Origin of the sequence: Nonomuraea salmonea, assembly GCF_042428605.1 — a bacterium.
In the GTDB taxonomy this organism is placed as follows: Bacteria; Actinomycetota; Actinomycetes; order Streptosporangiales; family Streptosporangiaceae; genus Nonomuraea; species Nonomuraea salmonea.
This window is the reverse complement of record NZ_JBHMCF010000046.1, coordinates 447,884-503,366: the sequence shown is the minus strand read 5'-3', so window position 1 is coordinate 503,366 and position 55,483 is coordinate 447,884. Positions and strand designations below refer to the sequence as shown.

General features: G+C 71.3%; 54 protein-coding genes (2 of these 54 cut by a window edge). 25 read left to right on the top strand and 29 right to left on the bottom strand.

The annotated features are described in order from the left end of the window. On the top strand, nt 1-1,055 hold the 3' portion of the coding sequence (locus tag ACFFR3_RS42700) for an alkene reductase (protein ID WP_379484998.1). 22 nt of this gene lie to the left of the window's left edge; 1,055 of the gene's 1,077 nt are visible here — the last part of the coding sequence; the start codon falls outside the window, past its left edge; it ends in the stop codon at nt 1,053-1,055. On the opposite strand, the gene ACFFR3_RS42695 is transcribed toward ACFFR3_RS42700, so the two are convergent. From ACFFR3_RS42695 to ACFFR3_RS42655, 9 genes are all read right to left on the bottom strand, one after another. Continuing rightward, complete coding sequence (locus tag ACFFR3_RS42695; protein WP_379484997.1) at nt 1,034-2,026, bottom strand: ACP S-malonyltransferase; 993 nt, start codon at nt 2,024-2,026, stop codon at nt 1,034-1,036. The two genes, ACFFR3_RS42700 and ACFFR3_RS42695, sit on opposite strands and share 22 nt — an antisense overlap. Further along, the gene (locus ACFFR3_RS42690) at nt 2,023-2,715 is read right to left on the bottom strand and encodes a malonate decarboxylase holo-ACP synthase (protein WP_345405091.1); all 693 of its coding nucleotides are present in this window, start codon (nt 2,713-2,715) and stop codon (nt 2,023-2,025) included. Before ACFFR3_RS42690 ends, ACFFR3_RS42695 begins: the two co-directional genes overlap by 4 nt. Next, nucleotides 2,712-3,518 (bottom strand): biotin-independent malonate decarboxylase subunit gamma, encoded by an 807-nt coding sequence (gene mdcE, locus ACFFR3_RS42685; protein ID WP_345405088.1) that lies wholly within the window; start codon nt 3,516-3,518, stop codon nt 2,712-2,714. Before mdcE ends, ACFFR3_RS42690 begins: the two co-directional genes overlap by 4 nt. Next, a complete protein-coding gene (locus ACFFR3_RS42680) occupies nt 3,515-4,390 on the bottom strand; it encodes a biotin-independent malonate decarboxylase subunit beta (RefSeq protein ID WP_345405085.1) in 876 nt (291 codons plus the stop codon). Before ACFFR3_RS42680 ends, mdcE begins: the two co-directional genes overlap by 4 nt. Next, complete coding sequence (locus ACFFR3_RS42675; protein ID WP_345405082.1) at nt 4,387-4,677, bottom strand: malonate decarboxylase subunit delta; 291 nt, start codon at nt 4,675-4,677, stop codon at nt 4,387-4,389. Before ACFFR3_RS42675 ends, ACFFR3_RS42680 begins: the two co-directional genes overlap by 4 nt. Continuing rightward, a complete protein-coding gene (locus tag ACFFR3_RS42670) occupies nt 4,665-5,543 on the bottom strand; it encodes a triphosphoribosyl-dephospho-CoA synthase (protein ID WP_345405079.1) in 879 nt (292 codons plus the stop codon). The genes ACFFR3_RS42675 and ACFFR3_RS42670 overlap by 13 nt, the downstream gene beginning before the upstream one ends. A 7-nt stretch (nt 5,544-5,550) precedes the next feature. Further along, the gene (mdcA, locus tag ACFFR3_RS42665; protein WP_379484996.1) at nt 5,551-7,203 is read right to left on the bottom strand and encodes a malonate decarboxylase subunit alpha; all 1,653 of its coding nucleotides are present in this window, start codon (nt 7,201-7,203) and stop codon (nt 5,551-5,553) included. A gap of 200 nt (nt 7,204-7,403) precedes the next feature. Continuing rightward, nucleotides 7,404-7,730 carry a DUF1048 domain-containing protein gene (locus tag ACFFR3_RS42660; RefSeq protein ID WP_345405076.1) on the bottom strand — a complete coding sequence of 109 codons (327 nt, stop codon included), beginning with the start codon at nt 7,728-7,730 and terminating at the stop codon, nt 7,404-7,406. Nucleotide 7,731: 1 nt separating this feature from the next. Next, the gene (locus tag ACFFR3_RS42655; RefSeq protein WP_345405073.1) at nt 7,732-8,088 is read right to left on the bottom strand and encodes a DUF1048 domain-containing protein; all 357 of its coding nucleotides are present in this window, start codon (nt 8,086-8,088) and stop codon (nt 7,732-7,734) included. Nucleotides 8,089-8,501: 413 nt separating this feature from the next. On the opposite strand from ACFFR3_RS42655, the gene ACFFR3_RS42650 reads away from it, so the two are divergent. Together ACFFR3_RS42650 and ACFFR3_RS42645 are read left to right on the top strand one after the other, a co-directional pair. Then, on the top strand, nt 8,502-10,322 hold the full coding sequence (locus tag ACFFR3_RS42650) for a DUF1996 domain-containing protein (protein WP_364381977.1): 1,821 nt from the start codon (nt 8,502-8,504) through the stop codon (nt 10,320-10,322). A gap of 115 nt (nt 10,323-10,437) precedes the next feature. Beyond that, the gene (locus ACFFR3_RS42645) at nt 10,438-10,968 is read left to right on the top strand and encodes a hypothetical protein (RefSeq protein ID WP_345405067.1); all 531 of its coding nucleotides are present in this window, start codon (nt 10,438-10,440) and stop codon (nt 10,966-10,968) included. A gap of 375 nt (nt 10,969-11,343) precedes the next feature. Here ACFFR3_RS42645 and ACFFR3_RS42640 read toward each other — a convergent pair whose 3' ends face one another. Next, nucleotides 11,344-11,943, bottom strand: coding sequence for a TetR/AcrR family transcriptional regulator (locus ACFFR3_RS42640; protein WP_345405064.1), 600 nt, complete (start codon nt 11,941-11,943; stop codon nt 11,344-11,346). A gap of 121 nt (nt 11,944-12,064) precedes the next feature. Here ACFFR3_RS42640 and ACFFR3_RS42635 point away from each other — a divergent pair, with 121 nt between their 5' ends. Together ACFFR3_RS42635 and ACFFR3_RS42630 are read left to right on the top strand one after the other, a co-directional pair. Then, complete coding sequence (locus tag ACFFR3_RS42635; RefSeq protein WP_345405061.1) at nt 12,065-12,457, top strand: ester cyclase; 393 nt, start codon at nt 12,065-12,067, stop codon at nt 12,455-12,457. A 156-nt stretch (nt 12,458-12,613) separates the two neighbouring features. Then, a complete protein-coding gene (locus ACFFR3_RS42630; RefSeq protein WP_379484995.1) occupies nt 12,614-14,671 on the top strand; it encodes a SpoIIE family protein phosphatase in 2,058 nt (685 codons plus the stop codon). Between the two features lie 139 nt (nt 14,672-14,810). On the opposite strand, the gene ACFFR3_RS42625 is transcribed toward ACFFR3_RS42630, so the two are convergent. From ACFFR3_RS42625 to ACFFR3_RS42615, 3 genes are read right to left on the bottom strand one after another with little or no spacing between them, the layout of a single operon-like run. Further along, nucleotides 14,811-15,635 (bottom strand): carbohydrate ABC transporter permease, encoded by an 825-nt coding sequence (locus tag ACFFR3_RS42625; RefSeq protein WP_364381863.1) that lies wholly within the window; start codon nt 15,633-15,635, stop codon nt 14,811-14,813. After that, nucleotides 15,632-16,534 carry a carbohydrate ABC transporter permease gene (locus tag ACFFR3_RS42620; protein ID WP_364381860.1) on the bottom strand — a complete coding sequence of 301 codons (903 nt, stop codon included), beginning with the start codon at nt 16,532-16,534 and terminating at the stop codon, nt 15,632-15,634. The genes ACFFR3_RS42625 and ACFFR3_RS42620 overlap by 4 nt, the downstream gene beginning before the upstream one ends. Nucleotides 16,535-16,542: 8 nt before the next feature. Then, nucleotides 16,543-17,904 carry an ABC transporter substrate-binding protein gene (locus ACFFR3_RS42615; RefSeq protein WP_364381857.1) on the bottom strand — a complete coding sequence of 454 codons (1,362 nt, stop codon included), beginning with the start codon at nt 17,902-17,904 and terminating at the stop codon, nt 16,543-16,545. A gap of 149 nt (nt 17,905-18,053) precedes the next feature. Between ACFFR3_RS42615 and ACFFR3_RS42610 the strand changes: the two genes are divergently transcribed. Further along, the gene (locus ACFFR3_RS42610; RefSeq protein WP_379484994.1) at nt 18,054-19,139 is read left to right on the top strand and encodes a LacI family DNA-binding transcriptional regulator; all 1,086 of its coding nucleotides are present in this window, start codon (nt 18,054-18,056) and stop codon (nt 19,137-19,139) included. Here the strand turns inward: ACFFR3_RS42610 and ACFFR3_RS42605 are convergent, their stop codons facing one another. Then, complete coding sequence (locus ACFFR3_RS42605) at nt 19,140-19,805, bottom strand: TetR/AcrR family transcriptional regulator (protein ID WP_364381851.1); 666 nt, start codon at nt 19,803-19,805, stop codon at nt 19,140-19,142. Nucleotides 19,806-19,910: 105 nt separating this feature from the next. Here ACFFR3_RS42605 and ACFFR3_RS42600 point away from each other — a divergent pair, with 105 nt between their 5' ends. Next, nucleotides 19,911-20,822 carry an SDR family NAD(P)-dependent oxidoreductase gene (locus tag ACFFR3_RS42600; RefSeq protein ID WP_364381848.1) on the top strand — a complete coding sequence of 304 codons (912 nt, stop codon included), beginning with the start codon at nt 19,911-19,913 and terminating at the stop codon, nt 20,820-20,822. Here ACFFR3_RS42600 and ACFFR3_RS42595 read toward each other — a convergent pair. Continuing rightward, nucleotides 20,812-21,597, bottom strand: a complete 786-nt coding sequence (locus ACFFR3_RS42595) for a LysR family transcriptional regulator (RefSeq protein ID WP_379484993.1) — start codon at nt 21,595-21,597, stop codon at nt 20,812-20,814. The genes ACFFR3_RS42600 and ACFFR3_RS42595 overlap by 11 nt on opposite strands. A 98-nt stretch (nt 21,598-21,695) precedes the next feature. Between ACFFR3_RS42595 and ACFFR3_RS42590 the strand changes: the two genes are divergently transcribed. Continuing rightward, nucleotides 21,696-22,463, top strand: coding sequence for an NADPH-dependent F420 reductase (locus ACFFR3_RS42590; RefSeq protein ID WP_379484992.1), 768 nt, complete (start codon nt 21,696-21,698; stop codon nt 22,461-22,463). A 348-nt stretch (nt 22,464-22,811) separates the two neighbouring features. On the opposite strand, the gene ACFFR3_RS42585 is transcribed toward ACFFR3_RS42590, so the two are convergent. Continuing rightward, nucleotides 22,812-24,146, bottom strand: coding sequence for a toll/interleukin-1 receptor domain-containing protein (locus ACFFR3_RS42585; protein WP_379484991.1), 1,335 nt, complete (start codon nt 24,144-24,146; stop codon nt 22,812-22,814). Nucleotides 24,147-24,203: 57 nt separating this feature from the next. Continuing rightward, on the bottom strand, nt 24,204-24,785 hold the full coding sequence (locus ACFFR3_RS42580; protein WP_345405029.1) for a helix-turn-helix transcriptional regulator: 582 nt from the start codon (nt 24,783-24,785) through the stop codon (nt 24,204-24,206). A gap of 105 nt (nt 24,786-24,890) precedes the next feature. Here ACFFR3_RS42580 and ACFFR3_RS42575 point away from each other — a divergent pair, with 105 nt between their 5' ends. Further along, a complete protein-coding gene (locus ACFFR3_RS42575) occupies nt 24,891-25,313 on the top strand; it encodes an MFS transporter (protein ID WP_379484990.1) in 423 nt (140 codons plus the stop codon). Nucleotides 25,314-25,536: 223 nt separating this feature from the next. Here the strand turns inward: ACFFR3_RS42575 and ACFFR3_RS42570 are convergent, their stop codons facing one another. Together ACFFR3_RS42570 and ACFFR3_RS42565 are read right to left on the bottom strand one after the other, a co-directional pair. Then, a complete protein-coding gene (locus ACFFR3_RS42570; RefSeq protein ID WP_345405023.1) occupies nt 25,537-25,731 on the bottom strand; it encodes a hypothetical protein in 195 nt (64 codons plus the stop codon). Then, nucleotides 25,728-26,672, bottom strand: a complete 945-nt coding sequence (locus ACFFR3_RS42565) for an acyl-CoA desaturase (RefSeq protein ID WP_345405020.1) — start codon at nt 26,670-26,672, stop codon at nt 25,728-25,730. The genes ACFFR3_RS42570 and ACFFR3_RS42565 overlap by 4 nt, the downstream gene beginning before the upstream one ends. Before the next feature lie 205 nt (nt 26,673-26,877). Between ACFFR3_RS42565 and ACFFR3_RS42560 the strand changes: the two genes are divergently transcribed. Genes ACFFR3_RS42560 through ACFFR3_RS42540 form a run of 5 tightly spaced genes read left to right on the top strand, consistent with a single transcriptional unit; the run spans nt 26,878 to nt 32,632 of the window. Continuing rightward, on the top strand, nt 26,878-28,149 hold the full coding sequence (locus ACFFR3_RS42560) for a cytochrome P450 (RefSeq protein ID WP_345405017.1): 1,272 nt from the start codon (nt 26,878-26,880) through the stop codon (nt 28,147-28,149). A 2-nt stretch (nt 28,150-28,151) separates the two neighbouring features. Then, nucleotides 28,152-29,732 carry a peroxidase family protein gene (locus ACFFR3_RS42555; RefSeq protein ID WP_379484989.1) on the top strand — a complete coding sequence of 527 codons (1,581 nt, stop codon included), beginning with the start codon at nt 28,152-28,154 and terminating at the stop codon, nt 29,730-29,732. Then, nucleotides 29,729-31,837, top strand: coding sequence for an alpha/beta hydrolase family protein (locus tag ACFFR3_RS42550; protein ID WP_379484988.1), 2,109 nt, complete (start codon nt 29,729-29,731; stop codon nt 31,835-31,837). Before ACFFR3_RS42555 ends, ACFFR3_RS42550 begins: the two co-directional genes overlap by 4 nt. Before the next feature lie 6 nt (nt 31,838-31,843). Beyond that, nucleotides 31,844-32,056 (top strand): hypothetical protein, encoded by a 213-nt coding sequence (locus ACFFR3_RS42545; protein ID WP_345405006.1) that lies wholly within the window; start codon nt 31,844-31,846, stop codon nt 32,054-32,056. A 45-nt stretch (nt 32,057-32,101) separates the two neighbouring features. Further along, on the top strand, nt 32,102-32,632 hold the full coding sequence (locus tag ACFFR3_RS42540; protein ID WP_345405004.1) for a GNAT family N-acetyltransferase: 531 nt from the start codon (nt 32,102-32,104) through the stop codon (nt 32,630-32,632). Between the two features lie 82 nt (nt 32,633-32,714). Here the strand turns inward: ACFFR3_RS42540 and ACFFR3_RS42535 are convergent, their stop codons facing one another. Further along, nucleotides 32,715-33,317 carry a TetR/AcrR family transcriptional regulator gene (locus ACFFR3_RS42535; RefSeq protein WP_345405001.1) on the bottom strand — a complete coding sequence of 201 codons (603 nt, stop codon included), beginning with the start codon at nt 33,315-33,317 and terminating at the stop codon, nt 32,715-32,717. 92 nt (nt 33,318-33,409) lie between these two features. Here ACFFR3_RS42535 and ACFFR3_RS42530 point away from each other — a divergent pair, with 92 nt between their 5' ends. The 3 genes from ACFFR3_RS42530 to ACFFR3_RS42520 all read left to right on the top strand — a co-directional run bounded on the left by ACFFR3_RS42530 (nt 33,410) and on the right by ACFFR3_RS42520 (nt 35,731). Continuing rightward, nucleotides 33,410-34,162: an SDR family NAD(P)-dependent oxidoreductase gene (locus tag ACFFR3_RS42530; protein ID WP_345404998.1), complete on the top strand. Its 753-nt coding sequence runs from the start codon at nt 33,410-33,412 to the stop codon at nt 34,160-34,162. A gap of 316 nt (nt 34,163-34,478) precedes the next feature. Further along, the gene (locus tag ACFFR3_RS42525; protein ID WP_345404995.1) at nt 34,479-35,276 is read left to right on the top strand and encodes a thymidylate synthase; all 798 of its coding nucleotides are present in this window, start codon (nt 34,479-34,481) and stop codon (nt 35,274-35,276) included. Beyond that, entirely contained in the window at nt 35,273-35,731 is a 459-nt protein-coding gene (locus ACFFR3_RS42520; RefSeq protein WP_364381819.1) for a dihydrofolate reductase, read from the top strand. The genes ACFFR3_RS42525 and ACFFR3_RS42520 overlap by 4 nt, the downstream gene beginning before the upstream one ends. 2 nt (nt 35,732-35,733) lie before the next feature. Here the strand turns inward: ACFFR3_RS42520 and ACFFR3_RS42515 are convergent, their stop codons facing one another. Further along, nucleotides 35,734-36,273 carry a YciI family protein gene (locus tag ACFFR3_RS42515; protein WP_345404992.1) on the bottom strand — a complete coding sequence of 180 codons (540 nt, stop codon included), beginning with the start codon at nt 36,271-36,273 and terminating at the stop codon, nt 35,734-35,736. A 110-nt stretch (nt 36,274-36,383) separates the two neighbouring features. Here ACFFR3_RS42515 and ACFFR3_RS42510 point away from each other — a divergent pair, with 110 nt between their 5' ends. After that, a complete protein-coding gene (locus ACFFR3_RS42510; RefSeq protein ID WP_379484987.1) occupies nt 36,384-37,721 on the top strand; it encodes an MFS transporter in 1,338 nt (445 codons plus the stop codon). Here ACFFR3_RS42510 and ACFFR3_RS42505 read toward each other — a convergent pair. Continuing rightward, complete coding sequence (locus ACFFR3_RS42505) at nt 37,684-37,941, bottom strand: hypothetical protein (RefSeq protein WP_345404980.1); 258 nt, start codon at nt 37,939-37,941, stop codon at nt 37,684-37,686. The genes ACFFR3_RS42510 and ACFFR3_RS42505 overlap by 38 nt on opposite strands. Nucleotides 37,942-37,975: 34 nt before the next feature. Between ACFFR3_RS42505 and ACFFR3_RS42500 the strand changes: the two genes are divergently transcribed. Further along, the gene (locus ACFFR3_RS42500; protein ID WP_345404977.1) at nt 37,976-38,128 is read left to right on the top strand and encodes a hypothetical protein; all 153 of its coding nucleotides are present in this window, start codon (nt 37,976-37,978) and stop codon (nt 38,126-38,128) included. 59 nt (nt 38,129-38,187) lie between these two features. Here ACFFR3_RS42500 and ACFFR3_RS42495 read toward each other — a convergent pair whose 3' ends face one another. After that, nucleotides 38,188-38,427, bottom strand: a complete 240-nt coding sequence (locus ACFFR3_RS42495) for a hypothetical protein (protein WP_345404974.1) — start codon at nt 38,425-38,427, stop codon at nt 38,188-38,190. 554 nt (nt 38,428-38,981) lie between these two features. Beyond that, the gene (locus ACFFR3_RS42490; RefSeq protein WP_379484986.1) at nt 38,982-39,416 is read right to left on the bottom strand and encodes a tautomerase family protein; all 435 of its coding nucleotides are present in this window, start codon (nt 39,414-39,416) and stop codon (nt 38,982-38,984) included. Nucleotides 39,417-39,496: 80 nt separating this feature from the next. On the opposite strand from ACFFR3_RS42490, the gene ACFFR3_RS42485 reads away from it, so the two are divergent. Beyond that, the gene (locus tag ACFFR3_RS42485) at nt 39,497-40,006 is read left to right on the top strand and encodes a winged helix-turn-helix transcriptional regulator (protein WP_364381804.1); all 510 of its coding nucleotides are present in this window, start codon (nt 39,497-39,499) and stop codon (nt 40,004-40,006) included. Between the two features lie 6 nt (nt 40,007-40,012). On the opposite strand, the gene ACFFR3_RS42480 is transcribed toward ACFFR3_RS42485, so the two are convergent. The 4 genes from ACFFR3_RS42480 to ACFFR3_RS42465 form a co-directional block, all read right to left on the bottom strand. Beyond that, nucleotides 40,013-41,740 (bottom strand): hypothetical protein, encoded by a 1,728-nt coding sequence (locus tag ACFFR3_RS42480; RefSeq protein ID WP_379484985.1) that lies wholly within the window; start codon nt 41,738-41,740, stop codon nt 40,013-40,015. Between the two features lie 384 nt (nt 41,741-42,124). Then, nucleotides 42,125-42,457: a hypothetical protein gene (locus ACFFR3_RS42475; RefSeq protein WP_345404959.1), complete on the bottom strand. Its 333-nt coding sequence runs from the start codon at nt 42,455-42,457 to the stop codon at nt 42,125-42,127. A 188-nt stretch (nt 42,458-42,645) separates the two neighbouring features. Next, complete coding sequence (locus ACFFR3_RS42470) at nt 42,646-43,266, bottom strand: response regulator (RefSeq protein ID WP_379484984.1); 621 nt, start codon at nt 43,264-43,266, stop codon at nt 42,646-42,648. 130 nt (nt 43,267-43,396) lie between these two features. Beyond that, nucleotides 43,397-44,455 carry a sensor histidine kinase gene (locus tag ACFFR3_RS42465; protein ID WP_345404953.1) on the bottom strand — a complete coding sequence of 353 codons (1,059 nt, stop codon included), beginning with the start codon at nt 44,453-44,455 and terminating at the stop codon, nt 43,397-43,399. A gap of 417 nt (nt 44,456-44,872) precedes the next feature. Here ACFFR3_RS42465 and ACFFR3_RS42460 point away from each other — a divergent pair, with 417 nt between their 5' ends. The 3 genes from ACFFR3_RS42460 (at nt 44,873) to ACFFR3_RS42450 (ending at nt 47,397) form a co-directional block, all read left to right on the top strand. After that, the gene (locus tag ACFFR3_RS42460; protein WP_379484983.1) at nt 44,873-45,559 is read left to right on the top strand and encodes an ABC transporter ATP-binding protein; all 687 of its coding nucleotides are present in this window, start codon (nt 44,873-44,875) and stop codon (nt 45,557-45,559) included. 97 nt (nt 45,560-45,656) lie between these two features. Continuing rightward, nucleotides 45,657-46,382, top strand: coding sequence for an ABC transporter permease (locus ACFFR3_RS42455; protein ID WP_379484982.1), 726 nt, complete (start codon nt 45,657-45,659; stop codon nt 46,380-46,382). Between the two features lie 106 nt (nt 46,383-46,488). Beyond that, a complete protein-coding gene (locus tag ACFFR3_RS42450; protein WP_345404944.1) occupies nt 46,489-47,397 on the top strand; it encodes a Sco1979 family transcriptional regulator in 909 nt (302 codons plus the stop codon). Nucleotides 47,398-47,444: 47 nt separating this feature from the next. On the opposite strand, the gene ACFFR3_RS42445 is transcribed toward ACFFR3_RS42450, so the two are convergent. Then, entirely contained in the window at nt 47,445-48,251 is an 807-nt protein-coding gene (locus ACFFR3_RS42445; protein ID WP_345404941.1) for an SAM-dependent methyltransferase, read from the bottom strand. 264 nt (nt 48,252-48,515) lie between these two features. Between ACFFR3_RS42445 and ACFFR3_RS42440 the strand changes: the two genes are divergently transcribed. Both ACFFR3_RS42440 and ACFFR3_RS42435 read left to right on the top strand, forming a co-directional pair. After that, nucleotides 48,516-55,199, top strand: coding sequence for a polymorphic toxin-type HINT domain-containing protein (locus ACFFR3_RS42440; protein WP_379484981.1), 6,684 nt, complete (start codon nt 48,516-48,518; stop codon nt 55,197-55,199). 235 nt (nt 55,200-55,434) lie between these two features. After that, on the top strand, nt 55,435-55,483 hold the start of the coding sequence (locus ACFFR3_RS42435; RefSeq protein ID WP_364381780.1) for an AfsR/SARP family transcriptional regulator. 2,861 nt of this gene lie beyond the right edge of the window; 49 of the gene's 2,910 nt are visible here — the first part of the coding sequence; its start codon is at nt 55,435-55,437; its stop codon lies beyond the right edge, outside the window.

Below are 55,483 nucleotides of genomic sequence, written 5' to 3'. Positions count from 1 at the left end.
GCCCGCTCAAGGTGGGCGTGACCACGATCGCCAACCGTCTCGCCATGGCGCCGATGACCCGCAGCCGCGCCACCGCCGACGGCCTGGTCACGGACGCCATGGCCACCTACTACCGGCAGCGCGCCGGGGCCGGACTGATCGTCACCGAGGCGACGCAGACCAGCCTGCGGGCGCAGTCGTACCCGACCACTCCAGGTATCCACAATGCGGAGCAGGCCGAGAGCTGGCGCCGGGTCACCGAGGCCGTCCACGACGAAGGCGGGGCCATCTACCTGCAGCTCTTCCACGGCGGACGGACCGGAGACCCGAGCATGCGGGGCGGGCTGGACGCACACGCGCCCTCGGAGGTCGCCGCGCCCGGCCAGACGTACACGCCGGACGGCCTGGTGGACAACCCCGTGCCCCAGGCCATGACCGGCGACGACATCCGCGCCACCCTGCGCGAGTTCGCCGACGCCGCGCGGCTGGCGATCAGCGCCGGGTTCGACGGTGTCCAGCTGCACGGCGCGAACGGCTACCTGCCGCAGCAGTTCCTGTGCCGGCAGGCCAATGTGCGTACCGACGAGTGGGGCGGCGACACGCGGGGGCGGATCCGGTTCACGGTGGAGGCGATGCGGGCCATCGCCGAGGCCGTCGGAGCGGAGCGCGCCTCACTGCGCATCTCGCCCGCCACCACCGTCCAGGGCATCGACGAGGCGGACACCGAGGAGCTGTACTCCGCCATGCTCGCCGAGCTCGCCGGCGACGGGTACGCGTTCCTGGACGTCATCGAGCAGCCCGGCCGGAGGGAGCTGACGGCGCAGCTGCGCGAGCTGTGGCCGGGCGTGTTCGTGCTCAACCCGCACCGGGACGCCGAGCCGCTGCCGCCGCACGAGGCGGTCGCGGACGGCCTGTCCTCGGGCGCCGACGTCGTCGCGCTCGGCGCGGCCTGGCTCGCCAACCCGGACCTGCTGCGACGGATCGCCCGGGGCGGCCCGTACAACGAGCCGGACGGCAGCACGTACTACGGCGGGGACGAGCGCGGCTACCTCGACTATCCGCCGCTGGAGGGCTGATGGCCGCGCCGGCGGGAAAGGTGGCCGTCATCACCGGCGGGTAGGCGGGATCGTCCGGCGTGGCGGGCCAGTTCCACCGCGTCGGTGAGGCGCGTGTCGGCCAGGGTGATGGCGCGGGCACCGGGGTTCGCGGCGCCCGCGAGCCGGGCGACCACGCTCCCGGGCGGGGCCTGGACGAACAGCGTCGTGCCGAGCTCGCCGAGCAGGGCGACGACGTCCCGCCAGCGCAGTGTGGCGGCGACGCCGCGGGCCAGGTCGTCGAGGACGGCGTCCGCGTCCTGGAGCGCGCGGCCGGTACGGCCGCCGAGGTAGGGGACGGTGAGGGGGCGCCTGGGCACCGTGCCGAGGTGGTCGGCCATGGCGTCGGCGACGCCGGCGAGCAGCGGGCAGTGCGAGGGGACGGCGATGGGCAGCCGGTGCACGCGCCGCGCGCCGGCCTGCTCCGCCGCCGCTTCGAGGCGGCTCAGCGCGCGAACGCTGCCGGCGGCCACGACCTGCTGGTCGGCGTCGATGACGGCCAGGTAAGCCGGGTCGTCATCCATCGTGATCGACTCGATCAGGGCGCGGGCCCTGGGCACGCCGAGCCCGAGCACGGCGGCCATGCCGTACCCGGACGGGTAGGCGTCGCGCATGAGCTCGGCGCGGTGGCGCACGGCCGCGAGGGCTTCGGCGAAGGTCAGGACCCCGGCGGTGACGGCGGCCGGGAACGCGCCGGCGGAGTGGCCGGCCACGGCGTCGGGCGCCGCGCCTTCGGCGGCGAGCGCCCTGGTGGCGGCGACCCCGGCGACGCAGAGCGCGATCTGGGTGGTGACGGTCGAGGCCAGTGCCCGCGCGTCGTCCTGCCTGGACGAGCCGGGCAGGATGTCTTCGGCTTCCGCGAGGGTCGCGGCGACGGCCGGGTGGCCGGGCAGGTCGTGCAGCATCCCGGGCCGCTGGGTGCCCTGGCCGGGGTAGAGGAAGGCGACCGTCATGGGCGTGCCCAGGGGTCGTCGACCAGCTCGGGGCCGTGCGCGGTGCGGGCCAGGACCGGTCCGCCGGTACGGGCCCACTCGGCCAGAGCGACCCCGCCGCCCGGGGTCTCCAGCCGGCAGTCCACCCTGCTGGGAAGGGCGGCGAAGGCGATCACCAGCCGTGCGGCCGTGGCCGGGGGCAGCCGGTGTGGCGTGCGTACGAGCAGGTCGAGGTCGCTCGCGGGATGGGTGACCTGGTGCCCGGTGGCCAGCTCGAAGCCCACGCTGCCGACCGGACCCCAGACGGCCTCGCACCCCAGCTCCTCGGCCAGCCGCAGACCGACGGCGGACAGGGTGTCCCAGAGAGCGGCAGGCAGCGCAGCGGAAGCGGGAACGGACATGGCAGCGCGTCGAGCGGTGGGCAGGGCGGTGGGCAGGGCGGCGGGCGGCTCGGCTTCGCGCGGGGGCCGGTGGGTCAGCTCCTCCGGGCGCACGCGGCCGATCACCTCCCCTCGCGGCACGAAGGCGGCGTGACGCTGCGACCGCTGGGGCCCGCGTACGCCGATGGGGATCAGCCCGGGCGGGTGCGGCGCCCGACGCACGACGGCCCAGCCGCAGGCCGACAGCGACGCGGCGGCCCAGCCGGGCAGTCCGGCGCCGGCCGTCGCGCCGTCCGCGAGCCGCAGCAGGTCGTGCGGGCGCGCCGTCATCCCCATTGCCTCGCCAGTTCCTCGTGGATGCGGCGCGAGGCGGCCCGGGTCTTCCTGGCGCCCGGCGAGTCGAGGCGGTTGCTGAGGTCGCGGGGGCCCTGGCGGGCGCGTACGACGGCGGCGGCCAGCGCGTGGCGCACCTTCGTGGCGTCCCCCTCTGCCGGCTCGCCGGCGTTCTCCACGCGCAGGAGCTCGTCGCACAGGCCGAGCCTCGCCCAGTCGCCGACGTCGTACGACAGCGGCGGGAACCGCCTGGCCAGCTCGTCGAGCTCGGTCACCGTCCGGCGGGTCACTCTGGCCGCCGCCTGCTTGTGCATGGCGTGGATCACCACGCCGGGATCGTCGAGCGCCAGGATCTGGTTCGCCTGCAGGCCGTGCGCGAGCAGCCCGCCGGACAGGGCGTTTCCGACGATGAGCGAGATGACCGGATGCCCGGCGGTCCGGGCGGTGGCGTAGGCGTCCACGGCGGCGGCCAGCGCGTGATGGATGCCGAGCAGTTCCTCGACGCGGCCGTAGGCCTGGCTGGGCAGGTCGACCACGGCGACGATCGGGCGGCGGCGGCCGTCGGGCAGGTGCTCGTCCGCGGCGATCACGCCGGTCACCGCCTCGGCGATGGCGAGCCCTTCGCGCAGCCCGACCTCGCCCTCGCGGGCTCGGTGGTAGGGGCTCTCCGGGTCGGGCACGACGGTGATGAGGCGGGCGGTGTCGTCGCCCAGCGTGCAGTCGGCCGTGATCACGGACGGCACGACGTCGTTCACGGCCCCGTCCGCGAGCGCGTGCGTCCAGTTCCGCCCGCGGCTCATGACGGGTCTCCCTTCGGCGGCGCGGATCTCCCCCAGACGTCCGCGAGCGCGGACGGCGCGGGCGGCTGCTCAGGGTCGACGGCTTCCAGGCGGGCCCGCAGCTCGCCGACCCGCCGCGAGCGGTGCTCCGCCGGCACGCCCTGCCGTACGGCCTCGACCACCGCGGTACGCAGCGCGGCGACGTCGTCGAGGACCAGCGCGTCGGCCAAGCCGGTCCTGACGCGCTGCGTTCCGCCGTCGATCGACCAGATCAGCGGGTGGTCGGAGGCATCGAACTCGGCGATCCCCGCCTCGGACTCGATCACCTCGGGACCGTCGAGCCCGAGCCGGCCTTCGGCGGTCGTGATCAGCTTCGTGCACAGGCCGGCGGCGATGCTCATGCCGCCGAAGCAGCCCAGCGCCCCGGCGATGACGCCGACGACGGGCTGGAGGGCGCGCAGCTCCAGTACGGCCGCGCACACCTCGGCGACCGTGGCCAGACCCAGGTTGGCCTCCTGCAGGCGGACGCCGCCGGTCTCCAGCAGCAGCACCGCGGCGGTCGGAGTGCCGTCGCGGCTGTCGCGTGCCGCCAGAGACAGCGCGGCGGTGATCTTCGCGCCGGAGACCTCGCCGATGCCGCCGCCCTGGAAGGCCTGTTCGATGCCGATCACGACCGCGTGCCGCCCGTCCAGGCCGCCCTTGACCACGACCACGCCGTCGTCGGACTGCGGGACGACGCCCTGCGGCTCCAGCCATGGCGACTCGATGCGGTCGAAGGGGCCGCACAGTTCGCGGGCCGTGCCCTCGTCCAGCAGGGCTTCGGCCCGTTCCCTGGCGTTCAGCTCGATGAAGCTGGTGCGGTCGAGCAACGACTCCCACCCGGTGTCCGTCATGGGTTGCCCTCCTCGATGGCCTGCCGCAGGCGCAGGGTCACCACGCCCGGTGTGGCGCCGAAGTCGTTGAGCTCGAAGGCGGCCGCTATGCGGTGCCGGGCGAAGAAGCGCTCCAGCACGGTCCGCCACACCGTGTCGAACCCCTCGACGCTGGTGCGCACCCGCACCCGGGCGGTGTCGTTCGCCGGGGTCATCAGGACCTCCAGGTCCCCCGAGCCCACGACCCCGACGTGGCTGGGCCGGGCGGCCGGACGGTCGGCGGGGAACTCGTACCTCAGCGTCTGCATGCGGGCACCTCCTGCTCACGGCGTTCCGGCCAGGGCACCGTGTCGAGGAAGAGCGCGGCGGCCAGCAGGTCGCCGCTCCCGCCCGGTGACAGGCGCCGCTCGCGGAGCGCGTTGTCCAGTTCCATGAGCGCGGCACGGCCTGAGGCGGTGCCCGCGCCTCCTTCGGTCAGGACCCGCCGGGCGCCGAGCCGTACGGCGCGCAGGCCGTCGGGGCCGCCGCGATGCAGGACGCAGGTGTCGTCGAGCAGGCTCATCACCGCCAGCAACGCGTCGAGCCGGGCCGTCTCCTCGCCGAGACCGGCCGCCCTGCCTTGTCGGAGGCGCGGCAGCGCGACCTCCGTGACGTGCGGGAAGGCGTTCTCCGCCTCCTCGCGGGCGCCGCCCGCCCCATGGCGCCGCCGGGCCTGCTCGCCGTGGGACGGCTCCCCCGCCGGGACCCGCCGGTCGGGCAGGGCGGCCAGCCGGGCGGCGGCGCGGGCGGCCGCGCGTTCGTCGGCCGCGCCACCGGCGACGGCGGCGACCAGCAGCCCGAGTGCCCACAGGGCTCCGCGATGGGTGTTGATCCCGCCGGTGGCCCGCACCATGGCCTGCTCGCCCCGGCGGCCGAGCACGCCCAGCTTCTCCCGGAGCGCGACGCCGGCGGGAGTCCGCCCGGCGGCCTGCGCGATCTGTGCGAACGTGGGGCGCAGCGCTTGCGCGGAGGCCAGCATGAGCGGCAGGTCCATGTCGTCGTGGGCGCCGCCGCCGCGGCGGTCGACCAGCCCTGGTTTGGGGCTGAGCTGGGCCTCGGCGCGCAGCGAGCGGACCGCCGCGTCGGCGAGCAGGGCCGGGGCCGCGGACGGCCTGGCGGGCTCGATCATGGTCATCGGCGGATCACCAGGTCCTGAACCGGGCGGGCGGGTCGTAGAGCCCGCCGGACCAGGCCACGAGATCCTCGATGCTGCGGGCCGCCAGCAGGGACCGTTTGGCCTTGCGGACGTCCACCTTGAGGTCCGCCGGCAGCGCGACCAGCCCGTCCCGGCGCAGCTCCTCGACGCGCCGCTCGTCGATCTCCCGGCCGATCGACGTGGCGCCCGCGACCGCGGCCACCGCCTCGCGCCGCTCGGCCGGCCCGGACGCCTTGTAGAGGTAGGCGACACCCTCCTCGGTCACCACGTGGCTGACGTCGTCCCCGTAGATCATGATCGGCGGGACGGGCATGGACGCGTCCTTGCCCACCGGGACCGCATCAAGCGTCTCCACGAACGCCGGATCGCCGCCCGAGCGGAAGGTCTGCGTGATCTGCACGACGAGTTTGCGTCCCCGCAGCGCCGGGGCCTGCCCGGTCAGCAGGCTCAGCCAGGCGGGAGAGGCGTGCCTGCGCCCGTGCGGGTCGTGGCCCATATTGGGCGCTCCGCCGAAACCGCTCAACCGGCCCTCCGTGACCGTCGAGGAGTTCGCGCTGCCGTCGATCTGCAGCGACGACCCGATGAACAGGTCCACCGCGTACTGGCCGGCCAGCTGGCACAGCACCCGGTTCGAGCGCAGCGAGCCGTCACGACCGGTGAAGAACACGTCAGGGCGGGCGGCGACATAGCGTTCCGTGCCCGGCTCCCCGCCGAAGCAGTGCACCGACTCGACCCAGCCGCTCTCGATGGCGGGAATGAGGGTCGGATGGGGGTTGAGCGCCCAGTGCCGGCAGATCTTCCCGCGCAGCCCCAGCTCTTCGCCGTAGGTGGGCAGGAGGAGCTCGATCGCCGCGGTGTCGTAGCCGATCCCGTGGTTCAGGGTGGTCACCCCATGCCGCTCGTAGATGCCGCGCAGCGTCATCATCGCCATCAGGATCTCCACCTGCCCGATGTGGCGAGGGTCACGGGTGAACAGCGGCTCCAGCGCGAACGGCCGCGGGCTGCGCACGATCAGGTCCACCCAGTCGCCGGGGATGTCCACCCGCGGAACCTCGTCCACGATCTCGTTGACCTGGACGACGGTCACGCCGTCGGAGAAGGCCACCGCCTCGGCGATGGTCGGGGTGTCCTCGGTGCCGGGGCCGGTGAACAGGTTCCCGTCGCGGTCGGCCTGCTCGGCGCAGAGCAGCGCGACGTTCGGGGTGAGGTCGATGAACATCCGCGCGTACAGCTCGACGTAGGTGTGGATCGCCCCGACCTCGACCTTGCCGTCGGCCAGCAGCTGCGCCATGCGCACGCTCTGCGGACCGGCGTAGGCGAAGTCGAGACGGCGGGCCACCCCGCGCTCGAAGACGTCGAGGTGCTCCCGGAGGCTGATCGAGGAGATCAGCAGGTGCAGGTCGTGCACGACTTCCGGATCGCACCCGGCCAGCGCCTCGGCCAGGAAGTCCGCCTGCTTCTGGTTGTCGCCTTCCAGCGCCACCCGGTCTCCGGGGCGCAGCAACGCCTCCAGGGCCGCACGCATCCGCCCGGCGTCCAGCACCCTGCCGGTGACGAAGGGACGGACCTTCTCCAAGCGGTCCCGTTTGGCGGTCCGCCGCCGTGTCCAGTCCCGAGGGGCCACCTTGTTGCGTACCATCACTCGCCCCCATCCAGCGTTGACCCGGATGAGCTGCACGCAAAGAGTCCGCGACTAACCAAAGGCGCGATAAAACCTCCTCCCTCACTGATCGCCGAACAGCAGGCCAGGACGGGTCCTTCTCGCCCAGGTCCGAGCCGCCGCGTCCGAGGAGGACGCCGCGTCCGGACAGGCCGGTGCGGATCTCGTCGGCCAGAGTGTCACTTCTCGGCCGTGCCGAGCTTCCTGGCGACGGACTCCTGATGGACCTCCGCGAAGGTGCGCGAGTCCTTGATCAGGTCGTCGGCGAAGGCGGCGACGTCCTCGCCGATGAGTTCCAGGACGCCCTTGCCGTCCGCGACGCCCTCCTCGAAGAAGTCGAGGAGGTCTGCGAGCAGCGACCCGTTGAGCAGGTCGATCGGTCCGACCTTGAAGTAGTACTTCTGGATCTCCTTGTAGACGATCTCGTAGTCCGGAGGGAGCGCCTTGACCCGTGCCATGTGCGCCCGCCACTGCTTCTTGCCCTCGATGATGTCCCGGACGCCCACGTCAGCCTCCCAGCCGGCCCAGTTTCCCGGCGACGTTCCTGTTCAGCTGCTCCCGCCACCGGTCACGGAAGTTTCGAGCCCCTTCTGCGCCCGCCAGCGCCGCGCAGAAACCGGCGATGTCGTCACCCAGTACGTCGTGAATGCTCTGCCCGTCGGCCGCCGTCTCCTCCAGCAGGCCCAGGGCACCGTCGAGAATCGGCATCAGGTTGCGGCCGCCGAAGTCCCCGTAGAGGAGCAGGTGGCCCTTCATCCGTTTCCATGCCGCCCGGTGTTCGGCCGGCAGGACCGCCGCCCTGGCTTCGAACGCCTTCCATTCTCTGGTGAGATCGCTGCCCGTGATGGTCTCCCAGAAGCTCATCTTCCGCCCTCCTTGAGCTTGTCGATCGGCCCCTGAGGTACTCTGTAACGCCGAGTACCACTATAAAGTATCACAAAGTAGTGGTCCGAGTCTTACGGCCGCGGGTGGTGAACGCGTGGAGCCTGGCCGGAGCGGCCGTTGTGGTGGGGTTTCCGGCCTGAGCACGTGCCCGCCGCCCTGCGAACCTTTCCTGTCTCGGTGCGACCCGGTGAGGAAGAAAGCACGCGACATCGAACCTGAGCCGCCTTGTCCCCGTATCCCGTGATGACGAAGGCCGCAACCTTTCTGTTCTGCAGCCTGATGCGCGCGCAGGCCGAATCGCAGCTACAGACGGAGAGAGGGATTGTATGAGAGTTCGACATAGGTCCCGGATCCGCCGCCGGGCCGCAGGCATGCTGACGGCCTTGACTGTCATGGGCGGCAGTCTGGCGGTCGGCACCACGGGCGCGGCGGCGAGCACGACATCCGGCGCGGTCTTCGCGCCGGCCGTCTCCTGCCCCGCCGTGGCCGACCAAGTGGGTGAGGTTCCCGCTCGGGCTCAGGCGGAGGTGCAGCGCAACCTGCGCCAGCTGGAGACCCAGATCGCCGAGGCGAACCGGCGGCTCGCGTCCTCCAAGGGACAGGGTGGGCCCAACTTCGTGCGGAACGCGATTCTCAGCCCGCTGCAAGACAAACGAGCGGCCGCGCTGCAACGTATTGAGATCGCCTTCCGGCGCGCCGGCGCCCAGGCCCCGAACGGCCTGGACGCTCTGGCCACCTGCACCGTGCGGGACGACGGCAACGGCACAGGCAACGACAACGACAACGGGAACGGGGACGGGAACGACAACGACGGCCAGGGCACGGGCGACCAGCAGGACGACGGCCAGGACAACGGCGGTCAGGGCACCGGCGACCAGCAAGGCGACACCGGCCAGGGAACCGGCGACCAGCAGGGCGACGGCCAGGACAACGGCGGTCAGACCGGCGCTCCCGGCGGGATCAGCTGCCCCTCCGTGGCGGACCGGCTGGGTCAGATCCCCGCACGTGCCCGCGCAGAGGTGCAGCGCAACCTGCGCCAGCTGGAGACCCAGATCGCCGAGGCGAACAGGCGGCTTGAGAGGGCGGCCGGTCAGGGCGGCCCCAACTTCGTCCGCAACGCCGTCCTCGCTCCGCTGAAGAACAAGCGGACGGCCACCCTTCAGCGCATCGCGCTCGCCTTCCAGCGAGCCGGTGCCCGTGCGCCGGCCGATCTGCGGACTCTGGCGACCTGTGAGGTGGGCGATCCGGGAGACGGCGGCAACAACGGCAACGACGGTAACAACGGCAACGACGGAAATACCGGGAACGACGGAGGTAATGGCGACAACAACGGCGGCCAGGCCAGAGGGCCCGTTGCCGAGGACTTCGTCGACATCCGTTCGGTACGCCCGAACGTGAGAACCCCCCGCACCCAGCGGAACGGCTCCCGCGGCACCTTCAGCGTGGACTGCGGCCGTAACGAGGGGCGGATCTTCAACTCCGACAACGTCATCGTGGCACCGGGCGTGTCCAACGGCGCCCAGCACACCCACGACTACGTGGGCAACGAGTCCACCAACAACCAGTCCACCAACGAGAGCCTGCTCGCCGCCGGCACCACCTGCCGCAACGGCGACAAGTCCACGCACTACTGGCCTGTGCTGAGGGCACTGGGCCAGGAGGAGTTCGACGCCGACCAGCGCGGCGGCGGCCTCGACCTGAACGTCGGCAAGATCCTCACCCCCGTTCAGGTGCAGATCACGTTCAAGGGCAACCCGACCGCGAAGGTGGTGCCGGCGCCGCAGTTCCTGCGGATCATCACCGGCAACGCCCGGGTCAACGGAGCCGAGCACAACGCCGGATGGACCTGCACCGGGTTCGAGAACCGCCAGCTGACCGACAAGTACCCGCTCTGCCCGCGCGGCAGCAGGCTCGTCCGGGTCTTCGACTTCCAGAGCTGCTGGGACGGCCAGAACATCGACAGCGCCAACCACCGTACCCACGTCACCTTCCCGGAGGCGGACGGGAGCTGCCCGCAGGGCTTCCAGCCGATCCCGGCGCTGGAGCACCGGCTCGTCTACAACGTGCCGCGTGGCCCCAACTTCGCCGTCGACGGCTTCCCGGAAGAGCTGCACAAACCGATCACCGACCACAGCGACTTCATCAACCTCATGAACGAGCAGCAGATGCAGCGGGTGGTCACCTGCATCAACAGCGGCAGACGCTGCCGCTGATCCTCGCCGGCAGCGACCGGCGGCCAGGAGCGGGGCGCGGTGTGGCCAGGCGAGTGGCCACACCGGCCTCGTCGCTCCGCGTAGGACCGCGATCAGCGCGAGAAAGGTCAAGAGCATGGTGGACGTCTCCCGCCCGCGAGACGTGCGAGACGCCGCGCCGGTGGGCACGGTGCGGGTGGCCGGCACCGTCAGCAGGCTCCGCCGTGCCGGCGCCGTCCTGTCCCTGGCCGTCGCCTCGGCGCTCATGCTCGCCGGATGCGGCGGTCAGGCCGAGGCGGGCAAAGGCACGGGGCCGGCAGCCGGGAAGGAGGGGTCACGCACGTACACCATCGAGCAGCTGGCCGCCGAGGTCGGCTGCACCGCCACGATCACCCTCAAGGCCATGGACTACCGTCAGGGCGAATGCACCAGCGACGGGATCCCGTACGTGTTCCTCGACTTCGCCACGGCCACGGGCCAGCGCGAGTGGCTCGACTACGCCGAAATGTACGGCGGCCTCTACCTCAGGGGTGATCGATGGGTGCTGTCGGCCAAGTCCAAGTCCTTCATGCAGGAGCTGAGCGGAAAGCTCGGAGGCACGGTCGAGGAGAACGGCGGCCACAGCGGCCACGGCGCCTCCGCCTCGCCGTCCAGCACTCACCACTAGGCGTATGCCTGGTCGGGTGCGCCGGCGGGGTTGCGGCATGACGAGGCCGGATCCGTTGAGCGGTTTCGTAGGGTCTCCCCAGGCTGGGCGCGGTGGGCGTGCTCGTGGCGGCTGTTCAAGCTGGCGACAGCGCTTTCGTTTGCCATCGCTGCCACCGCAGCATCCCTTGTCCGAAAGTTCGTCTTCGTATCAGCCGCAATCCGTCGGGCTGACCCGGCTGCTGTTCTGGCCAACCCGCGCCTCTGAGGGTGTCGTTCACGGACGCCGTGAACGGGCGGAAACGTGATCCCGCCGGGACTCTCGCGGAACTCGCCCAGGTGAACGTCACGCGAGAGCCGGGTCGCGGGGGCAGGACGTGTTTCGGGGCCCGTGTCGTCAGGCGGGTGGCCAGTTCCGCAAGGCCGCGTCGGCCACCTGTTGGAGGTCCTCGCATGCCGCGCCGCCGGCTGCCTGTACGGCGATGCCGTTCGCGATCGTCATGACATAGCGGGCGATCTTCTCCGGGTCGGAGCTGCCGGGCAGGTCGCCCGTCTGGACGGCCTGCCGGAACCTGTCCCGGAGCAGTGTCTGGCCGTGGGCGCGCCACTCGGCCAGGATGTCGCGGGCGGTCCGTCCGGTCCCGCCGGCGGCCAGTGCGCCTTGGACGCCCATGCAGCCGGCGGGGAGTCCCGGCATGGTGCCGGAGCGGGCGGCGCCGGCGAGGAAGGCCGCGGCGACCTCGCGGGCGGTGGGTTCCCGCAGCGCCTCGGCGACGTAGGCGCCGGGGCCTTCCGCGTAGCGCCGCAACGCCTTGCGGAAGAGGTCCTCCTTGTTGCCGTAGGCCGCGTACAGGCTCTTACGGGAGATGCCCATGGCCTCGGTCAGGTCGGTGAGGCTGGCGCCTTCGTAGCCCTGCGCCCAGAAGACCGTCATCGCCTTCTCGAGCGCCGCCTCGGCGTCGAATGCCCGGGGACGGCCGATCTGTGACGCGTGCATCTCTGCACCCTACCGCTTTGACACCGTTCGGTGCAGAACTGGTATCGTTCAATTCTGCACCGATCGGTGCGGAAATCTCTACAGCTCACCGCCCCTTGCGACACGAGAGAAGAGGATCGCCATGTCCGAGAGTGATCTGCGTGACTGGTACATGCGCTACGCCGAGGCGCTCAACGCCCACGAGTTCGACCGCATGGACGAGTTCATCAACGACCAGGTGGTGCTCGGCGGTCAGCCCGGCACCCGTGAGGATGTCGTCACGGTCCTGAAGGGCATCGCCGACGCCGTCCCTGACATCCGCTGGGACGTCGATGAACTGCTGATCGACCGGGACGGCATCGCCGTCCGCGCCATCAACACCGGCACCCCGGAGAAGGAATGGCTCGGCGTCCCGCCCACCGGCGCCTCGTTCAGGATCGTCGAGTACGCCATCTACAAGGTCCAGGACGGCCGGTTCACCCACATGACGAACCTGCACGACTCCGCCGAGATGCTCCGGCAACTGACCGCGTGACCAACGAGAGGTTCTGATCGGCTGCCGGCCGTTGGGAGCCGTCCTGGCCCGCCGGCCGTCCAGCGGTTGCCGCATGTCCGCCGGGGTCGCGGGGTACGGCGAGGTGAGAGGGCGTGCCGGGCGTGGGCGGCGCGGCCGGACGAGCGGGGAGGGGCGATGGACGATGCCCGCGGGGAGAGCGCCGGTAGGTTCGCTCTGGAGGCGTTGGACTCCGTGCCGGTCGCTGTCGCCTTGACCCTCGGACAGGACCACCGCCTGGCCTACACCAACGCCGCCTGCCGGGCGTACTTCGGTGACCGTCCGCTCGGCGAGCCGATCTCGGAGACGTTCCGCGACCTGTTGCGGCCGGACCACGTTGGCCACTTCGACGATGTGCTGGCCACCGGAGAGCCGGTCACTCTCACCGAGACGCCGGTCACCTTGTCCCTCCCCGCTGCCGGTGACGAGGAGCGCTTCTTCTCCTTTCGCCTCTCCCGGTTCGCTCAGGAACCTTCCGGTGTGCTGATCACGGCGGTGGACGTCACCGGGCAGGTCACCGCGGCCAGGCGCGCCTCCCACACCGCCGAGCGGCTGCGCCGGATCCTGCTCAGGTACCAGAGCCTGGTCCAGGTGAGCACGCAGATCGCGTGGGTCACGGGGCCGACGGGTGAGACGATCGAACCGAGCCCGGGGTGGGAACGGGTGACCGGGCAGAGCTGGGAGGAGTTCCGCGGGACGGGTTGGACGCGGGCCCTGCACCCCGACGACCGTGAACCCACGATCCGAGCGTTCGCCGAGGCACGCCGATGGCACCGCCCCACGCGGTATGTGTGCCGGCTGCGGACCAAGGACGGGCAGTACCACCACTTCGAGATCTCCTCCACGCCGGTGTACGAGAACGACGTCGTCGTGGAGTGGTTCGGCACGTACACCGACATCGAGGAGCAGTGGCAGCGGCAACGCCGCCATGCGCTGCTCGACCGTGCCGCCAGGGCGGCCGCCGAGCACACCGGGCTGCCGGAGACGTTCGGCGCGATCGCCGACGTGCTGGTGCCCGCTCTTGTCGACGGGTGCGGCATGCACCTGCTGTCTGGATTCAGCGACCGCCCGCACGGCGCACCCGTCATCGCCAAGCGCGTCGTTACGACAACCGCGCGGGAGGGCCTGGGGCCGGACCTGCCGTTCCGCGAGACCCGGTTCGCGGCCGACAGCGGGTTCGTCCGCGCGGTGGAGCAGCGCCGCCCGCTGCACCGCACGTTCCCGCCGGGCGAGCCACCGGCCGACCTGCTGCCCGAAGAGTCGACGGCCTGGCTGACCGAGGTGGCCGCCAACAGTGTCGTGCTGCTGCCGGTGATGGTCGACGGGGCCGTGGCGGCAGTGGTGAGCGCCGCCACGGTCGGGGACCGTCCGCCCCTGAGTCCGGGCGACGTCGACCTCATCGGCCAGATGTTCGAGCACATCCACGACGCGCTGAGCACCATCGTCCAGTTCCAGCGCACCCAGCAGGTGGCCCTGGCCCTTCAGCACAGCCTGCTCTCCGAACCGGCTGACCACGCCGACCTGCAGATCGTCGCCCGCTACCTGCCGAGCCCCGCGGCCGCCGAGGTCGGCGGCGACTGGTACGACTCCTTCGTCCTCCCTGGCGGCGCGACCGTGCTGGCCATCGGCGACGTGGCCGGCCACGATCTGGAGGCCGCCGTCCAGATGAGCCAGCTGCGGAACATGCTGCGGGCGCTGACCGTCGACCGTCCCTGCCCGCCCGGCCAGATCCTGCGGCGGCTGAACATCGCCATGCAATCACTGGCCCCCGACGCGACCGCCACCTGTGCCCTGGCCCGCGTCGAGCAACCCCAGCCCGGCCGGTGGCAGCTCAACTACGCCGTCGCCGGACACCCGCCACCGATCCTGGTCACCCGCGACGGTGACTGCCGCCTGCTGGAAGAGGCCGCCAACCCTCTGCTGGGCGTGGTCTTCGACCAGCCCTACGACAGCGCCGTCGAGCCTCTGCCGCCGGGCTCCACCGTACTGCTGTACACCGACGGCCTGGTCGAACGTCCGGGCGAGGACCTGGGCCGGGGGCTGGAGCGGCTCCGCGAACAAGCCTCGGCATTCGCGCGTCGTCCCCTGGACGGCTTTTGCGACGGCCTCCTGAACAGTCTGCTCGCCACCACCAGCACCGACGACATCGCCCTGATCGCGCTGCGGGTACCCACCGGCTCCACGTCAGGCCCCTGAAACGGGCGAGGACCCGCCGCGGATCACCGTCCGGAACGCCACAGGTCGTGGCCGGGCAGGATCCGGCGTACGGATGCGGCGCCGATGACGGGCGCCGTGTCGCCGGCGCTCTCGGGCGGTGGCGCGGCGCTCATCGCGGTCAGCCCTTCAGGGAGCCCTGGAGCAGGGCCTTGACGAAGTGACGCTGGAAGACGAGGAAGATCGCGAGCGTGGGGGTCAGGATCAGCAGCGATCCCGCGCACAGCAGCGGGATGTCGGTGCCCCACTGCCCCTGGAAGGCGCCGAGCGCCCCGGACATCGTGCGCTTGGCCGGGTCGTCGACCAGGACGATGGCCAGCAGGAACTGGTTCCAGGTCCACAGGAACAGCAGGATGGCCAGGGACGAGATCGCCGGCATGGCCAGGGGCACGTGGATGCGCCGGAACAGCTGCCACACGTTGGCGCCGTCCATGCGGGCGCTCTCCGACAGCTCCCCCGGCATGTTGACGAAGTGCGCCCGCATCCAGAAGACGGAGAACGGCATGAACAGGCCGATGAGCGGCAGGATGATGGCCCAGCGGGTGTTCAGCAGCCCCATGTCCCGGATCTGGTAGTACAGCGGCGTGATGATGCCCTCGAAGGGGAGGGTCAGGCCGAGCACGAACAGCAGGAAGACGATGCGTCCGCCGATCACGCGCAGGTGGCCGATGGCGAAGCCGGCCATGGTGCCCAGCAGGATCGAGATCGGCACCACGCCCAGCACGATGAGGACGCTCGACTTCAGCAGCTCGGCCATGTTCGCGGCCTCGAAGGCCCGCAGGAAGTTGCTCCACTGCGGGTCCTGCGGCCAGGCCAGACCGGCCGGGTAGGTGCCCGAGGGGTGCAGGGCGGTGACGAACAGGCTGAGGAACGGCAGGAGCGTGACCGCCATCATGGCGATGAGCAGCAGCCGGCCGGTCCAGGCCTCCCGGCCCGCGATGATCATCGGTTGTCGTCCTTTGTGAACCACTGGATGGGAAGGGCGCAGGCGATCACGAGAAGCATGAGCACGACGGCCAGGGCCGAGGCGGTGCCGACCTCGCGTTCGGTGAAGGCGAGGTAGAAGATCTGCAGGCCGGGCACCATGGTCGTGTTGCCGGGACCGCCCTGGGTGGCGATGTAGACGATGTCGAAGCTGGCCAGGGCGGCGATCACGGTCACGGTGACGCAGACCGCGATCTCCTGCCGCAGGCTGGGCACCGTGATGGAGACGAACTCCCGCCATGCCCCGGCTCCGTCGAGGCGCGCGGCCTCGTACAGCGCCGGGTCGATCTTGCTCATGCCGGCCAGGAGCAGCAGCGTGCAGAGGCCGAGCAGCACCCACGCGCCGATCATGCCGACCGCCGGCAGGGCGGTGGCGAAGTCGCCCAGCCAGGCCCTGGTCACCCCGCCGAGACCGACGAGCGAGAGCAGCTGGTTGACCACTCCGGTGGAGGCCAGCAGCCAGCTCCACGCGATGCCCGCGGCCACCAGCGGGATGACCTGCGGCAGGAACAGCACGGTCCGCGCCACGAGGGCGAGCCTGCTCGCGGCGATCCGCCGGATCGTGGCGGCGATCGCGAGGCCCAGCACGACCGGGATCACGCTGAAGAACACGATCAGCTGGAAGGCGTTGATCAGCGAGTCGAGCAGGTCGGGGTCGGTGAAGACCGTGCCGTAGTTCGCCAGCCCCACCCAGGTGGAGGCGCCGATGCCGTTCCACTCGTACAGCGAGTACTGGACGGTCAGGGCGATCGGGCGCAGGACGAACACCGCGTAGAAGGCGAGCGCCGGGACGACGAACAGCCAGCCGGCCACTCCGCGGGCACCGCGGGCGCCGCGCAGCCGGCGCGCGGGCCGGGCCATCAACGTGATCAGTTCCCTTCGAGCTGGCCGGCGTAGTCGGCCTGGACCGTCTTCAGCAGATCCTCCGGCGTCTGCTGGCCGGCCACCAGCTTCTGCAGGTTCGGCGTCCAGCTCTTGGCGTAGATGGCGCCGGTGGCGTTGGCGATGAAGTCCATCGCGCCGTCGTCCTCGGCGATGTCCGCCCCGGCCGCCAGGGTCGCGGCGGTGACCTTGTCCTCGCCGACGGCCGGCATGTACGCGTCGGCGGGCCCCATCGGGCGCGATCCCCCGACCTCGACGCCGATGTCGCGGGCGCGCTTGTCGGTGGCGACCCAGTTGAGGAAGAAGGCGGCGCAGTCGGCGTTCTTCGCGCCGGCGGCGATGCCGAAGGTGAGCGGGGCCGACATGGCGGCGCGCTTGCCGCCCTCCTCGGCCGGCGGCATCAGGGTGAAGCCGGCGTCGCCCGCCATCTGCTTGTCGAGGTTGCCCGACTCCCAGTCGCCGTTGAACATGAACAGGCCCTGGCCGTCGATGAAGCGGCTCATCATGGTCGCGTAGTCGACCGCGTTGACGTCCTTCTGGAAGTAGCCGGCCTTGATCCAGCGCTCCAGGTGCTGGACGGCCTGGAGGTTGGTCGGGGTGTCGATCGTGGCGCCCGGCTTCTGGTAGATCCAGTCGTTGATCGGCGCCGCGGGGCCGTAGGAGGCCATGAGGTTCTGCAGCGGGAAGGCCAGACCGCCGGTGGCGCCGCCGTTGAACTGCACGATGGGCGTGATGCCGGCGTCCTTGGCCTTCTTCAGCGCCTGGTCGAGCTCCGCCAGGGTGGCGGGCGGCGTGGACATCCCGATCTGGGTGGCGAGCTTCTTGTTGTAGAAGAGCCCGGTCATGCTCATGTTGAGCCCGAGTGCGTACAGCGAGCCCTCGCCGCGCGGTCGCCCGCCGGGGCCGAGGCGCAGTTGTTCGAGCTGCGAGGCCGGCCACTTGTCCCAGCCGAACGCGGTGGCGTAGCCGTCGAGGTTCTTCAGCAGGTCGTCCTTGACCAGCTCGGAGACCTGGGGCAGGCGCATCAGGTCGGGCGGGTTGTCCGCGAGCACCCGGGGCGCGTTCTGCGTGATGACCGCGAACTGGTCCTCGCGGATGTCCCACGTGACGTTCGGGTGTTGCTTGGTGAACTCCGTGGTCAGCGCCTTGGGCAGCGGGAAGCCCGTCTCGAAGTAGCCGTTCAGCGTGATCGGCGCCGTGCCGCAGGTGGGCGCGGCGGACTGCGGCGCCGCGCTGGTGGCCGCGGGCCGCTGGCTGTCGCTGCCGGGGGCCGCGCAGGCGGCGGCGAGCGTCCCCATGGCGATCACCAGCGCGGCGCCGGCCCTGCCGGGGCGAACTCGACGAGCCATGTTGCATCTCCTTGGCCGCTGGGGGACGACGGCACCCCGGCGGGCCTCCGGAGTCCGTTGCTAAATCGGGTTAGCGCCCGATAGTCTCACCACGCGCGTCGTAGCATGTCAACCCCTCGTCACACACTCTTGACGATCGGAGATTCCGGGTGAGCCCACGACGGGTCACGCTGGCCGATGTGGCCAAGGCTGCGGGCGTCTCCCGCACGACCGCCTCGCTCGTGCTGTCCGGCCGCGGCCGCGAGCTGCGGATCTCTCAGGACGTCGAGCAGCGCGTGCTGCGCGCCGCCGAGGAGTTGCAGTACCGGCCCAACATCGTCTCCGTGGGCCTGCGCACGGGCATCAGCAGGACGATCGGTTTCGTCTCCGACACCGTCGCCACCTCACGGCTGGCGGGCGACATGATCAAAGGGGCCCTCGAGGCCGCCCGCGAGCGCGGCTTCATGCTGTTCATCGGCGAGACCGAGGGCGACGCCGAGCTCGAACGCCTCCTGCTGCAGGCCATGCACGACCGCCAGGTCGACGGGCTCGTCCTGGCCTCGATGTTCACGCGCACCATCACGGTGCCGAAGGCCGTCACCGCCGCGCCCACCCCCCTGCCCGCCGTCCTGCTCAACGCGCTGCCCGACCGGCCCACTCCCCTGCCCGCCGTCCTGCCCGACGAGATCGAGGCCGGCCGCCACGCCGCCCGCGTCCTGCTGGACGCCGGTCACCGCGACGGCGTCTATCTGATCGGCGCCGGTCCTGGCCCGGGCGACGTCCCCCAGGAGAGCGTCGCGGCGGCGGAACGGCTGGCCGGCATCCACGAGGCGCTCGGCGAGGCGGGGGTCACGGTGGCGGGCGCGCGCACCTGCCCCGACTGGCTGCCGGAGTACGGGCTCGCCGCGACGCGGGACCTGCTGCGGACGGTCCGTCCGCGCGCGCTGATCTGCTTCAACGACCGGATCGCGATGGGCGCTTACCAGGCGCTCGACGACTTCGGGCTCAAGGTGCCCGCGGACGTCTCCGTCGTCTCCTTCGACGACCATCCCCTCGCCTCCTGGGTGCGGCCCCGGCTGACGACCGTGGCGCTGCCCCACTACGAGCTGGGCCGCAAGGCCGTGGACGTGCTGTTCGCCGAGATCGAGCGCGACCGCGCGGACGCCGGGCGGCCGGGGCGGGTGCACCGGGTGCCGATGCCCGTCCGCGCGCGCGAGTCCGTCGCCCGGCCGCCCGTCGCGGAGCCACTCGGCTGATCAGGGGCGGGGCAGCACGCCGAGGAGGGTCGCGGTGAGGGCCAGGTCGAGGGCGTCCCGCAGCCGCGGGTGGAAGCGGGCCAGCTCGGGCTCGGCCTGGTAGGCGGCCCGCAGGCTGGGCGGGGGCGTGTCGTACGGCGACAGCGCGCCCGCCAGCACCATGGCCTGCAGGCTGAACAGGGTCGCGTTCTCGCCCAGCTCAGGCAGGTGTTTCCGGACGAGGGCGGTCAAGGTCTCCAGGCGCTGCAGGGAGGCGCGCTTGTAGCGGGTGACGACCTCGACGGAGACGTTGCGTTCCAGGACGCTGCCCTGCGCGCCGAACAGGTCGCACAGCACCGTGCGGCTCGCGAGCGAGCGGCTGAGGATGCCGGCCACCGCCGTCGCCCGCTCGGGCATGGGCAGGTCGTCGCCGACCCCGGCGGCCAGCTCGCCCTCCAGCTCCACCAGCCATTCCCGCAGGAAACGGTCGAGGAGTTCGAGCAGCACGGCCTCGCGGGACTCGAAGTAGCGCAGCACGTTGGGCTTGGCCAGGCCCGCGCGGCGGCTCAGCTCGTTGAGGGTGACGTCGGCGACGGGCATCTCGTCGAGCATCGCCGACGCCGCGTCGAGGATCGCCCGCCGGCGGATCTCCCGCTGCTCTTCCGTCCGGGCCCGCTGGAAACTCACGTTCGCCAGCCTAACTTAAGTACCGTCGGTACGTTGACAGCGTACCGACGGTACTTTACTGTCGGGTGCAGAAGATACCTTCGGTACGTTAAATGGGAGCCCGGCATGGGCGCGAAGTGGACGACGGCTGACATCCCCGACCAGCACGGGCGCGTCGCCGTGGTGACCGGGGCCAACACCGGACTGGGCTACGAGACGGCCAAGGCGCTGGCCGAGCGCGGGGCCTCCGTGGTCCTCGCCGTACGCGACACCGCCAAGGGCGCGCGGGCGGCGGCTCGCATGCGCGGGGACGTGACCGTCCAGGAGCTGGACCTGACCTCGCTCGACTCCGTACGCACCGCCGCCGCCGCGCTGCGGTCCCGGCTCGGCCGCATCGACCTGCTGATCAACAACGCGGGCGTCATGTACACCCCTCGCCGGACCACCCGCGACGGCTTCGAGCTGCAGTTCGGCACGAACCACCTCGGCCACTTCGCGCTCACCGGGCTGCTGCTCGACCTGATGCTGCCGGTGCCCGGCTCGCGCGTGGTGACGGTCAGCAGCACCGGTCACCGCATCAGGGCCGCGATCCACTTCGACGACCTGCAGTGGGAGCGCTCGTACAGCAGGGTCGGGGCCTACGGCCAGTCCAAGCTGGCCAACCTGCTGTTCACGTACGAGCTGCAGCGCCGGCTCGCCCCGCACGGCACCACCGTCGCGGTGGCCGCGCACCCCGGCGCGTCCAGCACCGAGCTCGCCCGCAACACTCCCGCCCTTCTCCGGCCCCTGATCGACGGGCTCGCACCGCTGGTCCTCCAGACCCCCGCGATGGGCGCCCTGCCGACCCTGCGCGCCGCCACCGACCCCGCCGTGCTCGGCGGTCAGTACTACGGTCCCGGCGGACGCAACCAGATCATGGGCCACCCCCGCCTCGTCACCTCCAGCCCGCAGTCCTACGACATGCCGCTCCAGCAGCGGCTGTGGGCCGTCTCCGAAGATCTGACCGGAGTGACGTTCCCCCTCTTGGTCACGAGGTAGCGCCCAGCAGGTGCGCGATGCGCGGGTCGTGCGAATCGGCCGGCCAGGCCAGCAGGACCTCCCTCGCAGCCAGCCCTGTCATGGGGACGGCGGTGACGTACGGACCGAGCCGGTCCACGGCGCTGTCGCCGACGACGGCGAGCAGTTGCCCGGTGGCCACCAGGTCGATGAGCGCGTCCAGGCCGACGGGCGGCAGGTCGGCGGCGTAGGCGGGGTCCTGGCGCAGGATTCGGGGGGTCAGTGCGTGCCGCGCCGCGAAGGGGTGGCCTTGGGGAATCAGCGCCACCGGCTGCTCGGTGGCGATGGCCTGGACGTCCAGGCCGGTCAGATCCTCGTCCGAGCAGACCAGCGCGGCGTCGGCCCGGCCGTCGCGGACCGCCGCGGTCTGCCCCCTCGTGAAGACCAGCTCGACGGTGTCACTGCCGAAGCGCGCTACGTAGCGGCGTACCAGCTCACGCAGCAGCCCCGCCCCGGTCCCCGGCGGAGCGGCGATCCGCAGCACGCCATGACCGGCCTGCCGCACGCGACGGACCGCCTGGTCCAGGGCCCTGAGCGCGTTGCGCGCCTCCACCTCGAACACGCGGCCCGCCGGGGTCAGCTCCACCCGGCGGCTCGTCCGTTCGAGCAACTTGGCGCCCAGCCGCCGTTCGAGGTGCGCGATCGCCCGCGACAGCGGCGGAGGCGCGATGCCGAGCCGCTCGGCCGCGCGCGCGAAGTGCAGCGTGTCGGCCACGGCCAGGAAGTATTCGAGCTCGCGGACCTCGATCCGTTTCATGACCCTGAGGGTAATGACCGGTGCCTACTTCATCATCGCGCAGCCCCGCCCGCCGTTGCCAAGCTGCTCATACCACCCGCTATCGGAAGGAACCTGCTGTGAGGATCGGCGTCATCGGCACCGGCGGTATCGGGGCCGCGCTCACGTACAAGCTCGGCACGACCGGACACACCGTACGGGTCGCGAACACGCGAGGGCCGTCGCGCCTGACCGCGCTGGCGGAGCGGTCAGGCGCCACGCCCGTCACCCTCGACTCGGTCAGCCGCGACGTGGACGTCCTGATCACCTCCATCCCCCTCGGCCGCCTCCCCGACCTGAGACCGCTCACCGACCGCCTCCCGGCCGGCGTCGTGGTGGCCGACACCTCGAACTACCTCCCACAGCGCGACGGCCGCATCAAGGACATCGAGGACGGCATGCCCCAGGGCCTTTGGATCGAGCAACAACTCGGCCGCCCTGTCATCCGCGCCTGGAACGCCCTCGTCCAGACGACGTTGTCGGATAAGGGCAGACCGCCCGGCGCCGCCGACCGCCTCGCCGTACCCGTCGCCGGCACCGACCCGGCCGCCAAGAAACTCGTGATGACCCTGGTGGACGACACCGGCTTCGACCCCGTGGACGCGGGCACCGCCGAGGACGGGTGGCGCATGCAACCAGGCACCCCCGCCTACTGCACCGACCTGACCGCCGCCCAACTCCAGAAGGCCCTCGCGCTGGCCCACCACGAGACCGCGAGAGTCCGGCGCGAGGCGATCCTGGCGATCATGAGCTCGTGGGAACGGAACGACTCCTTCTTCGACGACCTCGTGGCCCTCAACCGCGCCACAGCGGGCCTGCACCGGCTTGCCGGCGACCCGGGGTCATGAAGCGGCGACGGACTGGGCGCCGATCCACAGCCGGGGAACGCCTCCCAGAGGTCGGTCGTCACCACCTCGCCGCCACCGAACGCGACGACACCCTTGGTCGGCTTGAACCGCTCCCAGCCTGAGATCGCGTCCGAGTTGAACGTGGTGTACTCGGTGACCCGCACACCGTGCCCTCTGACCGGCTGCCGCTCAATCGCCGCCCCCGGATCCTTGGGGGCGGTGGCCGCGCGCCGGCGGCGAGGCTGCCGTGAAGTGCCGATGCGGCCACGGCAAGGACCACGGCCGACGCCCGTCGCTTCATCTGGTGATGATCTCCTCGCAGAATGCCCGGCGCGGCGGCCCACTAGCTTAGGCGCGCTGCGCGGCGATCGCTCCAGCCACGGCCGTGGACGCGGCCAGCAAGGCGAGCGCGGTCACCGCCGCGGCCGCCATCCGGCGGGTCTTCCGGTGCTGCCTGACGTCTTCGCCGTCCAGGTCGTCGGGCGCCCTGCCGTGCAACGCTGCGGCGAGCTGCACCAGGCAGGCGCGGAAGCGCTCATTGCGAAGGCCGCGCTGGTCGTCCTCGGTGATCCAGCTCAGGTCGATCCAGAGCGGCCGCCCTGGATGGACGCCGTGCAACGCGGACGGGAGCGCCGAGGATCGGTTCACGTCGAAGTGCCCGGCGACGGCGTCCCAGACGAGCGAACCGCCGGACAACACCAGGTAGAGGGTCTCCACGCTCTTGTGCTTCAGCCAGTAGCGGATCTCGTCGTCGACCCAGGGCGAGGCGACGGCCTGCGGAGACAGGAAGACGATGAGGTGGCGGGAGGCGGCGAGCGCGTCCTCGATCGCCCGGTCCAGCCTTGAGGTCGCCGGCATGCTGGACTGGTCGTGGAAAACGCGTAGCGCTCGCAGCCGGTACCAGGGCCTGGCCAGGCGGTGCAGGGCGTCGCGTACGGCCCGGACGAGCGGGGCGTCCGGCTCCCAGGCGTAGGAGAGGAAGGCGTCGTAGCGTAACGGCCGCTCATCTGCCGGCACCGGCCATCGTCTCGGGGCGGTCACGCCGACCAGCTCGCTGAATCCCATCGCGTAGGCGCGGATCCGTCGCTGCAACGTGCGCAGCTCGGCGCGGCAGGCAGCGTGGTCCGGCCACTCCGAGTCCGGGGTTCCGGGGTGCGACTGCTCGAATGCGCGGAGCCGTGGGTGCCATTTGGCCAGGAACGGCCGCAACTCCTCGTTGAGCAAGGCGATCGCGAGTTGCTCGACGGTCCGGCCGCCGGGCGCGCAGGGGCGGCTCGCCTTCAGGATTTCGCGGACGGTGGCGAACAACGCGTGCAGGGAAGAGAGCGTCTCCCTGGTCAGTCCCTGGTCGTCGTGCAGCGGCTGGGTGGACACCCGGGTCGTGGTCTCCACGAACAGCTTCCAGGCGACGTCCCTGCCTTGGTCATCGACCACGATCGTCAGCTCGCTCAGCTGCGGGAGCGACAGCTTGACCTTGGTCAGCCCGGCCGAGCGGCCGCGGATCTGGCTCGCCACGGCGCCGGCCGCTCCGGCCAGCGCGCCCCCAGTGGCGTAGAAGCCGCGACCACCGATGTTCGTCAGTTCGAAGATCACCAGACCAGCCAGCGCGCCGACGGCGGCCGCCACGATCACGCACATGACTTGCCGGAGCGGCAGGGCGCTTCTGAGGGGCTTCACCGCCACGAGGTGACTTTACATTCGGTGTCAGATGACAACCAGATGATCGCAGTGGCGAGTTGGCTAGGAGGTCACGCGGAGCAGGCGCAAAGCGGATGCGGCGGGCGAACCGGGCTCGGCGGCGAACACCGCGAGGCGCTGGCCCTCGTCCTCCTGCATCTGGAACACCTCCTCGGCCAGCCTCAGCTCTCCCACCAGCGGGTGCCGGAACGTCACCCCTTCCGAGCGGCAGCGGCGCACCGGGTGGCGGGCCCACAGGGTGGCGAAATCGGTGCTCTTGATGGTCAGCTCCCCCACCAGCGCCGCCGGTTCCGGGTCGTCGGGCCACCGTCCGGCGGCCTGGCGCAGGTATCCGACGGTGGCGCGGGCCTTGGCGGGCCAGCTGCGCAGGTGCGCCTGCTCGTCCTCGTCGAGGCGCAGCGCACGTCCGAGCGCGGTGAGCACTGCGTCGGAGTCGTTCAGCGACTGGCCCTGCTCCAGGCGGGTGTAGTAGGCGACGCTGACGCCGGCGAGCTGGGCGAGCTCCTCCCTGCGCAGGCCGGGCACGCGCCGGCGGGTGCCGTAGCGGCCGACGCCGGCGTCGTCGGGGTGGAGCTGGTCACGCCGGGTCCGCAGGAAGTTCCCCGACTCACCGTTTGCATCCATAAATCCCACTATGCCGCTTTCGGCGGCGTCCTAGCCTGACCCTGTCAAGCGTAGGAAAACCCGGGGTCTGGGTACGCCCGCCCGCGACGGCCAGGCTGCGGTGACATGGCCGCAGACCCACGAGCCAGGATGTCGCCCCGGCACAAAGCCGTGCTCACACTCCTGCTCGGCACCCAGTTCATGCTCACCGCCGACTTCTCCATCTTCAATGTCGCCCTGCCCGCCGTCGGCGCCGGCGTCGGCCTCACCGGCCTGCCATGGGTGGCGACCGCGTACGCGCTGCCCGCCGCCGGGTTCACGCTGCTGTGCGGCCGGATCGCCGATCTGGCGGGCAGGCGAAGGATGTTCCTGGCCGGGCTGGTGCTGCTGTGCGCCGCCTCGCTCGGCGGCGGGCTTCACCACGGGGGCGCTGCTCGGCGGCGTGCTCACCGAGCTGACCGGCTGGCGCGGCGCGTTCCTGGTGAACGTGCCCATCGCCGCCGCCATCCTCGCCCTGGCCCCGAGGCTGGTCCCGTCCGGCGCGGGTGATCGACGTCCCCGGCTGGATCTTCCCGGTGCGCTCATGGTGACGCTGGGCCTGCTCGCGCTGGTCTGGGGCATCACGACCCCGGGCCAGGCCCGCTGGGCGCTGCTGCCCGCCGGCCTGCTGCCGGCCGCGTTCTGGCGCGTCGAGCTGCGCAGCCCCGAGCCGCTGGCCCCGCTGCACGTGCTGCGGCGGCGCCTGGTCCGTGACGGCCGTGCTGGCGCTCTGCTACGCGGGCAACATGATCGCCCTCGTGGCCGCCGCCGTGACCGCCGCCGTGACCGCCACCTCCGGGCTGCCCGACCGGGAGCAGGGCCTGGCGACGGGACTGGTGACGATGGCGCAGCAGGTCGGCATCACGGTCGGCATCCCCGTGCTCAGCGCGCTGGGCGACACCGGCGTGGCGGTGGCCGCCGGGGTCACGCTGTCGGTGGCCGCTGCGGCCGTGCTCGGGCGCGGAGCGAGGTCAGGCGGTCGGGGTTCGGCCAGCGTACACCGTGGGCCCACCCCGCCCGCTCGAACCAGCGGATGAGCCGCGCGCTCGGGTCGAGCTGCCCCTTGAGCACGCCGTGCCGGGCGCAGGTCGGCTCCACGTGGTGCCAGTTGTGCCAGCCCTCGCCGAGCGTCAGCAGCGCCACCCACCACACGTTGGACGAGCAGTCCCTGGTGCGGAACGGGCGGTCGCCGAAGGTGTGGGCGATCGAGTTCACCGACCAGGTGACGTGGTGCACCACGGCGTAGCGGACCAGGCCGCCCCACAGCAGCGCGCTCCACGCGCCCGCCCACGACATCGACCACAGCCCGCCGGCGGCGGCGGGGAGCGCGAACGACAGGACGACGACCGCCGGGTAGGCGGCGTCGAAGCGCCGTACGTCCGGGTCGTCCAGCAGGTCGGGCACCCAGTGCCGGCGGCTGGAGCGCTGGTGGGCGGTGTAGAACCAGCCGACGTGGGCGTGCGCCATGCCGCGCAGCAGCGCGATGCCGCTGTCGCCGTAGCGCCAGGGAGAGTGCGGGTCGCCTTCGCGGTCGGCGTACTTGTGGTGGCGGCGATGCTCGGCGGCCCACAGCGTCACAGGACCCTCGACGGCCATGCCGCCGGCCAGCATGAGCGCGATCCGCAGCGCACGGGACGCCTTGAAGGCGCGGTGGGTGAACAGGCGGTGGTAGCCGATGGCGATGCCGAAGATGCTCACCAGGTACATCACGACCGCGATGACCAGGTCGCGAGGCCCGACGCCCCAGCCCCATGCGGCCGGCACCGCGAACGCCAGCAGCGCCACGGGCAGGACCACCAGCACGATCAGGTAGGCGAGGCGGCGGCCGGTGGTGACCGTCACCGTCTCCGCCGTGGCCGGCCGCTGCACGTTGCCTCCCGGGTGGTCAGGACGATTCAGGCTCCTCATTGAACGGCCAGGCCCCTGGCGTGCGGCAATATCCTGACAGTGACGTAATGATTACTCTGAGGAATCAAAATCATGGACTCGCCTGCGGCGCGAAAAGGGCGTGGGATGGTGATCGCAGAACGCGATCATCTCGGTACGCTTCGACATCAGGCGGAAGGTCCACGGAATGGGTGCTGTCGATCAGGCGACCACGGGCGGCCATCTCGAGCGCTACGAGGAGGCGCTCGCCAGGGATCCGATGGCCGCGTTCGGCCTGGTCCGCGAGTGGATGCGGACCGACTGGCGGAGCCTGTTCGCCGAGCTGCGCGAGCGGCGCCCGATCTTCGTCACCCCTGCCTTCACGGTGGTGACCCGCTTCGCCGACGTGGTGGAGGTGCTCGCGCACGAGGAGGTCTTCTCCGTACGCTCCTTCGGGCCGCGCCTCGACGCCGCGCTGGGCGGCGCCCCGTTCATGCTGGCCAGGGACGCCACGCCGATGAACTGGCGGGAGAAGGGCCTGATGCAGCTCATGCTCGACCCGCAGGACGCGGGCCGGGTGCGCGAGCTGGCCGGCCGGCTCGCCGACGAGCTGCTCGGCGCCGCCCCGCGGGACGGGCGCTTCGACGCGGTGGACGGGCTGTTCCGCCCGGTCGCGCTCGGCGTGTGCGCGCGTTACTTCGGCGTGCCTGGCCCCGATCCGCGGACGCTGGGCGGGTGGACGCGGGCCGTCGTCTCCGACGGCTTCGCCAACTTCCTCGGCGATCCGCGGCTCCAGGCCGCCTCCGTGAGCGCGGGCGCCGAGCTGCTCGCCCACCTGCGCGACCGCCTCGCCGAGCTGAGGGCCGGCGACGAGCTGCCCGACGACGTGTTCGCCCGCCTTGTCCGGGCTTCGCCGCCCGGCGTGAGCGACGACCGCATGGTGGTGAACATGGCGGGGCTGCCGCTGGGCTTCGTGGAGAGCGCGCCGGGCGCCATGGTGGAGGCGGTCGAGCAGCTCCTGGCGCGCCCGCAGGTGCTCGCCGAGGCCAGGGAGGCCGCCGCCGACCCCGAGCGGTTCGACCCGTACGTCTGGGAGGCGCTGCGCTTCAGCCCGTTCTTCAAGCTGCTCCCCCGGATCTGTGAGCGTGATCACGTCCTGGCGGCCGGCACCCCGCGCAGCACGGTGATCCCGGCGGGCACGTTCGTGCTGGCGGCGCCCGCCTCCGCCATGTTCGACGCGGACGTGGTGCCGGAGCCCGACGAGTTCCGTCTCGACCGCCCGCGCCACCATCGGCTGTTCTTCGGGTACGGGCATCACGCCTGCCTGGGCGTGCACCTGGCCGGTCCGGTGATCGCCGAGACCGTACGCCGCCTGCTGCTGCGTCCCGGCGTGCGAGCGGCCGGGAGCGTCGAGCGGTCGCTCGGGATCTTCCCCGACGCCTTCCCCCTCGACCTCGGGACCGAAGGGCGGGAAGGCTGACGATGGCGCGGAGCCGAGCACGCAGCATCGCCACCGACGGCCTCACCAACCGGCTCAGGTTCCTGGCCCTCACCAACGGCCGCCCGCTTTGGGACCTCCTGCAGGCCAGCCGGCCACTGCGCAGCCGGATCAACGCCTCGCTCATCGACCACGCGGTCCGCGAGATGCCGCCGCGCCCCGAGCCGCTGAGCACCATGGCCGGCTACACCTCGTGGGCCTCGCTTACCGACCGCACCTACAGCGGCAGGCACCTGCCCCCCGTCCCCGCCGGCGAGCGGGAGCGGCCCACGCCCGAGGCCGCCGCCGCCCTGTTCACGCGGGGCGCGTCGATGATCCCGTGCCCGCGGTCCACGGTGCTGTTCGCGTACTTCGCCCAATGGTTCACCGACGGGTTCCTGCGCGGCGACACCAACGTCCCGCGCGACCCGCGCAAGAACAGCTCCAACCACCACATCGACCTCAACCAGCTGTACGGGCTGAACGACGCGGCGACGGCGGCGCTGCGCACGTTCGACGGCGGGCTGCTGAAGAGCCAGCTGATCAACGGCGGCGAGTTCCCGCCCTACCTGTGCGAGAACGGCGCGATCAAGCCGGAGTTCGCGCCGCTGAGCGTCGCCCTCTGGGAGCGGCTCACCGACGCGCAACGCGACACGCTGTTCGCCACCGGCAGCGACCGGGGCAACGGCCAGATCGGCTTCACCATGCTGACGGTGCTGTTCCTGCGCGAGCACAACCGGGTGGCGCGGCTGCTCGCCCTGGAACATCCGCGCTGGGACGACGAGCGGATCTTCCAGACGACCCGCAACATCCTCATCGTGCTGCTGATCAAGCTGGTCGTCGAGGAGTACATCAACCACATCACCCCCTACCACTTCCGCTTCACCCTCGACCCGGCGCTGCCGGCGCGGCTCGACCACGCGCCCTGGCACCGCCAGAACTGGGCGTCGGTGGAGTTCAACCTCGTCTACCGCTGGCACAGCCTGGTCCCTTCGCACCTGTCGGTGGGCGGGCGCGAGCTGCCGATGGCCGAGACCTTCTTCGGCAGCGCGCTGATCCCCGAGCCCGGTCTCGGGCGGTTGTTCGAGGACGCCTCCCGCCAGCGGGCCGGCCGCATCGGGCTGTTCAACACCGATCCCGTGCTGCGGGAGATCGACGTGGCCAGCATCGCCGACTCGCGGGCGCTCGATCTGGCCCCGTACAACGACTATCGCGAGCACTGCCGTTTCCCCCGGGTGCGCGGCTTCACGCAGATCTCCGGCGACCGGCGGGTCATCGGCGCGCTGCGCGAGCTCTACCGCGACGTGGACGACGTGGACCTGTACGTCGGGCTGTTCGCCGAGGAGCCCGGCTCCCCCGAAGCGATCCTGCCGCCGCTGCTCACCAAGATCATCGCCATCGACGCCTTCTCCCAGGCGCTCACCAACCCGCTGCTGGCTCCCCGGATCTTCAACGCCGCCACGTTCTCCCCCGCCGGCATGCGCGTCATCGCCGGCACCCGCACGCTGTCGGACGTCGTGCACCGCAACACCCCGGAGGACCAGAAGCCCCGCCTGGTCAGCATGTCCCGGCGGACCAGGCCATGAACGACGCCGACGCCGACGCCGACACCGACACCGCGCGGCTGCGCGCCGCGGCCCGCGAGCTGGTCGACGTCGCGCTCACCGTCCAGGACGCGGCGGCGCACGCCACGTCCGCGCTCACCGGCGTCGCGTTACCGCACGCGCTGCCCGCCTGCGGGGCGCTGCTGCGGGCCACGACGAACGGCCGGGGGCTCGGGTGGGCGTTCACCGGCGGCGGCCCGCTGCTCACCGCCGCCGCCAAGATCGGCGGCATGCTCGGTGCCGAGAGTCTGTCCGTACGCGTGCTGGCCACGTCGCTGCGGCTGCGCGTCGCGGCCGTGGCGATCGCCCACCCCGAGCTGACCGGCGACCCCATGCTGGCCCGGCTCATCGACGCGGCCGCCGCCGACCGGGACCTGGAGGCCGTACGTGCCCTGCGCGCCCTGCTCAAGGAGCGTGGCGCGGTGCGCGCGCTCAGCCAGCTCGCCCCGGTCTTCGGCGAGGTGCTCGCGCTGCGCGCGCTCCTGGACGAGAACCCGCTCAACGACGCCACCGCCTGGCTCATCGCGACCGGCAAGGGGTACGCCACCGCCGATCCGATCACCGGGCTGAGCAACAGGGTCATCGCCGTCCTCGACACCGGCGAAGGCGCCGCCCGCCGGGTCGAGCTGAGCGCGGCCGAGTCGGCCCTGCTGTGCACGCGGGGGTCGCTGCTCGGTTTCCTGGGCAACATCAGCGCGCTCGGCACCACCGGACGGATCCTCATCCAGAGCGTCGAAGGGCCCGACGGGGTGATCCGCCACGTCCTCCAGGCGCCCGGCATGCGCGCGGGACGTCCCGACGGCGAGTCTCCCCAGGACCTGCTCGGCGCGTTCAGCAGCGCCGTCCTGGCCAGCAGCCCCTACAGCCGCGCCCTGGCCGAGGCCGTCGCCGACTACGGGCTGCCGCCTGAGGCCGAGCTGGCGCTGGTCGGGCACAGCGCGGGCGGCGCGGCGATCATGAACCTGGTGCAGGACGCCGCCTTCTGCGCCCGCCACACGGTCACCCACGTCGTGGCCGTGGGCTCGCCCATCGACTTCAAGCGTCCCGCCGACCGGCGCACGTGGGTGGCCAGCGTCACCAACCAGCACGACATCATCCCCACGCTCGACGGGCAGGGCGCCGGCACCTGCTTCGACCTGCACCCCGACTGGTACGTGGTCGACTACGGCGACGCCACCCACCTGTTCCCGCTCTGTCACGGCATCGACCACTACCGCGCCAACCTGGCCGACGACCTGCCCGAGGCCCGCGCGGTCATCGACGAGCGGCTCACGCCGTATCGGGGGCGGGTGGTGCGGTCGCAGGCGTACCTGCTGTTCGACCGCCCGCCCGGCCCCGAGGGGTTTCCCTTCCTCACCGTGCCCACGCGTTCCGTCGCCGAGGGCGGCGTCGAGTTGCCGATCAGGTGCCATGAGAGCAGGGCGCTCACGGCGTACTTCGCGGCGCATCCGGCGGTGGCGGCCGGCCTGCTGGAAGGCGCAGGGGTCGGGCCCGCCGTCCAGGTGGCGGGGCGGGCGCTGGTCGCCGTGCACGTGGCCGCCAACCGGTGCGCCAGCGCGGGCGCCTACGCGGAGCTGCAGGTCGGCGTCGTCGTGCCGGGGCCGTTCCGGCGGCGCTTTCCCTTCGTGCCCGATCTGCTGCGGGCGGCTGACCTGCGCCGCTCCGGGAGTTTTCTCGTCGGCACCGCCGTCGATGCCCCGGTCGTGCGCGCTCTGGGCTCGCGGTTGTGGGGCGGGGAGACGTACCTGACGCCGCTGAAGATCCGGCTCGGCCGCTCGGCTGAGGTCGGCGCCGACCAGATCCTCACCTTGCGCGGGCGGCTCGGGCCCGGGCTGCCGTTGAGCGATCCCGGTGTGGTCGCCTACGCCCGGGAGGCCGGTGTCGTGCTGCGGTCCTGCGTACGGACGCGCGGGCCGGCGCGGCTGCACGCGGCTCCCCCGCTGCGGCTGGTCGTCGCGCCGCAGTCCGCCCATCCGCTGGCCGGGCGGCTGCGCGAGCTGGGGCTCGACGGGGCCCGGCCGCTGCTGTGCCTGTCCACCGCCGTCCGCCAGTCGCTCCGGGACGCCGCCGTCCCGGTGCCGCGGTGAGCCGCCATGTCCCCCGAGATCAGCGCCCACGCCGAGACCCTCCGCTCGGACGCCCGCGCCCTGATCGCCTGCGCTGAGCGGCTGCGTGCGATCGAGGCGGAGCTGCAGGCGGGCGGCGGGGCGCCGGAGTGGCTGCACGCCTCGGTGCGGGCCCACATCGCGGCCTGCCTGGTGGCCGCCGCCGACCTGGAGAACGCCGCACGCCGTTTGACCCCCTGATAAACCATTGGACACGGGCGGGCACGCTCCGGGAGCATCCGCGCTGTGACAGATCCGTTCTCCCCGCGCAAGCCCGTGAGGTTCGTCGAGCTGACCGGCGCGGCCATGGCCGCCCTCCTGAACGACGACCTGCCCCGGGCCAGTGCCGAGGCGGGAGCCGGGCTCACGGCGTACTTCCTCACCGATCAGGCGAAGTGGGTCTGGCGGTACCGCGTCAACCAGCTGGCCACGGACCCGGGGAGCGCGGGGTGGCTCACCAAGGCCGTGGTGGCCGAGCCGGACGGTGTCGTGGTGGGGTACGCCGGGTTCCACGGGCCGCCGGATATATCCGGCATGGTAGAGATCGGCTATTCGGTGGACCCCGGCCACCGCCGCCAGGGGTACGCCAGGACGATGCTGACCGAGCTGATGCGCAAGGCCGCCGCCGCCCCGGAGGTCAGGACCGTACGGGTGACGATCAGCCCCGACAACACCGCGTCCCTGGCCACGATCGCCGGGCTCGGCTTCGCCCAGGTCGGCGAGCAGTGGGACGAGGTGGACGGCCTGGAGCTCGTCTTCGAGGTCCGCGTCGGGTAGGAGTTCAGGACGGTTTCACGCTGGCGGCGGCACGCCGGTGGTGAGCACGCCGCTCAGTCTGCTGATGCCGCCTCTGTGACGGTCATGGCCAGCTCGGCGCCGGGTGCGGCAGCGGGCTGGCGCCTTCCGGGCGCAGCCCGTCGAAGATGATCGCGAGATAGCGCCGCCACAGCTCGGGGTCCGGTTTCGCCAGGAACCCGACCGCGTGCACCGGTGCGCAGATGAGCAGGAAGATGTCGGTGCCGATGATGTCGGGCCGGACGGCGCCCGCCTCACGGGCTCGATCGACCAGCGCGCCGATGCTCTCGTGCAGCTCGTCCCTGAGCCTGGTCACCTCCGAGTCGCCCTCCGTGACCGTCTGCAGGAACGCCAGGTCGTGCTGCTGCTGGTTGCCGCAGGCCACGGTCAGGAACTCCAGCAGTGCCGCCCCTGGGTCGGCCGCGTCCAGCAACCGCCTGGCGAGGGCCGTGAGCTCGGCGAAGGAGTGGCCGACGGTCGCGACGATCAGCTCCTCCTTCGTCGCGAAGTGCGCGAAGACCGTGCCCTTGGCCACCCCTGCCCGGCGGGCGATGTCGGCCATCGAGGCGTCGAGGCCGCGTTCGGCGAACTCGGCCGCGGCCGCTTCCAGGAGCAGCGCGCGGTTGCGTGCCGCGTCCGCGCGCAGGGGGCGTTCAGGCTTGGTCACGACCGCGATTCTAGCAACTTGACCGAGAGGTCATGTTTTGGGTACGTTCGTCAGACATCTTGACCTAGCGGTCATCTTAAGGAGCTGGATTCATGGAACTGCACGGCGCCACCGCCCTCGTCACCGGCACCAACCGCGGCATCGGCCACCACTTCGCCATTGAGCTGCTGCGACGGGGAGCGAAGGTCTACGCCACCGCCCGCCGTCCCGAACTCGTGAACGTCCCGGGCGCCGAGGTACTGCGCCTGGACATCACCGATCAGGGCTCCGTCGAGGCGGCCGCCGCGATCGCCACCGACGTGGACGTTTTGATCAACAACGCCGCGTTCACCGCCGGCGGCAACTTCATGACCGGCGACCTCGACGCCATCCGCATGACGATGGACTCGAACTACTACGGCACCCTCGCCATGATCAGGGCGTTCGCGCCCATCCTGGCCCGCAACGGCGGTGGCGCCATCCTCAACGTCCTGTCGGCCGCGGCCTGGACCACGGTCGACGGCAACACCTCCTACGCCGCCGCCAAGTCCGCCCAATGGGGCCTGACCAACGGTGTCCGCCTGGAGCTGGCCGCCCAGGGCACGCAGGTCACCGCCCTCGTCCCCGGGCTCATCGCCACCGAGACGATGAAGGACTTCGCCGCGAACGCCGGCATCGACTTCCCTGACGGCCTCCTGGAGGACCCCGCCGACCTCGTACGGCTCGCGCTGGACGGGCTGGAGGCCGGCGAGATCGAGATCGTCGACCGCATCGGCGCCGACGCCAAGGCGAGCCTCATCGGCCCTCCGAGCACGTTCGACCTGGAGGCCGTCGCCGCGTCATACGGGGCCGGAACGCGCAGCTGACGGGGGCGGAGGCGGGACCGGCGGGACCGGAGGATTGCGGGGAGCTGGCCGGGGACTGGGCCAGGCTGCTGAGCCCTCCGTACCGTCCCGCGTACGAGGCGATGGTGGCGGAGATGGCGCGGCGCGGCATCGACTGCGCGGGCCGGCCACCGCTGTGGGCCTGGCTGGGGCCGGACACCCGAGATGATCGGGTGGCGCTGACGGCGGAGCTCCTCCTCGATCCTGAGAGCGACGAGGATCCTGCAGCCGTCGTCCTTGGCCTAGAGATGCCCTTCCCCTTGTGGCAGGCTCGGGCCGCTTCGTTAGGCTTGCCGGCATGCCGGACACCCAGTACGAAGATCTGCTCCGCCACGTGCTCGACACGGGCGCCCGTAAGAACGACCGCACAGGCACCGGGACGCGGTCGATCTTCGGTCACCAGTTGCGCTACCGGCTGTCCGACGGCTTTCCGCTGGTCACGACGAAGAAGGTGCACTTCCGGTCAATCGCGTACGAGCTGCTGTGGTTCCTGCGCGGCGACGGGAACGTCAAGTGGCTGCAGGACAACGGCGTCACGATCTGGGACGAGTGGGCCAGGGCGGACGGTGAGCTCGGCCCGATCTACGGCGTGCAGTGGCGGTCGTGGCCGACCCCCGACGGCGGGCACATCGACCAGATCAGCGACGTGCTGCGGACGCTGCGCGACAATCCCGACTCCCGGCGCATCATCGTCTCCGCGTGGAACGTCGCCGACATCCCGCAGATGGCGCTGCCGCCCTGCCACGCGTTCTTCCAGTTCTACGTCGCCGACGACAAGCTGTCCTGTCAGCTCTACCAGCGCAGCGCGGACCTGTTCCTCGGCGTGCCGTTCAACATCGCGAGCTACGCCCTGCTGACGCACATGATCGCCGACCAGGTGGGGCTCGGCGTCGGTGACTTCATCTGGACCGGCGGCGACTGCCACATCTACGACAACCACGAGGAGCAGGTCCGTACGCAGCTCGCACGCGAGGCGCGGCCGTTCCCCACGCTGAGCCTGAAGCCGGCGGACACCCTGTTCGACTACACCTACGAGCACATCGCCCTCTACGGCTACGACCCGCACCCCGCCATCAAGGCACCGGTGGCGGTGTGATCGGGCTGGTCTGGGCGCAGTCGGCCAACGGCGTCATCGGCCGCGAGGGCACGATGCCGTGGCACCTGCCGGAGGACCTGAAGCACTTCCGCACCCTGACCTCGGGGGCGACCGTGCTCATGGGCCGCCGCACGTGGGAGTCGCTGCCGCCGCGGTTCCGGCCGCTGCCGGGCAGGCGCAACCTCGTGCTGTCACGCACCCCGCAGGAGGGCGTGGACACCTTCACCGACCTGAAGGAGGCTCTCACCGCGGCGTCAGGGGAGGTGTGGGTGATCGGCGGCGCGGCCGTCTACCGGGCGGCGCTGCCCCTGGCCGACCGCATCGTGGTCACCGAGATCCGGGAGCCCTTCGAAGGGGACACGCACGCGCCGGACGTGGGCCGCGCGCCCGACTACGTGGGGGCGTGGCAGGAGTCGTCGACCGGCCTGCACTACCGGTTCCTGACCTGGGGCTGAGCCTAGCGTCGTCCGCCGAACTGCCAGGCGTGGACCTCGACGTCGGCGTACCGGTCCGCGTCGAGGAGCGTGCGGGCCGCGTCGCGGTCCGTCGCCCGGATCAGGGCCGCCGTGCCCAGCCAGGTGCCGCCGTCGTCGGACAGCAGCGGCCCGTAGGCGATCAGGTCGTCCGACCGGCCGGGCGGCGGCTCCTCGGCCTCGCCCGCGCCGAGGCCGATCACGAGGTACCGGTTGCCGCCCTCGCGGCCTCCCGGGAAGTCCCACATCGTACGGCCCAGCAGGTTGCGCCAGCGGCGCACCATCACGTCGCGGTAGACGCCGGCCTGGTAGTTGGGCTCGTCGAAGGCGAACGCCCGCGCGGCGGCGGGGTCGGGCAGGTCGACGATGTGGACGCTGCCGGTGGCCGTCCCGCCGTCGAGCGTGGGGCCGCGGGCGATCAGCTGTGTCGCGTAGCCGTCCATATAGGACCAATGCTTCTCCACGAGCTTCTCACGGAGGGTCGCGGAGCCGGGGCGGTCACGGTGATAGCAGAAGAATTCCATGTCGCGCTCGATTATCGTCCCTACGGGCGGCGTCCTGCGATGAGTCATCCCGCTCCGACGGGTCTCAACGTCCGAGGACATCACTGAAGAAAGTACGGGAGGCGACACTCGTGAGCGTCATTCCTGGAGATCGCAGGACCTTCTACCAGCTGCTGGGCAACACCGTGCTGGTATCGGTGGTCAACAGCACGGCGTGGTTCGCGATCACCTTTTACGTTTACCTGCAGACGCGGTCGGTCTTCGCCACCGGCGTGATCTCCGGCATCTTTCTCGTGATGACCGCTTTATCCGGCATCTGGTTCGGCAGCCTGGTCGATCACCATGCGAAGAAGACGATGATGCAGGCGTCGGCGCTGGCCTCGCTCCTGCTGTACGCGGGGGCGCTGGGCATCTACCTGGCGGTGCCTGAGGAGACCTTCACCGATCCGGGCAGTGTCGTCCTGTGGGTGATGGTCGTGCTGCTGATGGTCGGCGTCATCGTGGGCAACATCAGGACGATCGCGCTGCCGACCCTGGTCACCCTGCTGGTTCCCGAGGAGGGCCGGGATCGCGCCAACGGGCTGGTCGGCAGCTCGACGGGGGTGAGTTTCCTGGTGACGTCGGTGTTCAGCGGGGCGCTGGTGGCGATCGGCGGTATGTACTGGGTGCTCGTCCTGAGCCTGGCGGTGCTCACGGTGGCCCTGCTGCACCTGGCCGTCGTCCGCGTACCGGAACACCGGGAGGTCCCGGAGGACGCGCCGAAGCGGTCGGTGGATCTTCGCGGCACGATGCGGCTGGTCGGGGAGGTGCCGGGGCTGACGGCCCTCATCCTGTTCTCCGCCTTCAACAACTTCCTCGGCGGCGTCTTCATGGCGCTGATGGACCCTTACGGGCTGTCGCTGGTGCCCGTGCAGGTGTGGGGGCTGCTGTGGGGTGTGCTGAGCACCGGGTTCATCGTCGGCGGGCTGCTCGTCTCGCGGACCGGTCTGGGCCGCAACCCGGTGAAGGTGCTGCTGCTCGTCAACCTCGTCCTGTGGGGGGTCACGCTGCTGTTCCCGCTGCGGTCGTCGATCGTGCTGCTGGCCGTCGGGATGTACGCCTACATGCTGCTCGTCCCGTACGCGGAGGCCGCGGAGCAGACGATCCTGCAGAAAGTGGTCCCCTATGAGCGGCAAGGGCGGGTCTTCGGGTTCGCGCAGAGCGTGGAGCAGGCCGCGTCCCCGCTGACCGCGTTCCTGATCTCCCCGATCGCCCAGTTCGTCGTCATCCCGTTCATGACGGACGGCGCGGGCGCCCGGACGATCGGCGACTGGTTCGGCACGGGCACCGACCGCGGTCTCGCCCTCATCTTCATGGCGGTCGGGGTCATCGGCCTGATCGCCACCGCCGTGGCCCTGCGCAGCCGCCCGTACCGGCGGCTCAGCCACCGCATCACGCGACCGGCGAACCCCGAGCCGAGCCTGCCTTGATTGCCGGGGCGGCCATACCGCCGTCCTGATCGCTGAAATCCAGCGGCGTTATGCCGAGTTCCTCCAGCATCGCTCCCATCTCGCTCAGGCCACCTGCTGGACCGTCGCCCAGCCGATCACCGGCTCCCTGACGGTCGAGGCCGTCGCCGGGCGGCTCGGCGGGCGGCTCGGCGGCCGACCTGACGCCGTTCCTGGCCCGGCTGTCCGACGCCAGGCGCACGGACGACGGCGCGATCCTCCCGGAGGACCACCCGGTGTCGCGCCGCTACTGGGCGGCCAGGGCCCTGGACGACGCCGTGCCGGGACGTGCGTACCTTGAGCGCCTCGACGTGCTCGCCCGCGGCCGCACCATACTCGGCGACGCCTGGCCGGAGCTGCGTGCGCAGCTCAAGGACATGATCGCGTAAGTTCTGTGGCGGGACGGGTGCGGGGCCGTCCGGCCCCGGTCACCCCCCTGGCGGATCCGTCACGTGCGTGCCCGATCACCGTCCTGGCGGCCGCCGATGATCGCCTCCGCGGCGTGCTCGGCGATCTCGGCCGGGCTCGCCCGCAGCAACGTGTTGATCAGGCGGAGATTGACGGGCCGGCTCTCCTCGAGGTCGGGGCCGATGATGCTGGCCGTCTGCGGGGCCGTTCCGGTGAAGGTGACTCTCATGCGCCAGTGGTGGCGCTCGACGGCGACCACGGGACCGGCGCCGGACGCCACCTTCCATCCGTGGCGGCGCGCGCGTCGGGTTAACGCCTCAGGATGCATGTGATTGTCTTCCTCGTCGTCGTGGTGGACGCGGCGGCGGAGCGGGTCACGCTCCCCTGCCTGCGTGCGGGCAAGAGGTCCGGGTCGAACGCGATACCCCCGTCGTCGGTGGGTGCACCGGGCACGCTCGTGTCGTGCCCGGCCTCGGGACGCTCGGGAAATGCCGGACGACCGTACGCCTGCGCGGGCGACGGTGCCGGGGGGTGGCCACTCCCCCGGCCATGGAAGGGATCGGTCGGGCGCGCCGCGATCGCCGGCGGTCGTGCCGCCGTGGGGGGCTTGCGCGCGGCCCGTTGCTTGCACCTCGATTCGGTGACCTCCCCTGCGACTTCGCTGGTACGTACGAGAATCCGGTGGCGGGTTCCTCGCACCTTCCCTAGATGGGATGGAAGTAGCAGGGCCGATGGTTCCCATCCGCGCAATCTTGCCGTGACAACCTGAAGAAGACCTTACGACTGGATCTGCTGCCGCTGAGCCGCCCCGCAGGACAGCGGGGGCTCCGGCGGCTAGGGTGCGGTCACCAGGGCGACGATGTCCTCGATCCGGACGACCTCCCCTGCGGCTCCCCAGTTGCCCTCGGGGACCTCGTTGATGTGCACCCAGGCGGCGGTGGGCCCGGCGAACCTTTCCGGGTGGGGGTCGGCGTCCGCGAGGACCCGGGTGACGCGCCGTACGATGTCGCGGCGCTTGCCGTCATCCATCGAACCGGCCGGGACACCGACCCTGACCACGTACCTGGGCTGCTCCCCGGCCGGCACCCTCCGGCCGCCCACGAACCAGGCGTCGATCTCGTTGACCACCAGCCACGAGATGGACCTGGCGACCTCGGTGTCCGGGGCGCCCTCGGCGAGCATCACCTCCGACACCAGCCGGCCGCCGATGGCCTCGTGGCTCTCCTCGTCGAGCGAGCCCTTGGGAACGAACAGCTCCACGAACGGCATAGTAAGTCCTTTCATTAAACCCACTGGTCCGCTCACCGTACGACAGTGGGTTTAATGACACAACCCACTACACTGTGGGCATGCAACGGACCAGCTTCGCTGAGATGCACTGCTCGATCGGCCAGTCCCTGGAACGCGTCGGCGAGTGGTGGACCCCGCTGATCGTGCGCGACCTCTTCCTCGGGCTGCACCGGTTCGACGACCTCGCGGAGAACCTCGGCATCGCCCGCAACCTGCTCACCCGCCGGCTCGAGACGCTGGTCGAAGGGGGCATCGTGGAACGCCGGGCGTACCAGGAACGGCCGTTGCGGCACGAATACCACCTCACGGAGGCCGGCCACGACCTCGTGCCCGTGCTGATGGCGCTCATGGCGTGGGGCGACAAGTGGGCGACGCCGGCGGGCGGCCCGCCGGTGCTCCTGGTGCACGACGAGTGCGGCGCTCAGTTCACGCCGCAGGTCTGCTGCTCGGCCTGCGGGAAGCCGGCGCGCACCGCCGAGGTGACGGCGCTGCCCGGTCCGGGCGCCGCCTCCGGACCGGGGACACGCGTGCTGGCCCGCCGCGGCGGCCTCACGTCTCAGGACGGATGACCGCGATCACGACTTGAGGGCGAGCTGCTTCCTCGATCTTCCGGGGAACACGACGACCAGGTGCTCCTCCTCTTCGCTTTTGGTCACCCGTACGTATACCCGCAGCCGGTAGCGGCCCTTGCCCCTGATCGCGAGGTTCGGCATCGGCGCGCCCGCGCCCACCTCTCCTCCGTCCATCTCCGGAACCTTGAGCGTGCCGCTGCGGCTGGTGATCGGAACCTCGTGCACCGAGTACCACCCGGCGGTCCGTGGCGGCGGCGCCTTGCGGAACGCCTTCACGGTGATGCACACGTCGCTGACGTCCGCGACGTGCCCGACGAGCACCGTCCCGGGGGTGACCCCGAGCCCGGTCTCGTTGCCCTTCTTGTAGAGCTCGCCCATCACGTCCTCGTCCATCACTCCATGGTCGGCGGCGTCGGTGACCACGTAGCCGGGATCGCCGTCGACGAACAGGAAATAGTTGGCCGTGGCCTGGACGACGCCCTTGGTCCGGGGCCACGGGTCGCGGCATCTGGCGTTCTTCTCGGCGATGTGGTCGCGCTCGTCCGCCTTCATCTGCTCGGAGGAGCGCAGCAGGTGGGGCTGGCTTTTCGCGACGATCTCGGGGCAGACGTAGACAAGGTCCCAATCGTCGACGCCCCAGGCGGCCCGCGCGCTCCCGGCCTGCCGCAGGAGCGCCTCCTTCTCGGTACGGTCCTTCGCCCGGCACAGCGCCCGCCCATACGCGAGGACCGCCTGGTCCGGCAGGCTGTCAGGGAACATGGGCGGCTGCCCGAAATCCCTGTTGCGCGCCAGGCACAGGAAGACCGGCTCGCGTTCCTCGGGCTTGAGGTCGCCGAAGCTGGGCCGGCTGTAGCAGTCCGGCGACCCGCCGCCGAAGGTGTGGCGCGCGTTCTGCTCGGGCTGGATCACCACGACCATCGGCAGAACGACCACGGCCGCCAGCGCGACGCGATGCCCCCACCCCCACCGCCGCCGCGAGGACGCGGCCACCGGATGACCGGCCGCGACGGGCATCTCCCGCGCGGTCGCGGCGTTCCACACGACGCCGAGGAGTCCCAGCACGTGGCTGACGACCATCGACGCCAGCCAGGCGCTGGTGGGCGGCTCGAAGAAGGTGATGATCGGGAAGTCGAACGCGAAGGAGATCAACGACAACCAGCCCGCGATCAGGGTGCCGCGACTCCACCGGCCGTCACGCCACTGCCCGACGACCGTGAGAACGGTCGCCGCGGCACAGACCGCGATGTAGATCCACCAGGCGACGTCGTTCCAGCCGAACTCCCAGATGTCGAGTTCGTCGAGCAGATCCTCCACCATCACCAGGATCTGGATCGCGAACATCACCCCGGCCGCCGCTCGCAGCACGCGCGACCGCCAGCGGATGACGAGCAGGAGGAGGACGTCGATCGCGCCCCACATGATGAGCTGAACGACCGCGGCGACCTCGTCGGGCAGCACCGCGAACGGCCACCACAGGATGAGGCTGTACGCCACCGCCAGGTAGAGCAGCCTGCGCAGCGCCCTCTCCCGGCCGCTCAGCGGTCCCGGCCTGGGGGCACGCAGGATCAGCCACAGGAACAGGGCCTTGATCGCAGCGGCGACGAGCAACGTCACGATGGTCACGGTGCCGTACGGCTCGGGCTGGACGTACGGGACAAAAGACGGTGGCGACCAGACGACGGCCGTCCAGAGCCAGAACTCGCCGCGCATCAGGCCGACGACCGTGGCCACAAGGAGCAGACTTACTAATCCGATCCTGATATTTCGCCATAAATGATCTTTGGACACGGAACGGGAGTTTAGCGGCCCGGTAACCCAAAAATCGCCCCAACGAAACGAGCAACCCTTATCACTCGAATTCGATACATCTTCGAGATCTTGCACTCTTTCATGGCCATTCCGACGGCCAGTACGCTTCCCTCGCCCTGGGTATAACCTGCACACTCAGCCGGCGATCCGCAAAGCGCGGCCATGATACTGGCCGAACTCCGCATCCCACGCCTTACACCGGCAGTGCACTCGAAATCGCGTTAAGACATCAATGCGGGCTCGACGCTCTGAACGTTGTGCGGTCTTTTGTGAACGAGCCCGTGGCCGCCGTTCTTCGATCAGGGTCTACGTTCGGAACCAGGCTCGGTCGCCTTCGATGTGCAGCAGGAACTCGGCGACAGGGCCGCGTGGTGACACCAGGCTTGCCGCCGCCGCCACCTCGTCGTATGCCGCCTCCCACGCCTGCGAGTCTTCGCCGATCTCCTCCAGGAGGCCCAGCTCCCGCTCGAAAAGCGGCTTGACCTTGGCGAACACCGGGGTGGCCACGAAGACGCCATAGGTCCAGGGCCAGTCCACGTCGTCGACGGTGATCTCACCGCACAACTCGTCGCCGCAGAACAGCCGCCAGGTATCCGCGTCACGGCCCACAACCCTCGCCTCCTTCAGGTCGGTCGTCACCCTAACGATCACGACCGACAAAACCGCGCGGAGGCGGATCGGGGCCGTAGTGTGAGGGGCGGCCGTACGCGTCAGCGGGTGACCGGCTGGCGGCGCCGCTTCAACCAGGTCCACCTGCCCCCCTGCTCCTTCTGTCACCACTGCGAAGAACGATCTGATCGGCGCGGAGTTCCGAGCCGGAAGGGGGTTCAGGTGCGGGGGGCCAGGCCGTTGCGGAAGGCGTACGTGACCGCCTGGGCGCGGTCTCGTGCCCCGATCTTCGCGAACAGGTTGTTGATGTGGGTCTTCACGGTCGCCTCCGAGATGACCAGGCGGGCGGCGATCTCGGCGTTGGAGCAGCCTTCCGCGATCAGCTCCAGCACCCCGGCCTCGCGCTGAGTGAGCCCGTCGGGAAGGGACGCGGGGGCGGGCTCGACCGGCGGACGGGTGCATTGCGCGCTCGGCAAGGGGACGGGGCCGGTCACGGCCTGGGCCAGGGATTCGGCGTCGGTGTCCTTGGTGAGGTAACCGCGGGCACCCGCACGAAGGGCCGCGAACACCAGCTCGTCGTCGGAGTAGGTGGACAGCACCACGACGTCGGTCCCGGGATGAGCGGTGCGGATACGTCGGGTCGCCTCGACGCCGTCGAGGAGCGGCATGCGCAGGTCCATCAGCACCACGTCGGGACGCAACTGGGCCGCCAGACGGACCGCCTGCAGACCGTCACCGGCCGTACCGACGACCTCAACGCCAGGTACGAGCCCGAGCAGCAGCACCAGCCCCTCACGTACGACGGTCTGATCGTCCACGACGAGCACACGCACGCTCACCACTGGTCCACCATTCCCTTGCCGTCAGCCGGGAGTCTGCTGGGCCCCTCGACGTGTAGCCGTGCCACCGCCCTCCAGCCTGCGACCGAGGACCTCCTGACGCAGCCGCAGCCCCGCCGCGTCGCCGCCCTCATCCCGGCACCCGCAGCAGCACGGTGAAGCCGTCCGGGTCGGTGCACGTCTCCAAGGTGCCGCCGATGAGCGCCGCGCGTTCGCGCATGCCGATGAGGCCGTAGCCGCCGGGCGTCGCGGGCGGGGCGGGGTGGCCGCCGTGGTCGCGCACCTCCAGCTCGTTCCAGCGGTCCACGCGGCGCAATCGCAGCTCGGCCGTGGCCCCGGGTGCGTGCTTGCGGATGTTGGTCAGCGCCTCCTGCGCCGTACGGGCGATGGCCAGCCGGGCCTCCGCGCCCGCCGCTAACGCGCGGTCGTCGATCGACACCGCGCACTCCCTCCCCGTGGCGGCGCGGAACTCCGCGGCCAGCCGTTCGAGCCGCTCCCGCAGCGGCAGGTCGTCGCCGCGCAACGTGTCGAGCGCTCTGCGGGTCTCCTCCAGGCTCGCCCGCGCGAGCCCGACGGCCTTGTCGACGCGGTCGAGCGCGGTGGCCCGGTCACCGCCCTGTTTCAGCAGCATGCGTACGCTCTCCAGGTGCACGATCTGCGCCGATTGGGCGTGGGCCAGGATGTCGTGCACCTCGCGGGCCAGCCGGGCCCGCTCCGACAGCACCGCCTCGCGCGCCCGCGCCTCGGCCACCTCGGCGGCCTGCCGCTTTGTGGCGATCTGACTGGCGAGCAGGAACGCGAACACCGCACTGTAGGCGCTCCCCGCCGCCAGCCCCCAGGCCGTGCCCGCTTCCCGGACCATCACGTACGTGGTGAGCGGCATGCCGACGAGCACCAACGTGGTCAGCGCCATCGCAGCGCGCGGCCGGGTGCGGAACGCGGCGGTGAAAATGGTGACGAAGCAGAGGGCGATGCCGGTGTAGGGCTCGATCAGGTTCATGGCGAACGCGCCGGCGATGGTGACCAGCAGCAGCCAGGCGTTGCGCCGCTGGTCACGTCCGGCCAGCGCCCACAGGCAGGCGCCGAGCGCACCGACCGCCACCGGCAGCACAAGCAGAGCGGCCGCCACGGTGGGGCGCGTGACGACGATGCTGACCGGCCCGTAGGCGAGGTAGAGCACGAGCAGCACGGCAAGGACACGTGTCAGTGGCCGCGCAGGAAGGAGCGAACGCAACACGGAGAGGACGCGAGCCGCCGAGCGGGTGGCGGCATCGTCGAACACGGGACGAGCACCACCGCCGGACGCCGCATGAGCGGCACCGCCGGCCAACCCCGCCGCATCGCCGGACGCGGAATGGACGGCATCGCTGGGCGCCGAACCGGCGGTAGCCATGGACGCTGGACAAGCGGGGACGTCGCCAAGCGCCGGACTGGCGGAGGCGTCGGCGGGTGCCGGGCCTGGGGTGTTGCGAGGGCCTGGAGGGCTGGGCGTGGCCACGAGGTCACGGTAGCCGGGCGCCGGGCTCGGGTCATCAACCCACGGGTTGAAGTGGGTTCCACCCGTGCTCCGATGCGCCGGGCAGGGCCGTTGCCGGAAGCTGAACCCGTGACAACGATCAGTGTCGAGCACGTGAGGAAGTCGTTCGGGAAGGTCGTGGCCGTCGACGACCTGTCCTTTGCCACTCCTCCCGGAGCCATCACCGCCTTTCTCGGCCCCAACGGGGCAGGCAAGACGACCACGCTGCGGATGATCCTCGGCCTGGTCACGCCGGACACCGGGCGTGTGACGGTCGGCGGGCGGCCATACCGCGCGCTGGAGCAGCCGTTGCGGCAGGTCGGTGCGGTGCTGGAAGCCACCGCCTTCCATCCCGGACTCACCGCCGAGGCGCATCTGCGGGCCTTGGCGATCGCGGCCGGGATCGACGAGGCGCGGGTCGGGGAGGTGCTCGATCTCACCGGCCTCGACGGTGCCGGAGGCAGAAGGGTGCGGGGGTTCTCGCTGGGCATGCGGCAGCGGCTCGCGCTGGCGACCGCGCTGCTGGGCGACCCCGGGCTGCTGATCCTGGACGAGCCGGCCAACGGGCTCGACCCGGCCGGCATGCGCTGGTTGCGGGGGTTCCTGCGGGCGTACGCGATGGACGGTCACGGCGTGCTGGTCTCCACGCACGTGCTCGCCGAGGTCGAGCAGATCGCCGACCACGTGGTGATCATCGCGGCCGGCCGGCTGCGGTGGAGCGGTCCGATGCCGGAAGCGGCGAGCCTGGAGGAGCTCTACCTGGAGGTGGCCGGATGACCCGGCCGGGCCGCTTGCCCCACCCAGCTCTACCGGAGGTGGTCCGATGACCCGCTTAGGCACCATGGCTCGCCCAGCTCTGACCGGAGGTGGTCCGATGGCTCGGCTCGTCCGTGCGGAGTTGGTCAAGGCCGGCGCCAATCGCGTCACGTGGATCCTCGCCGCGATCGCGCCCGTCTTCTGCGTGGCGTGGGCGGTGCTCATCGTCATGCTGTCGCCGCCGGACGAGGCGCCGGCGCCGGTCGGCGTGTACGCCATGGCGCAGCAGGCGTACGTCTTCACCCTGATTCTCGGCATCCTGGGCATGTCCGGCGAGTTCCGGCATCAGACCATCGCCTGGTCCTTTCTCGTCACACCGCGGCGGGGGCCGGTGGTGACGGCGAAGCTGGCGGCGTACGGTCTCATCGGCCTGCTGGTGGCGCTGGCGTCGGCGGTGGCGACGGTCGCGGCGGGAGTGGCGCTGCTGGCCGTCAAGGGGCTGCCGGTGTGGAGCGCGGACGTGCCACCGGCGCTCGTGGGCGGGGTGCTCGCGACGGCCGGGTACGCGGTGTTCGGGGTGGCGCTGGCCGTACTGGTCAGGAGCCAGGTCGCGGCGGTCTTCCTGGCGGCCATGATCTTCACGTACGGCGACTACTTCCTGGGCTGGCTGACCCCCGGCGTCTATCCCTGGCTTCCGACGGGGGCCGCCAGGGCCGTAGGCTCGCTGCCGATCGAGACGGCGACGTTACTGCCCGCGTGGGGCGGGGCGGTGGTGTTCGCCGGGTATGTGGCGGTCATCGTGGTGATCGCCCGGCTCGTCACGCTTCGCCGCGACATCACCTGATCAGACGGACGACGCGGCCGATCTTCTTGCGAGAATCAGCGGGCTCACGCGCGTGGGTTCGTGCCAGGATGGAGTGCGGCGAGGGTCCCGGAACCGAGGAGCATGGATGCCTGCTGCTGACATGAGCGACCTGAACGACGTCTCTGACGGCAGCGGGCTCTGGTCCGCACCGACGACCCTGCGGGCCCTGATCGGGGCCCAGTTGCGGCGGCTGCGGGAGGCGCAGGGGGTCAGCCGCGAGGAGGCCGCGTTCCTCATCCGTGGGTCCAACTCGAAGATCAGCCGCATGGAGGCCGGGCGCACCGGGTTCAAGGCGCGTGACGTGGCCGACCTGCTGACCCTTTACGGCGTCACCGACGACGGCGCGCGGGCCAGCCTGCTCGCGCTGGTCGAGCAGGCCAACGCGCCGAGCTGGTGGCAGGAGTACCGCGAGGCGATCCCCGACTGGTTCGAGCCCTTCCTGGGGCTGGAGCAGGACGCCTGCCTCATCCGCGCCTACGAGGTGCAGCTGGTGCCCGGCCTGCTGCAGACCGAGGACTACGCGCGGGCGGTCATCACCCAGGGCGCGAAGAACGCCGGGAGTTACAGCGTCGAGCAGCGGGTGGCGTTGCGGATGCGCCGCCGGCGCGTCCTGACCAGGGACGATCCCGCGCGGCTCTGGGTGGTGCTGGACGAGGCCGCGCTGCACCGCCGCGTCGCCGGCGAGGAGATCATGCGTGCCCAGTGGGAGCACCTGGCGAAGATGAGCGAGTTGCCGCACGTCACCCTCCAGGTGCTGCCGTTCACCTCCAGCGACTGCGCCGGCGGGCTCGGCCCGGTGACGATCCTGCGCTTCCCGCAGCAGCAGCTGCCCGACGTCGTCTACATCGAGCAGCTCACCACGGCCCAATACCTGACCAAGAGCGCCGACGTGCTGCCCTACCACGCCCTGATGGACGAACTGGGCCTGGCGGCGCTGCCACCCGAGCAGACCGCCGGCTTGCTGCGGGAGCTCGCCGCCACGAAGACGGGCTGAGCGGCGGTCGAGGCCAACGGGCGGCCGGCGCCGGCGGTGTGCGCCCGCTAGGGTTTGCGAGCCACGCCGCAGTACGCGTCCACCGGCTCGGGCAGGCCGCTGACCGGCTCCTCCTCCGAGCGCCACTGTGATACCGACACCACGCCGGGCTCGATCAGGTGCAGGCCGGCGAAGAAGCGTTCGATCCGCTCGGGTGTGCGTAGTTCGTAGCTGTAGACGTGGCCGTCGTCGCGCAACTGCTCGGCCTCGGCCGCCGCTTCCGGCTTGACCGTCTTGGTGCCGTCCTCGACCATCAGGTAGCTGCCGGAGGGCAGGACGTCCATGTAGCGCTGGATCAGCGCGTGGGCGGCGGCGTCGTCGCGTACGGTGCCGAGGACGCCGAGCAGCATGACCGCGGTCGGGCGGGTGAAGTCGAGGGTGCGGGCCGCGCGGGTGAGGATGTCGTCGGGGTCGCGGACGTCGGCCTCCAGGTAGTCGCAGCTGCCGTCGGGGTGGCTGGTCAGCAGGGCGCGGGCGTGCAGCAGGACGACGGGGTCGTTGTCGACGTAGACGATGCGGCTGGCCGGGTCGACGCGCTGCGCCACCTCGTGGGTGTTGTCCTCGGTGGGCAGGCCGGTGCCGATGTCGAGGAACTGGCGGATGCCCTCCTCCTCCGCCAGGTGACGGACCGCGCGCCGCAGGAACGCCCGGGTGTGCACCGCGATCTCCTGCATGCCGGGATAGTGCTGCTCGAGCATGTCGGCCAGCTCTTTGTCGGCCGGGTAGTAGTGCTTGCCGCCTAACCAGTAGTTCCACGCTCTGGCCTGGCTGGGTCGGCTGGTGTCGATCCGGCTGAGCGGGGAGTCGTCGGTCACGGGCTGCTCCTTGTCGGGGTGGGGTGCCGTCTTGCGGGCATTTGCCTGTTCTACCAAGCGGTCAGGCGCGGAAGGAAGCGACGGCCTCGCAGGAGCGGGTTTTCGCAGGCTCAGGAGTAACCGCCGTGAAACCGCGCCTTCCTACGGTGAAGCGGCCGGTGGCGATCGACTTCTGCCGGGGTGGACATCGAGCGGGCGCTGCGCCCACCTCCGATGCGGGCCTCCGGCACCGGACAGCGGCGCCGCAGGAGGCTCTCCATGGGTATGGCAGCACGACGCCGGATGGCGATCGTCACCTTATCGGTCCTCGCGCTCGCGGGTCTGCCGGCCATGACGACACCGTCGTACGCCGACCGCTGGGAGCCGCCGGAGCCGCAGCGCGACCTGATCGTGGCGAGCGAGCCGATCCCCGTAGGGGAGCGGCCATCGGACCTGGCGGACAAGAGCGCGCTCAAGGAGCCGCCCGAGGTGGTCTGGCCCCGGTCGGCGACGATGGACACCGCTCCGGCGCGTACGGGAGCCGCGCTGTCGCAGGTGTCCGGCATGCCGGTGCGGGTAGGGCCGGCGGAGGACGGCACGGCTCCGGCCCAGGTCCGGGTGGAGCTGCTCGATCGCCCCGGCGAGGATCCGCTGGTGCCGCTGCGGGTGACCCGATCGGACGGCGGGCCGACGGGGGCGCCGCTGACGTTGGAGTTCGACTACTCCGCTTTCCGGCACGCCTACGGCGGTGACTGGGCGGCGCGGCTCCGCCTGGCGGAGTTGCCCGCCTGCGGTCTGGCGCAGGGCGCGGCGGACTGCCCTGCGCCCACGCCCTTGGAGACGGCGAACGACGTCACGGCGGGCACTCTGAGGGCCGAGGTCTCCGCCGCGCCCGCGGGCTCGGGCGGCGGCCTGTACGCGGTGCTCGCGGCGCCGTCGGGCAGCACGGGCACCTTCACCGCGAGTTCGCTGTCACCCACCGCCAAGTGGCAGGTCAGCACTCAGACCGGTGACTTCGCCTGGTCCTACCCGCTGCGCACGCCGCCGTCGCTGGGCGGCCCCACCCCGCAGCTGGCCCTCAGTTATTCGTCAGGCGGCGTGGACGGGCGTACCGTCTCCACCAACAACCAGCCGGGCTGGGCCGGCGAGGGGTTCGACTTCACACCGGGCGGCTTCGTCGAGCGCCGGTACAAGTCGTGCAACGACGACGGTGTCACGCCGAAGAACGGCGAGCAGTGCTGGGGCGGCGACAACGCGGTCCTGATGCTCGGCGGCAGGTCCACCGAGCTGGTCCGCGACTCCAAGACCGGTACGTGGAAGCCCAAGCTCGACGACGGCTCCCGGGTGCAGAAGCTCACCGGCGCGACGAACGGCGACAACGACGGAGAGCACTGGAAGATCACCACGGCCGAGGGCATGCAGTACTTCTTCGGCGTGAACCGGCTCCCCGGCTGGACCAGCGGCAAGCGGGAGACGAAGTCGGCGTGGACGATGCCGGTGTACGGGGACGACGACAAGGAGCCGTGCCACGCGTCGACCTATGAGGGGTCCTGGTGCCAGCAGGCGTACCGGTGGAACCTCGACCACGTCATCGACACGCACGGCAACACCCTGAGCTACTTCTACGCCCAGGAGATCAACCACTACGGGCGCAACGTCGAGAAGGCCGACGAGACGCCGTACGTGGCGGGCGGCCATCTGGAGCGCATCGAGTACGGGCAGCGCGCCGGCCAGGTGTACACCACTCAGGCGACCGCCCGGGTCAACGCGCACGTGGCGGAACGCTGCCTGCCGACCTCGAGCTTCGACTGCGCCCCCGACAAGCTGACGGCGGGCAACGCCAAGCACTGGCCGGACGTGCCCGCCGACCAGATCTGCCTGGCGGGCGAGGACTGCGAGAACTACTCGCCGACCTTCTTCACGCGCAAGCGGCTGGCCAAGGTGACCACGCAGGTGCTCGACGGCGGCGCGTACAAGGACGTCGACTCCTGGACGCTGACGCACACCTTCCCCAAGCCCGGCGACGGCATGAGCGCCGCGCTGTGGCTGGCGAAGATCCAGCACACCGGGCACGTGGGCGGCACGCAGTCCATGCCGGCCGTCGACTTCGACGGGGTGGAGATGCCCAACCGGGTGGACGGGCGTGAGGGCATAGCGCCGATGATGAAGTGGCGCGTCCTGAGCGTGAACAACGAGAGCGGCGGGCGGCTCACCGTCAACTACTCCAAGCCGGAGTGCGCCCGCGGGGCCACGCCCCAGCCGCACGCCAACACCAAGCGGTGCTTCCCCACGCATTGGGCTCCGGAAGGGGCGAGCGACCCCTATCTCGACTGGTTCCACAAGTACGTCGCCGTACAGGTGCTGGAGTCCGACCTGACCGGGGGTTCCGTCACGGTGCGCAGCGACTACGCCTACCCGCCGGACGGAGCCGCCTGGGCCTACGACGATCAGGAACTCGTACCGGCGGAGCGGCGCACGTGGTCGCAGTGGCGCGGCTACGAGCGGGTTCAGGTGACGCGGGGTGAGGAGCCTGACCGGCGGATCGCGACCGAGCACCTGTTCTTCCGCGGTCTGCACGGCGACAAGCAGCCGACCGGCACGCGCACCGCGTACGTCACCGACTCCCAGGGCACGAGGGTGCAGGACCACTGGCGGCTCCAGGGCTTCGAGCGCGAGACACGGTACCTGCTGGGGCCGGGCGGCCAGGAGCAGTCCGGCACGATCAACGACCCGTGGCTGTCCGGCCCGACCGCCGAGGGCGGCGGCGACGAGGCGTACCTGCTGGACACCGCCAAGGTGCGCAGCCGCGCGAAGCTGAGCACCGGTGGCCTGCGGCTGATGGAGACCCGGCGTTCGTACGACTCGACCGGCGCGGTCACGCAGGTCGAGGACCTGGGCGACACCGGCACCGCCGCCGACGACCGGTGCACCCGCTACACCTACGCCCGCAACACCTCGGCATGGATCCTGCACCTGCCGAGCCGCATCGAGACCGTCGCGGTGACCTGCTCGCAGACACCCCGGCGACCCGACGACGTGGTCGGGGACGCCCGCATGTCCTACGACGGAGGGGCGTACGGGGCGGCGCCGGCCAAGGGCGACCAGACCCAGGTGGAGGAGCTGGACCACTACGCCGACGGGCAGCCGGTGTACGTCCCCGTCTCCCGCACCGCCTACGACCAGTACGGCCGGCTGACCGAGAGCGTGGACGCGACGGGCAGGAAGACCGGCACCGCCTACACTCCGGCGACCGGCGGCCCGGTCACGAGCGTGGCCACCACCAACCCGCTGGGGCACGTCACGACGACGTGGCTGAAGCCGGAGTGGGGAGCCATGACGGCCGAGGAGGACCCGAACGGCCGCCGCACCGAGCTGGCCTACGATCCGCTGGGCCGGCTGGCGAAGGTCTGGCTGCCGGGCCGCGCGAGCAGCCAGAGCCCCAGCGGCGAGTTCTCCTACCAGGTGCGGACCGACGGGCCCGTCGTCGTCACCACCAGGACGTTACGCCCGGACGGCGGCCACACCGTCGGCCACGAGCTGTACGACGGCCTGATGCGGTTGCGCCAGACACAGCTGCCCGGCCACGGCGGCGACTGGCTGCTGGGCGACACCGTGTACAACACCCTCGGTCAGGTGGCCAAGAAGAACGATCTCTATGCGAGCACCGGCCCGCCCGCCACGGCGATCCTCGGCGTGGCCGACAGCGCGGTGCCCGCGCAGACCGTCTACGAGTACGACGCGATGGGCCGGCAGAGCGCCGAGGCGCTCATGGTGCTGGGCCAGGAGAAGTGGCGCACCACGACCACCCACTTCCCCGATCGCGTCGACATGGACCCGCCCGCGGGCGCGACGCCGATGACGAGCCTGCTCGACGCCCAGGGCCGTACGGTGGAGCTGCGCCAGTACAAGGGCCAGTCGCCGACCGGCGACCACGACGCCACCCGCTACACCTACGACCGCAACGGCCTGGAAGCGAGCGTCACCGACGCGCAGGGCAGCGTCTGGCGTACCCATTACGACCTGCGTAACCGGGTGACGAAGCTGGAGGACCCGGACCGGGGCACCACCACCTTCGGCTATGACGTGCTCGGCCGGACCACCAGCACGACCGATGCCCGCGGGCGTACGCTCGCCTTCGTCTATGACCGGCTGGACCGGCAAGTCGCCACGCACGAGGGCTCGTCGTCCGGGGCGAAGCTCACCGAGTGGACCTACGACACGCTGCCCGACGGCACCTCGGTGAAGGGCATGCCGGTCTCGTCCGTACGGCACTCGGGCGGCCAGTCCTACGTGACCCGGGTAGACGCCTACGACGAGCGGTACCGTCCGACGTCCATCACGCAGGTGATCCCGTCCTCGGAGGGCGGGTTGGCGGGCAGTTACACCGTGGAGCCGCGCTACAACGACGACGGCACGGTCCGGTCGGTGAAGTACCCGGCCGCGGGCGATCTGCCGGAGGAGACCGTCCGCACCACGTACACGGCGCTCGGCCTGCCGGTGCAGACCCGCTCCAGCCTGGCCACATACGTCAACGACACGCTGTACAGCAGGCACGGCGAGCAGCTCCAGGTCCGCTGGGGCGCCGAGGGCTCGCAGGTGCTGCACGACTACACCTATGAGGTGGGCACCCGGCGGCTGCTGCGGCACATCGTCGATCGGGAGACCGCCGGCCAGGTCCGGCAGGCGGACGTCAGGTACTCCTACGATCCGGCCGGCAACATCACCGGGATCGCCGACACGCCGCCGGTCGCGAACGCGGCCTCGGACGTCCAGTGCTTCACCTATGACTACCTGCGCCGGCTGACCGGGGCGTGGTCGGCCACGGACGGGTGCGCGGCCCCGCCTGGCCTGGCCGTCGTGGGCGGGCCGGCGCCGTACTGGCACTCCTACACCTACGACCGCAGCGGCAACAGGCTGACCGAGACCCGGCACGCCGCGGGTGGGGGCACCACCAGCACCTACACCTATCCCGAGGCCACACAGCCGCAGCCGCACGGGCTGCGGCAGGTGACCACCACCGGCCCGGACGGCGGCCGGCTGGACAGCTACGCGTACGACGCCTCCGGGAACACCATCCTGCGCAAGCTGGGTTCGGCCGAGCAGCGGCTGGAGTGGGACACCGAGGGCAACCTGGCCAAGGTCGTCGAGGCGGGCGGCACCACGTCGTTCCTCTACGACGCCGACGGCAACCGGCTGATCCGGCGCGACCCGGCCGGCACGACGCTCTATCTGGCGGGGATGGAGGTGCGGCTGGCGAAGAACGCCACGTCGCCCACGGCGACCCGGTTCTACGCGCACGGCGACGAGCCGGTCGCGGTGCGGACCGGACGCGCGCTCACCTGGGTGGTGGGGGACCACAACGGCACGGGCCGGCTCGCCATCGACGCCGAGACCTTGGAGGTCACCCGGCGGCACTTCGACCCGTTCGGCAACCCCCGCGGCACCGCGCCGACTTCGTGGCCATCGGAACGCGGCTTCATCGGCGGCACCTCCGACCCGACCGGGCTCACCCACATCGGGGCACGCGAGTACGACGCCTCGATCGGCCGGTTCGTCTCCGTCGACCCGCTGCTGGAGCCGGACGACCCGCAGAACCTGAACGGCTACGCCTACAGCGACAACAGCCCCGTCACCTACACCGACCCTTCGGGCCGTGCCGACCTGTGCGGCCACAATCCGGGGGACTGCCAGGACGGTCCACCCGGCGGTGGCCAGGGCGGCGGCTCGGGCAGTGGCTCCGGCGGGTCCACGCCACCTCCTCCGCCGCCACCCGGCGGTCCCAGCCAGAAGGACCAGGACGAGGCCAAGAAGACGATCAACAAGTCCTGGACCGACGTCGCGATCGAGGCGGGCGGCGAGATCATCAAGGATCTCATCGGCTACACCGATGTCCGCGACTGCCTGCAGGGCAACCTCGGCTCCTGCGCCATGGCCATCGCGGGTCTGGTGCCCGCCGTCAAGATCGGCAAGGCCCTGAAGGCCGCCTACAAGGCGGCGCGCGCCGTCCTGCGCTGGCGGGAGCGGCTGAAGTGGGCGCGCCGGGTCCAAGGGGAGGCGGAGGAGGCCGCGGAGGCACTCGCGAAGTACCAGGACGATCTGGCCAAGTGGAAGAAGGCCCAGGAGGCGTCGAAGGCGACCAAGCGGCCACCGGCGGGCGGCGCGGCGGGTGACGGCAAGAATCGCCTGGTGCCCGGCGGCGACATCGTCAAGCTGCCGCCGACGCGCGGCCGGGGCGGCACCTGCCCCACGCGTAACAGCTTCGTGCCCGGCACGACGGTCCTGATGGCGGACGGGTCCCGCGTCCCCATCGAGCAGGTTCGGCCGGGTGACGAGGTGGTCGCCACGGACCCGCGTACCGGCGAGACGAGCACGCGGACCGTCACCGCCACCATCGTCGGCGACGGCGCCAAGCACCTGGTCGACGTCAGCGTGGACACCGGCGGCGAGACCGGGATGGTGACCGCGACCGACGGTCATCCCTTCTGGGTGGACTCGCGGGGACAGTGGGTGGACGCGGCCGACCTGCGGGTCGGGGACACGGTCCGCACGCCCGAGGGGCGGTCGCTCGCGATCACCGCCCTGCGGGCGTACACCGAACGGCAGCGCGTGCACAACCTGACGGTCGACGGCGTGCACACGTACTACGTGGCCGCCGCCGACGACCACGTCCTGGTGCACAACTGCTGGCGCGGCGGCCACGAGGGCAAGCACCGGTTCGTCCGGGGCAAGCACCGCGACCCGGACGGCGCGCGCTCGAAGAACCGTGCCTACAAGGGCCGCCACCATGAGCCCCCGATCCCGCTCGCGACCAGGATCTCGGTCAAGGTCACCTACGAGATCCTCTACGGCCAGCCGTCGAAGTACGGGCGTGATCCGAACAGGGAGGCGCAGGGCTTGGCGGATCGGGTGAACAACGCGAAGGATTGGATGGAGATCCTCGTCGACATCTTCAACTCCATCCGCTGGTGAGCTCCCGGTAGGCCGGCGGCCGGTGGCGTGACGCCACCGGCCGCCGTGTCGGCGTGTCGAGACCGTGTGGGCAGGACTCCGCTGTGTATCAACCCTGTATCGAACAGGGCGGTTCCCGGCGATCACCGGCGCCCCGGAGCGACCCGTGCGTTCATGCTGAGGAGGGCTGCGGGCGGGCGCCCGCCCGCAGCCCTCGGTCAGGACGTCCGCCGGCCGGTTCGGAGAAGGAGCCGCGATGGAATTCAGGGTGCTGGGGACGGTGCAGGTGCTCGACGGCGGGCAGG

Excerpts from the sequence above, each read along its gene's own strand:
- ACFFR3_RS42620 (WP_364381860.1), bottom strand. The coding sequence starts at position 16,534 with ATGGCCCGGCCCGCGCGCCGGCTGCGCGGCGCCCGCGGTGCCCGCGGA.
- ACFFR3_RS42680 (WP_345405085.1), bottom strand. The coding sequence starts at position 4,390 with ATGACGGACACCGGGTGGGAGTCGTTGCTCGACCGCACCAGCTTCATC.
- ACFFR3_RS42550 (WP_379484988.1), top strand. The coding sequence starts at position 29,729 with ATGAACGACGCCGACGCCGACGCCGACACCGACACCGCGCGGCTGCGC.
- ACFFR3_RS42490 (WP_379484986.1), bottom strand. The coding sequence starts at position 39,416 with ATGCCGTTCGTGGAGCTGTTCGTTCCCAAGGGCTCGCTCGACGAGGAG.
- ACFFR3_RS42615 (WP_364381857.1), bottom strand. The coding sequence starts at position 17,904 with ATGGCTCGTCGAGTTCGCCCCGGCAGGGCCGGCGCCGCGCTGGTGATC.
- ACFFR3_RS42530 (WP_345404998.1), top strand. The coding sequence starts at position 33,410 with ATGGAACTGCACGGCGCCACCGCCCTCGTCACCGGCACCAACCGCGGC.
- ACFFR3_RS42695 (WP_379484997.1), bottom strand. The coding sequence starts at position 2,026 with ATGACGGTCGCCTTCCTCTACCCCGGCCAGGGCACCCAGCGGCCCGGG.
- ACFFR3_RS42580 (WP_345405029.1), bottom strand. The coding sequence starts at position 24,785 with ATGGATGCAAACGGTGAGTCGGGGAACTTCCTGCGGACCCGGCGTGAC.
- ACFFR3_RS42675 (WP_345405082.1), bottom strand. The coding sequence starts at position 4,677 with ATGCAGACGCTGAGGTACGAGTTCCCCGCCGACCGTCCGGCCGCCCGG.
- ACFFR3_RS42600 (WP_364381848.1), top strand. The coding sequence starts at position 19,911 with ATGGGCGCGAAGTGGACGACGGCTGACATCCCCGACCAGCACGGGCGC.
- ACFFR3_RS42630 (WP_379484995.1), top strand. The coding sequence starts at position 12,614 with ATGGACGATGCCCGCGGGGAGAGCGCCGGTAGGTTCGCTCTGGAGGCG.
- ACFFR3_RS42690 (WP_345405091.1), bottom strand. The coding sequence starts at position 2,715 with ATGACGGCGCGCCCGCACGACCTGCTGCGGCTCGCGGACGGCGCGACG.
- ACFFR3_RS42625 (WP_364381863.1), bottom strand. The coding sequence starts at position 15,635 with ATGATCATCGCGGGCCGGGAGGCCTGGACCGGCCGGCTGCTGCTCATC.
- ACFFR3_RS42575 (WP_379484990.1), top strand. The coding sequence starts at position 24,891 with ATGGCCGCAGACCCACGAGCCAGGATGTCGCCCCGGCACAAAGCCGTG.
- ACFFR3_RS42455 (WP_379484982.1), top strand. The coding sequence starts at position 45,657 with ATGGCTCGGCTCGTCCGTGCGGAGTTGGTCAAGGCCGGCGCCAATCGC.
- ACFFR3_RS42525 (WP_345404995.1), top strand. The coding sequence starts at position 34,479 with ATGCCGGACACCCAGTACGAAGATCTGCTCCGCCACGTGCTCGACACG.
- mdcE (WP_345405088.1), bottom strand. The coding sequence starts at position 3,518 with ATGAGCCGCGGGCGGAACTGGACGCACGCGCTCGCGGACGGGGCCGTG.
- mdcA (WP_379484996.1), bottom strand. The coding sequence starts at position 7,203 with ATGGTACGCAACAAGGTGGCCCCTCGGGACTGGACACGGCGGCGGACC.
- ACFFR3_RS42650 (WP_364381977.1), top strand. The coding sequence starts at position 8,502 with ATGGGCGGCAGTCTGGCGGTCGGCACCACGGGCGCGGCGGCGAGCACG.
- ACFFR3_RS42515 (WP_345404992.1), bottom strand. The coding sequence starts at position 36,273 with ATGGAATTCTTCTGCTATCACCGTGACCGCCCCGGCTCCGCGACCCTC.
- ACFFR3_RS42640 (WP_345405064.1), bottom strand. The coding sequence starts at position 11,943 with ATGCACGCGTCACAGATCGGCCGTCCCCGGGCATTCGACGCCGAGGCG.
- ACFFR3_RS42485 (WP_364381804.1), top strand. The coding sequence starts at position 39,497 with ATGCAACGGACCAGCTTCGCTGAGATGCACTGCTCGATCGGCCAGTCC.
- ACFFR3_RS42670 (WP_345405079.1), bottom strand. The coding sequence starts at position 5,543 with ATGACCATGATCGAGCCCGCCAGGCCGTCCGCGGCCCCGGCCCTGCTC.
- ACFFR3_RS42645 (WP_345405067.1), top strand. The coding sequence starts at position 10,438 with ATGGTGGACGTCTCCCGCCCGCGAGACGTGCGAGACGCCGCGCCGGTG.
- ACFFR3_RS42655 (WP_345405073.1), bottom strand. The coding sequence starts at position 8,088 with ATGAGCTTCTGGGAGACCATCACGGGCAGCGATCTCACCAGAGAATGG.
- ACFFR3_RS42555 (WP_379484989.1), top strand. The coding sequence starts at position 28,152 with ATGGCGCGGAGCCGAGCACGCAGCATCGCCACCGACGGCCTCACCAAC.
- ACFFR3_RS42545 (WP_345405006.1), top strand. The coding sequence starts at position 31,844 with ATGTCCCCCGAGATCAGCGCCCACGCCGAGACCCTCCGCTCGGACGCC.
- ACFFR3_RS42595 (WP_379484993.1), bottom strand. The coding sequence starts at position 21,597 with ATGAAACGGATCGAGGTCCGCGAGCTCGAATACTTCCTGGCCGTGGCC.
- ACFFR3_RS42560 (WP_345405017.1), top strand. The coding sequence starts at position 26,878 with ATGGGTGCTGTCGATCAGGCGACCACGGGCGGCCATCTCGAGCGCTAC.
- ACFFR3_RS42635 (WP_345405061.1), top strand. The coding sequence starts at position 12,065 with ATGTCCGAGAGTGATCTGCGTGACTGGTACATGCGCTACGCCGAGGCG.
- ACFFR3_RS42440 (WP_379484981.1), top strand. The coding sequence starts at position 48,516 with ATGGCAGCACGACGCCGGATGGCGATCGTCACCTTATCGGTCCTCGCG.
- ACFFR3_RS42450 (WP_345404944.1), top strand. The coding sequence starts at position 46,489 with ATGCCTGCTGCTGACATGAGCGACCTGAACGACGTCTCTGACGGCAGC.